The sequence below is a fragment of the Paucisalibacillus globulus genome, assembly GCF_900184735.1.
Lineage (GTDB): Bacteria > Bacillota > Bacilli > Bacillales > Amphibacillaceae > Ornithinibacillus > Ornithinibacillus globulus_B.
Genome location: NZ_LT855386.1, coordinates 1 through 57,671 on the forward strand (window position 1 = coordinate 1; position 57,671 = coordinate 57,671).

60 protein-coding genes and 1 pseudogene (1 of these 61 running past the window's edge) are annotated in these 57,671 nt (G+C 34.8%); 11 read left to right on the top strand and 50 right to left on the bottom strand.

The annotated features are described in order from the left end of the window. The 3 genes from BN999_RS02145 to BN999_RS02155 form a co-directional block, all read left to right on the top strand. On the top strand, nucleotides 1-371 hold a 371-nt coding region (locus BN999_RS02145), incomplete at its 5' end, for a transposase (RefSeq protein ID WP_255247382.1). Nucleotides 372-504: 133 nt separating this feature from the next. Beyond that, nucleotides 505-1,215 (top strand): Type 1 glutamine amidotransferase-like domain-containing protein, encoded by a 711-nt coding sequence (locus tag BN999_RS02150; RefSeq protein ID WP_096269758.1) that lies wholly within the window; start codon nucleotides 505-507, stop codon nucleotides 1,213-1,215. Nucleotides 1,216-1,381: 166 nt separating this feature from the next. Next, nucleotides 1,382-1,945, top strand: a complete 564-nt coding sequence (locus BN999_RS02155) for a DUF4256 domain-containing protein (protein WP_373453621.1) — start codon at nucleotides 1,382-1,384, stop codon at nucleotides 1,943-1,945. Between the two features lie 85 nt (nucleotides 1,946-2,030). Here BN999_RS02155 and modB read toward each other — a convergent pair whose 3' ends face one another. The 3 genes from modB to BN999_RS02170 all read right to left on the bottom strand — a co-directional run bounded on the left by modB (nucleotide 2,031) and on the right by BN999_RS02170 (nucleotide 4,449). Continuing rightward, a complete protein-coding gene (gene modB, locus BN999_RS02160; protein WP_096269760.1) occupies nucleotides 2,031-2,717 on the bottom strand; it encodes a molybdate ABC transporter permease subunit in 687 nt (228 codons plus the stop codon). Beyond that, entirely contained in the window at nucleotides 2,698-3,489 is a 792-nt protein-coding gene (gene modA / locus BN999_RS02165; protein WP_096269761.1) for a molybdate ABC transporter substrate-binding protein, read from the bottom strand. Before modA ends, modB begins: the two co-directional genes overlap by 20 nt. An 81-nt stretch (nucleotides 3,490-3,570) precedes the next feature. Continuing rightward, complete coding sequence (locus tag BN999_RS02170) at nucleotides 3,571-4,449, bottom strand: LysR family transcriptional regulator (RefSeq protein WP_096269762.1); 879 nt, start codon at nucleotides 4,447-4,449, stop codon at nucleotides 3,571-3,573. 113 nt (nucleotides 4,450-4,562) lie between these two features. Between BN999_RS02170 and BN999_RS02175 the strand changes: the two genes are divergently transcribed. Continuing rightward, nucleotides 4,563-5,633, top strand: a complete 1,071-nt coding sequence (locus BN999_RS02175; RefSeq protein ID WP_096269763.1) for a citrate/2-methylcitrate synthase — start codon at nucleotides 4,563-4,565, stop codon at nucleotides 5,631-5,633. A 197-nt stretch (nucleotides 5,634-5,830) separates the two neighbouring features. Here BN999_RS02175 and BN999_RS02180 read toward each other — a convergent pair whose 3' ends face one another. The 4 genes from BN999_RS02180 to BN999_RS02195 all read right to left on the bottom strand — a co-directional run bounded on the left by BN999_RS02180 (nucleotide 5,831) and on the right by BN999_RS02195 (nucleotide 10,431). After that, entirely contained in the window at nucleotides 5,831-6,421 is a 591-nt protein-coding gene (locus tag BN999_RS02180; RefSeq protein WP_176481849.1) for an LAGLIDADG family homing endonuclease, read from the bottom strand. A 104-nt stretch (nucleotides 6,422-6,525) separates the two neighbouring features. After that, the gene (locus BN999_RS02185) at nucleotides 6,526-7,737 is read right to left on the bottom strand and encodes an MFS transporter (protein WP_096269765.1); all 1,212 of its coding nucleotides are present in this window, start codon (nucleotides 7,735-7,737) and stop codon (nucleotides 6,526-6,528) included. A gap of 25 nt (nucleotides 7,738-7,762) precedes the next feature. Then, nucleotides 7,763-8,785: an ROK family protein gene (locus BN999_RS02190; protein ID WP_096269766.1), complete on the bottom strand. Its 1,023-nt coding sequence runs from the start codon at nucleotides 8,783-8,785 to the stop codon at nucleotides 7,763-7,765. A 263-nt stretch (nucleotides 8,786-9,048) separates the two neighbouring features. Continuing rightward, nucleotides 9,049-10,431, bottom strand: a complete 1,383-nt coding sequence (locus BN999_RS02195) for a vWA domain-containing protein (protein ID WP_217988459.1) — start codon at nucleotides 10,429-10,431, stop codon at nucleotides 9,049-9,051. A gap of 410 nt (nucleotides 10,432-10,841) precedes the next feature. On the opposite strand from BN999_RS02195, the gene BN999_RS02200 reads away from it, so the two are divergent. Beyond that, nucleotides 10,842-11,324 (top strand): ribonuclease H-like YkuK family protein, encoded by a 483-nt coding sequence (locus BN999_RS02200; protein WP_176481883.1) that lies wholly within the window; start codon nucleotides 10,842-10,844, stop codon nucleotides 11,322-11,324. Between the two features lie 34 nt (nucleotides 11,325-11,358). Here the strand turns inward: BN999_RS02200 and BN999_RS02205 are convergent. The 3 genes and pseudogenes from BN999_RS02205 to BN999_RS02215 all read right to left on the bottom strand — a co-directional run bounded on the left by BN999_RS02205 (nucleotide 11,359) and on the right by BN999_RS02215 (nucleotide 13,722). Further along, nucleotides 11,359-12,014, bottom strand: a pseudogene (locus BN999_RS02205) (DNA alkylation repair protein). Between the two features lie 290 nt (nucleotides 12,015-12,304). After that, entirely contained in the window at nucleotides 12,305-12,928 is a 624-nt protein-coding gene (locus BN999_RS02210) for a CAP domain-containing protein (RefSeq protein ID WP_096269769.1), read from the bottom strand. Nucleotides 12,929-13,059: 131 nt separating this feature from the next. Next, nucleotides 13,060-13,722, bottom strand: a complete 663-nt coding sequence (locus tag BN999_RS02215) for a CPBP family intramembrane glutamic endopeptidase (RefSeq protein WP_096269770.1) — start codon at nucleotides 13,720-13,722, stop codon at nucleotides 13,060-13,062. A 221-nt stretch (nucleotides 13,723-13,943) separates the two neighbouring features. Here BN999_RS02215 and BN999_RS20475 point away from each other — a divergent pair, with 221 nt between their 5' ends. Further along, complete coding sequence (locus BN999_RS20475) at nucleotides 13,944-14,111, top strand: hypothetical protein (protein ID WP_176481850.1); 168 nt, start codon at nucleotides 13,944-13,946, stop codon at nucleotides 14,109-14,111. Nucleotides 14,112-14,167: 56 nt separating this feature from the next. On the opposite strand, the gene BN999_RS02220 is transcribed toward BN999_RS20475, so the two are convergent. The 14 genes from BN999_RS02220 to BN999_RS02285 form a co-directional block, all read right to left on the bottom strand. Further along, nucleotides 14,168-15,031: a 5'-3' exonuclease gene (locus BN999_RS02220; protein WP_096269771.1), complete on the bottom strand. Its 864-nt coding sequence runs from the start codon at nucleotides 15,029-15,031 to the stop codon at nucleotides 14,168-14,170. Between the two features lie 15 nt (nucleotides 15,032-15,046). Beyond that, a complete protein-coding gene (locus BN999_RS02225; RefSeq protein ID WP_176481851.1) occupies nucleotides 15,047-18,664 on the bottom strand; it encodes a dynamin family protein in 3,618 nt (1,205 codons plus the stop codon). Between the two features lie 181 nt (nucleotides 18,665-18,845). After that, nucleotides 18,846-19,319 carry a CBS domain-containing protein gene (locus BN999_RS02230; protein WP_096269773.1) on the bottom strand — a complete coding sequence of 158 codons (474 nt, stop codon included), beginning with the start codon at nucleotides 19,317-19,319 and terminating at the stop codon, nucleotides 18,846-18,848. A 33-nt stretch (nucleotides 19,320-19,352) separates the two neighbouring features. Beyond that, on the bottom strand, nucleotides 19,353-19,811 hold the full coding sequence (locus BN999_RS02235; RefSeq protein ID WP_096269774.1) for a flavin reductase family protein: 459 nt from the start codon (nucleotides 19,809-19,811) through the stop codon (nucleotides 19,353-19,355). Between the two features lie 264 nt (nucleotides 19,812-20,075). Continuing rightward, nucleotides 20,076-21,605: an acyl-CoA carboxylase subunit beta gene (locus BN999_RS02240; RefSeq protein ID WP_096269775.1), complete on the bottom strand. Its 1,530-nt coding sequence runs from the start codon at nucleotides 21,603-21,605 to the stop codon at nucleotides 20,076-20,078. 22 nt (nucleotides 21,606-21,627) lie between these two features. Continuing rightward, nucleotides 21,628-22,407: an enoyl-CoA hydratase gene (locus tag BN999_RS02245; protein WP_096269776.1), complete on the bottom strand. Its 780-nt coding sequence runs from the start codon at nucleotides 22,405-22,407 to the stop codon at nucleotides 21,628-21,630. A 30-nt stretch (nucleotides 22,408-22,437) separates the two neighbouring features. Beyond that, nucleotides 22,438-22,656, bottom strand: coding sequence for an acetyl-CoA carboxylase biotin carboxyl carrier protein subunit (locus BN999_RS02250; protein WP_176481884.1), 219 nt, complete (start codon nucleotides 22,654-22,656; stop codon nucleotides 22,438-22,440). Between the two features lie 18 nt (nucleotides 22,657-22,674). After that, nucleotides 22,675-24,024 carry an acetyl-CoA carboxylase biotin carboxylase subunit gene (locus BN999_RS02255; RefSeq protein ID WP_096269778.1) on the bottom strand — a complete coding sequence of 450 codons (1,350 nt, stop codon included), beginning with the start codon at nucleotides 24,022-24,024 and terminating at the stop codon, nucleotides 22,675-22,677. 39 nt (nucleotides 24,025-24,063) lie between these two features. After that, nucleotides 24,064-25,206, bottom strand: a complete 1,143-nt coding sequence (locus BN999_RS02260; protein ID WP_096269779.1) for an acyl-CoA dehydrogenase family protein — start codon at nucleotides 25,204-25,206, stop codon at nucleotides 24,064-24,066. Between the two features lie 108 nt (nucleotides 25,207-25,314). Continuing rightward, nucleotides 25,315-25,887: a TetR/AcrR family transcriptional regulator gene (locus BN999_RS02265; protein WP_096269780.1), complete on the bottom strand. Its 573-nt coding sequence runs from the start codon at nucleotides 25,885-25,887 to the stop codon at nucleotides 25,315-25,317. A 75-nt stretch (nucleotides 25,888-25,962) separates the two neighbouring features. Further along, nucleotides 25,963-26,745 carry a class I SAM-dependent methyltransferase gene (locus BN999_RS02270; RefSeq protein WP_096269781.1) on the bottom strand — a complete coding sequence of 261 codons (783 nt, stop codon included), beginning with the start codon at nucleotides 26,743-26,745 and terminating at the stop codon, nucleotides 25,963-25,965. A 623-nt stretch (nucleotides 26,746-27,368) separates the two neighbouring features. Beyond that, on the bottom strand, nucleotides 27,369-29,819 hold the full coding sequence (gene parC / locus BN999_RS02275) for a DNA topoisomerase IV subunit A (protein ID WP_096269782.1): 2,451 nt from the start codon (nucleotides 29,817-29,819) through the stop codon (nucleotides 27,369-27,371). Between the two features lie 36 nt (nucleotides 29,820-29,855). Further along, on the bottom strand, nucleotides 29,856-31,808 hold the full coding sequence (parE, locus tag BN999_RS02280) for a DNA topoisomerase IV subunit B (protein ID WP_096269783.1): 1,953 nt from the start codon (nucleotides 31,806-31,808) through the stop codon (nucleotides 29,856-29,858). A gap of 259 nt (nucleotides 31,809-32,067) precedes the next feature. Continuing rightward, a complete protein-coding gene (locus BN999_RS02285; RefSeq protein WP_096269784.1) occupies nucleotides 32,068-32,490 on the bottom strand; it encodes a CoA-binding protein in 423 nt (140 codons plus the stop codon). 255 nt (nucleotides 32,491-32,745) lie between these two features. Here BN999_RS02285 and plsY point away from each other — a divergent pair, with 255 nt between their 5' ends. The 3 genes from plsY to yidD all read left to right on the top strand — a co-directional run bounded on the left by plsY (nucleotide 32,746) and on the right by yidD (nucleotide 34,584). Beyond that, complete coding sequence (plsY, locus tag BN999_RS02290) at nucleotides 32,746-33,327, top strand: glycerol-3-phosphate 1-O-acyltransferase PlsY (protein WP_096269785.1); 582 nt, start codon at nucleotides 32,746-32,748, stop codon at nucleotides 33,325-33,327. An 84-nt stretch (nucleotides 33,328-33,411) separates the two neighbouring features. After that, complete coding sequence (gene folE2, locus BN999_RS02295; protein WP_096269786.1) at nucleotides 33,412-34,326, top strand: GTP cyclohydrolase FolE2; 915 nt, start codon at nucleotides 33,412-33,414, stop codon at nucleotides 34,324-34,326. A 21-nt stretch (nucleotides 34,327-34,347) separates the two neighbouring features. Next, nucleotides 34,348-34,584, top strand: a complete 237-nt coding sequence (yidD, locus tag BN999_RS02300; protein ID WP_096269787.1) for a membrane protein insertion efficiency factor YidD — start codon at nucleotides 34,348-34,350, stop codon at nucleotides 34,582-34,584. A 17-nt stretch (nucleotides 34,585-34,601) separates the two neighbouring features. On the opposite strand, the gene BN999_RS02305 is transcribed toward yidD, so the two are convergent. The 7 genes from BN999_RS02305 to BN999_RS02335 form a co-directional block, all read right to left on the bottom strand. Then, complete coding sequence (locus BN999_RS02305; protein ID WP_096269788.1) at nucleotides 34,602-34,901, bottom strand: hypothetical protein; 300 nt, start codon at nucleotides 34,899-34,901, stop codon at nucleotides 34,602-34,604. After that, nucleotides 34,901-35,326, bottom strand: a complete 426-nt coding sequence (locus tag BN999_RS02310) for an acyl-CoA thioesterase (RefSeq protein WP_096269789.1) — start codon at nucleotides 35,324-35,326, stop codon at nucleotides 34,901-34,903. Before BN999_RS02310 ends, BN999_RS02305 begins: the two co-directional genes overlap by 1 nt. Nucleotides 35,327-35,451: 125 nt before the next feature. Then, nucleotides 35,452-35,679, bottom strand: coding sequence for a small acid-soluble spore protein Tlp (gene tlp, locus BN999_RS02315; protein ID WP_096269790.1), 228 nt, complete (start codon nucleotides 35,677-35,679; stop codon nucleotides 35,452-35,454). Between the two features lie 162 nt (nucleotides 35,680-35,841). Further along, nucleotides 35,842-36,021: an FbpB family small basic protein gene (locus BN999_RS02320; RefSeq protein ID WP_176481852.1), complete on the bottom strand. Its 180-nt coding sequence runs from the start codon at nucleotides 36,019-36,021 to the stop codon at nucleotides 35,842-35,844. A 42-nt stretch (nucleotides 36,022-36,063) separates the two neighbouring features. Then, on the bottom strand, nucleotides 36,064-36,660 hold the full coding sequence (locus tag BN999_RS02325; RefSeq protein ID WP_096269791.1) for a TlpA family protein disulfide reductase: 597 nt from the start codon (nucleotides 36,658-36,660) through the stop codon (nucleotides 36,064-36,066). A gap of 170 nt (nucleotides 36,661-36,830) precedes the next feature. After that, nucleotides 36,831-39,542 carry an aconitate hydratase AcnA gene (gene acnA / locus BN999_RS02330; protein WP_096269792.1) on the bottom strand — a complete coding sequence of 904 codons (2,712 nt, stop codon included), beginning with the start codon at nucleotides 39,540-39,542 and terminating at the stop codon, nucleotides 36,831-36,833. 246 nt (nucleotides 39,543-39,788) lie between these two features. Next, nucleotides 39,789-40,916 (bottom strand): ATP-binding protein, encoded by a 1,128-nt coding sequence (locus tag BN999_RS02335; protein ID WP_096269793.1) that lies wholly within the window; start codon nucleotides 40,914-40,916, stop codon nucleotides 39,789-39,791. Nucleotides 40,917-41,171: 255 nt separating this feature from the next. Between BN999_RS02335 and BN999_RS02340 the strand changes: the two genes are divergently transcribed. After that, nucleotides 41,172-41,636 (top strand): DUF2621 family protein, encoded by a 465-nt coding sequence (locus tag BN999_RS02340; protein WP_096269794.1) that lies wholly within the window; start codon nucleotides 41,172-41,174, stop codon nucleotides 41,634-41,636. Between the two features lie 14 nt (nucleotides 41,637-41,650). Here BN999_RS02340 and BN999_RS02345 read toward each other — a convergent pair whose 3' ends face one another. The 10 genes from BN999_RS02345 to BN999_RS20480 form a co-directional block, all read right to left on the bottom strand. Further along, nucleotides 41,651-42,130: a CcdC family protein gene (locus BN999_RS02345; protein ID WP_096269795.1), complete on the bottom strand. Its 480-nt coding sequence runs from the start codon at nucleotides 42,128-42,130 to the stop codon at nucleotides 41,651-41,653. A 25-nt stretch (nucleotides 42,131-42,155) separates the two neighbouring features. Next, on the bottom strand, nucleotides 42,156-42,527 hold the full coding sequence (locus BN999_RS02350) for a response regulator (RefSeq protein ID WP_096269796.1): 372 nt from the start codon (nucleotides 42,525-42,527) through the stop codon (nucleotides 42,156-42,158). A gap of 36 nt (nucleotides 42,528-42,563) precedes the next feature. Continuing rightward, nucleotides 42,564-42,995, bottom strand: a complete 432-nt coding sequence (locus BN999_RS02355; RefSeq protein ID WP_096269797.1) for a Na(+)/H(+) antiporter subunit B — start codon at nucleotides 42,993-42,995, stop codon at nucleotides 42,564-42,566. Nucleotides 42,996-43,049: 54 nt separating this feature from the next. Next, nucleotides 43,050-43,754 (bottom strand): cytochrome c biogenesis CcdA family protein, encoded by a 705-nt coding sequence (locus tag BN999_RS02360; RefSeq protein WP_096269798.1) that lies wholly within the window; start codon nucleotides 43,752-43,754, stop codon nucleotides 43,050-43,052. A gap of 163 nt (nucleotides 43,755-43,917) precedes the next feature. Then, nucleotides 43,918-44,139, bottom strand: a complete 222-nt coding sequence (locus BN999_RS02365) for a YneF family protein (RefSeq protein WP_026907542.1) — start codon at nucleotides 44,137-44,139, stop codon at nucleotides 43,918-43,920. 51 nt (nucleotides 44,140-44,190) lie between these two features. Beyond that, nucleotides 44,191-44,643, bottom strand: a complete 453-nt coding sequence (gene sirA / locus BN999_RS02370; protein ID WP_096269799.1) for a sporulation inhibitor of replication protein SirA — start codon at nucleotides 44,641-44,643, stop codon at nucleotides 44,191-44,193. A gap of 225 nt (nucleotides 44,644-44,868) precedes the next feature. Next, a complete protein-coding gene (tkt, locus tag BN999_RS02375; protein WP_096269800.1) occupies nucleotides 44,869-46,869 on the bottom strand; it encodes a transketolase in 2,001 nt (666 codons plus the stop codon). Between the two features lie 100 nt (nucleotides 46,870-46,969). Beyond that, nucleotides 46,970-47,206 (bottom strand): DUF896 domain-containing protein, encoded by a 237-nt coding sequence (locus BN999_RS02380; RefSeq protein ID WP_096269801.1) that lies wholly within the window; start codon nucleotides 47,204-47,206, stop codon nucleotides 46,970-46,972. Between the two features lie 86 nt (nucleotides 47,207-47,292). Further along, complete coding sequence (locus BN999_RS02385) at nucleotides 47,293-47,952, bottom strand: YneB family resolvase-like protein (RefSeq protein WP_096269802.1); 660 nt, start codon at nucleotides 47,950-47,952, stop codon at nucleotides 47,293-47,295. A gap of 13 nt (nucleotides 47,953-47,965) precedes the next feature. After that, complete coding sequence (locus BN999_RS20480) at nucleotides 47,966-48,109, bottom strand: hypothetical protein (RefSeq protein WP_176481846.1); 144 nt, start codon at nucleotides 48,107-48,109, stop codon at nucleotides 47,966-47,968. A gap of 114 nt (nucleotides 48,110-48,223) precedes the next feature. On the opposite strand from BN999_RS20480, the gene lexA reads away from it, so the two are divergent. Continuing rightward, entirely contained in the window at nucleotides 48,224-48,847 is a 624-nt protein-coding gene (gene lexA / locus BN999_RS02390) for a transcriptional repressor LexA (RefSeq protein ID WP_096269803.1), read from the top strand. 76 nt (nucleotides 48,848-48,923) lie between these two features. Here the strand turns inward: lexA and glnA are convergent, their stop codons facing one another. The 9 genes from glnA to mutL form a co-directional block, all read right to left on the bottom strand. Then, nucleotides 48,924-50,255, bottom strand: coding sequence for a type I glutamate--ammonia ligase (gene glnA / locus BN999_RS02395; RefSeq protein WP_096269804.1), 1,332 nt, complete (start codon nucleotides 50,253-50,255; stop codon nucleotides 48,924-48,926). Between the two features lie 36 nt (nucleotides 50,256-50,291). Further along, nucleotides 50,292-50,687 carry a MerR family transcriptional regulator gene (locus BN999_RS02400; protein ID WP_096269805.1) on the bottom strand — a complete coding sequence of 132 codons (396 nt, stop codon included), beginning with the start codon at nucleotides 50,685-50,687 and terminating at the stop codon, nucleotides 50,292-50,294. A gap of 107 nt (nucleotides 50,688-50,794) precedes the next feature. Further along, a complete protein-coding gene (locus tag BN999_RS02405) occupies nucleotides 50,795-52,024 on the bottom strand; it encodes a methionine gamma-lyase family protein (protein ID WP_096269806.1) in 1,230 nt (409 codons plus the stop codon). Nucleotides 52,025-52,028: 4 nt separating this feature from the next. Then, the gene (hflX, locus tag BN999_RS02410; RefSeq protein ID WP_096269807.1) at nucleotides 52,029-53,270 is read right to left on the bottom strand and encodes a GTPase HflX; all 1,242 of its coding nucleotides are present in this window, start codon (nucleotides 53,268-53,270) and stop codon (nucleotides 52,029-52,031) included. A 58-nt stretch (nucleotides 53,271-53,328) separates the two neighbouring features. Further along, entirely contained in the window at nucleotides 53,329-54,261 is a 933-nt protein-coding gene (gene spoVK / locus BN999_RS02415; protein WP_096269808.1) for a stage V sporulation protein K, read from the bottom strand. Between the two features lie 124 nt (nucleotides 54,262-54,385). Further along, nucleotides 54,386-54,610 (bottom strand): RNA chaperone Hfq, encoded by a 225-nt coding sequence (gene hfq / locus BN999_RS02420; protein ID WP_026907553.1) that lies wholly within the window; start codon nucleotides 54,608-54,610, stop codon nucleotides 54,386-54,388. Nucleotides 54,611-54,652: 42 nt separating this feature from the next. Then, nucleotides 54,653-55,585 carry a tRNA (adenosine(37)-N6)-dimethylallyltransferase MiaA gene (gene miaA, locus BN999_RS02425; protein WP_096269809.1) on the bottom strand — a complete coding sequence of 311 codons (933 nt, stop codon included), beginning with the start codon at nucleotides 55,583-55,585 and terminating at the stop codon, nucleotides 54,653-54,655. 26 nt (nucleotides 55,586-55,611) lie between these two features. After that, a complete protein-coding gene (locus BN999_RS02430; RefSeq protein ID WP_096269810.1) occupies nucleotides 55,612-56,064 on the bottom strand; it encodes a Dps family protein in 453 nt (150 codons plus the stop codon). Nucleotides 56,065-56,159: 95 nt separating this feature from the next. Continuing rightward, nucleotides 56,160-57,671 carry the 3' portion of a DNA mismatch repair endonuclease MutL gene (gene mutL, locus BN999_RS02435; RefSeq protein WP_096269811.1) on the bottom strand. It continues 351 nt past the right edge of the window, so the window shows 1,512 of its 1,863 coding nt (coding positions 352-1,863); its start codon lies off the right edge, out of view; it ends in the stop codon at nucleotides 56,160-56,162.

A 57,671-nucleotide genomic window follows, 5' to 3' on the forward strand; every position in this document is an offset into this window, starting at 1 on the left:
GCTCCATGTGTACAAAGGCGAAAGAGGGAAACAATCGAAAAGTATATCTCAATGAAAAGTGGGAATCTCAAAAAGAATACGTCAGGGAGAAGCTTTCAGACGAGAAAACTGGTGAAATTTACGGTAAACGTAAAATCGATGTGGAGCCAGTCTTCGGATTTCTGAAGGCTAATTTGGGTTTCACTCGAATGTCTGTTAGAGGAAAAGAGAAAGTGATAAATGAATTAGGATTTGCGCTTATGGCGGTAAACTTGAGGAAGTATACCGCCAAAATGGGTAAATCTAGTTTAGGAAATGGAAATGATTTCAAAAAACTGGTTCCAAGCAATTTTCAATCGCTTAGAACCAGTTTTTTATTACTTTCTGGCTAGTTTTGTCCCAGCCTCTTTTTCTTTTTCTAAAGGTATTATGGCATAAGGAATATTATGGTAATATATAGCTGTTAAGCGCTATTTTATTAGAATCCAAGGTAAATATTATTCTTGAATTGGGGTGGTATAGAAGATGAATAGGCAAATAATTGCACTTGGAGGAGGAGGTTTCTCTATGGAACCCCATAATCCATTACTAGATAAATATATACTAACTCAGTCTAATAAAACAAATCCCAAAATTTGTTTTATCCCTACTGCAAGTGGAGATTCAGAGAACTATATTACTAGATTTTATAACTTCTTTGAAAACCAACCATGTCAACCTTCCCATTTATCATTATTTAAACCACCTAGTAGAAATTTAACGAACTATTTATTAGATAAAGATATTCTATATGTTGGTGGTGGAAATACTAAAAACTTACTAATCTTGTGGAAAGAATGGGGTTTAGATATCATCTTAAGGAAAGCTTGGGAAAAAGGTGTATTATTAGCTGGTATTAGTGCAGGATCCATTTGTTGGTTTGAAGAAGGAGTGACTGATTCCTACGGAGAAGGACTAGAACCAATTAAGTGTTTAGGGTTTTTAAGGGGGAGTAATTGTCCCCATTACGATGGAGAAGAAGAAAGAAGACCTAGCTACCATAAACTAATAAAATCAGGTGAAATGAAACCTGGAGTCGCTACTGATGACGGTGTTGCAATTCATTATGTCGATCAGAAGATACATAGAGTTGTTAGCTCCAGACCAAAATCAAAAGCATATCACATTTACTATGATCAGGAAGTTAAAGAAATTGAAATGGAAACATTCTACCTTGGTTCCAATCATTCTACTTAAATAGATAGGGATAGTGTTTGTAAGTTTCATATTTGGAGTATGAATAATTTACTTCTCCACATTATCTAATGTAAACTAACATCATACTACTATTAAATTAATTGATAAATATCTAATACCAAAAACATTTTATGTAAAAGTTATTAGGAGGAAAGATAATATGACAATGACTGATAAAAAAGAATTATCTCAAGAACAGCGTGATTACTTACTAGGTGTATTGAAATCCCGTTTCGAAGCCAATATGGATCGTCATCAAGATTTAAAATGGGATGCAGTCCAAGCAAGGATAGAAAATAACCCAGAAAAACTATGGTCTCTTCATGAAATGGAAAGAACAGAAGGCGAACCAGATGTAGTTGGATATGATAAAGAGAAAGACGAGTATATCTTTTGTGATTGTTCCAAAGAAAGTCCAAAGGGCCGCAGAAGCGTATGCTATGACCAAGCCGCACTGGAGGCTAGGAAAAAACATAAGCCAGAAACTAGTGCGATGGAAATGGCAACTTCCATGGGGATAGAACTATTGACAGAAGAGCAGTATAGAGAGTTACAAAAACTTGGGAAGTTCGATATGAAAACATCCAGTTGGGTTCAAACACCATCTGCTATTAGAAAACTTGGTGGTGCCCTTTTTTGTGATTATCGCTATGATCATGTATTCGTATATCACAATGGCGCAGATTCGTATTATGGTGCCAGAGGGTTCCGTGGGTCTTTAAGAGTATAGATCATGCCATAAAAAATTGGCCTTAAGTATGAAGCTTTAATATGAAGAAAAGAAAGGGCTAAATTATCAGTATTATAATGATAATTTAGCCTTTAGTTTCTTTTGTTCGGATAAATAATAGCATAAAAAATGATATGATCACGATTGAAATAACCCACATCCAAGCTAGAGTCATTTCCCCTGAGTCAATAGCAATATAGATAGCAGTTGGGATTGTTTGTGTTTCTCCAGGAATATTTCCGGCAAACATAAGCGTTGCCCCAAATTCTCCCAATGCACGAGCAAAACTTAAAATACTACCCGCAATTAAAACACGTGAGGCAAGCGGTATCGATACATACAGAAACACTTTCCATTCATTTGCACCATCTAATCTAGCTGCTTCTTCGATATCCGACTCTACGCCCTGAAAGGCTGACTTTGCAGATTGATACATGAGAGGAAAAGAAACTACAACAGCAGCAATAACAGCAGCCCACCAGGTAAACATGATGGATTGATTAAATAACCATTCAATCACATCGTCAGCAATACTATTTCTTCCAAAAAGTACTATTAGAATGAATCCAACTACAGTCGGAGGGAGTACCATTGGTAGCATGATGATTGTTTCTACTACTGCTTTCCCTCTAAAACTATTACGGGCAAAATATTTACCAATAATTGTCCCTATGATTATCACAACAATACCTGAGACTGTGGCAATTTTAATTGATAATCCAATAGGACTGAAGAATTCTTCTGAAAATAACTTAGTAAGTATGGAATCCATAATCCTTAAATACCTCTATAGATTCGTCACTTGTTAGAAAATCATAAAAATCTTTCGCAGCCTCATAGTTTTTACTATCGTTAAGTATACCAACAGGATAATGGATAAGTGTATGTGTGTCTGAATCTATCGTCGAAATAATGTCCACTTTATCTGAAACCATTGCATCAGTTTTATACACAATGCCAGCAGCCACGCTTGCAGTCTCCACATAGGATAGAACTTGCCGAACATCTTTTGCTAGGACCATTTTTGACTCTAAGTCTGACCATAACTCTTGGTTTCTAAGGGATTCTTTCGCATATTTTCCTGCAGGAACAGTTTCGGGAATACCGATGGAAATATGATCTATATTTTTATGTATTAAATCTTCTAGACTACTAACATCCATTGGATTATTAGATGGTACAATGATCACTAATTCATTCATGAGTAACACATCCCAATCTTCCTTAGCTATGAAACCTTCTTCTACTAATTCATTAAATTTATCTTCTGCCGCAGAAAAAAACAGATCCACCGGAGCACCTTGCACGATTTGTTGTTTTAGTGATCCAGAACCACCAAAATTAAATCGTATTTTTACATTGGGGTGTTCCAGTTCATATTTACTTTGTATTATTTCTAATGACTCTTTTAGACTTGCAGCTGCTGAGATAGTCAATTCAACTGTCTTTGTTGTATTGGAGTTTGAACCTTCCTTAGGTGAACAACTTGCAAGCATTACAAGTATTAGTAATAAACATATATATTTTTTAAAATAACTTCCCATGTATACACCTCGATTGCTATCCAAAATAGTACGACATAGTCTAGTTTACTATATTTCTTATGAAATTACAGAACATGCTTCTCAGCTGAAATGAAATGATGAAATAAAGTTCATTAGTTCCGAATCAAATTGCTGATCGTTTCTATAGACAAAGTACATACTAGCACTCGGAATATCTATATTATCCACAGGAACTTCTAGTAATCTACCTTCTAATAACTCTTTATTGATAATGGATTTAGGTAAAAAGCTAACGCCCATTCCTTCTAGAACAAATCGCTTGGTTATATACGATTGATTAACTTTCATCATTCTAAGGGAAGGGACCATTGTAATTAACTTTTCCTTTAAATCTGGCCAGTAGTAAGGATGGTTATCTGTAAATAAGATATTATTTTCCAGTGTTTCAAATGGATCAAGTACTGGTCCTGATTCAAAGTCATATCCATCGTGTTTAATAATTAATGAAACGGGCTCTTCGTGAAATTGAATGGATTTGATGAGACTTGTTCCAGGTAGACAGGATAATCCGAAATCAACTATACCGCTTTCAATTTGCTCAGAGATTTCTTTAGACTCCATCACTTGAATGGTGAATTCAACTGTAGGATTGGCAAGCATATATTTATGCAAAACAGTTGGCAAAATGGTATCTGCAAGTAGGGGAGAAATAGCTATTCGTAACAACTTATTGAAACCTTGCTTATATTGATTTATTCGATGGATACTATTTTCAAATTGGGAGACAATTTCTAGTGATTCACGGTAAAACAATCTACCAAACTCCGTTAAAACAATGTTTCTACCATCCTTTATAAATAGCTGCCCACCTAATTCTTTTTCTAATTGTTTCATCTGAAATGTGATAGCAGGTTGTGTAATAAACAGTTTTTCTGCAACTTCACGATAATTTTCATGTTCTGCGGCTAATATAAAAGTTTTAATTGTTCGTATATCCATTTAATAACCTCCAATCAATTAATATCATTTATTATTATAGTAAAAATTACTAAATATTAATAATCTTTTAACTGCTATATAATGAAGCCAAAGGAAAGGGAGTGGGGAAGACGATGTATTATCCAGGTTTAAAAGGGGTAATCGCTGTACAGACATCTTTGAGCAATATTGATGGAGAAAAAGGAATGTTAACGTATCGAGGGATTGAAATTGAGAGGTTAGTAGAGAAATATTCTTTTGAAGAAGTTGCTTATTTTTTATTGTACCGAGAATTTCCAAATGAGGAAATGAAAGTCCGGTTTAAGGAAAAATTAATTAATTATCGTCCTATACCAAATTATATTGTTGGGATACTAGAGCTAATGCCAAAGGAAATGCCGTTAATGGACGTATTAAGGACAATTATTTCTTCCTTCAATTTACCAGAAAAAGATGGTATTTATGAAGCTGCAGAACGATTAATATCAGTTTTTCCAACGATAATAGCATACCGGTATAGACAACTAAAAAATCTACCTGTAATTCCACCAAATAGCTCATTAGATCATGTAAATAATTTTGTTTATATGCTTACTGGTAACATAAATTCTACTCATGCTCAAATACTCGAATCCTACCTTATTCTTACTATGGAGCATGGTTTGAACGCATCTACATTTGCAGCAAGAGTTACTATTTCAACTGAGAGTGACCTAATATCGGCAATAACAAGTGCATTAGGAACCATGAAAGGGCCATTACATGGGGGTGCTCCATCAGGAGTGATAGCACTTTTAGAGGAAATTAAGACAGAAGATGCAATATGTGAAGTAATTCACAAGAAGTTAGAAAATAAAGAACGAATAATGGGATTTGGTCACCGTGTATATAAGACAACTGATCCTAGAGCATTAGCCTTAAAAAATACCATCATGAAGATGGATGAATTGCCAGATTGGATCGATTTAGCAGTAAAAACTGAGATTGAAACGATTGAGATTCTAAAACAAGTAAAACCAGACCATAAACTATATACAAATGTGGAATATTATGCAGCAGCGATAATGAAAACGCTGAGTCTAGATGAATCATTGTTTACAGCAATTTTTAGCTCGAGTAGAATTGTTGGCTGGTGTGCACATGCAATTGAGCAACAAAATAATAATACGTTATTTAGACCAAATGCTATGTATATTGGTAATTAATAATAAATTACGCTATAAAATTTCTAATTGTTTTATAGCGTAAAATTCCAATTTTGTCTCACTATCTAGAGTAAACTTGTATTTTGAGATATTTATCGTTATTTTATCATTAACTTCCCATAATAAGTATTATGTTAACAAGAAAAAGAATTAAATGGAACAGCAATTTATACGAATAATTGCTGTTCCACCCCTATCTATTCAATGATTGACTTATTAATAAAGTTAAAATTATATTTGAATATCTCATCCTGCTTTATCCATCTCTTAGGTGTTTCTTTCTTAATTTCCAAACAATCACATGTGAATTTATACGATCTGCTAGTAGCATATAGAGCTAGAAATTTTAATTTGCGATTACTTACATCTTCTCTTGTAGCCTTATGTACCCTGTCTCTAATCTCACTAGCTTTCTTATTTTCTCTTTCAAACTCATTAAACTTTCTGCTAAGATACAGTTCCTTATCCTGATAAATCCATTCTGCAAATAACTTGATAGATTTTCTTCCTCTTATATGAATCCTGTAATGTCTATCCTTTTCATATAGTTGTGGCTGTAATTCAACTCTTTCTAATTCTTTCATTAGTTGAATCATAAACACTCTGGAACCACCAACAAATGTAACTGTGTACTTATCATAGTTCACATAGCCATCTCCATCAAAAAAACCTCTAATAAAATGACTCTTATATTGATCGGGTACATTAGGGAATTTGATAGTGCTTGATTTATTAGGTTCAATACCATGAGTTTGAATTAGATCATTTTTTAGAATCTTGCTATTCAAATTTAAATTATAAACACCAGTCTTTTTATTTTTATATAGAGGCTGATTCGATCCAATTATTCATAACGGGTAAACAATAATTCTTTTCCTTAGATTACATTACCTCAGAAAAATGACTTCTTATATTTTTTTAGTACATAATTTATTCTTTCCGAACTCCAGATCATTGCTCCAACAAAAACTACAATACAAAATGGTAAGATTCCTATTGTTAACTGAGATGCAGTAAACCCTAGTAAAGGTGGGATAAATGTTGTACCTGTATAAGCAACAGCCATTTGGTATCCCATAATAGTTTGAGAATGTTTTTTACCAAATCGAATTGGGGTTTCATGCAACATACACGGAAATATTGGCGCTAAACCCAGTCCAACTATGATAAAACCGATAAGTGAGAAAGTAGACGGCAAAGGTAAAATCAGGATGATGGCCCCTATTAATGCTATAGTTTGCCCGATGCGAATGAGCGTTCTGTTACTCATTCTGAAGGTAATAAATCCCGTAATAAATCTACCAATTGTTATGCCTGCAAAATAGAAGGAAACCCACGCGGCAGCAGTTGGAGGATTTAAGCCTTTGATATTTACCAAATAACTACTTCCCCATAGATTCATTGTAGCTTCTGCACCACAATAAAATAAAAAGGACACTAACGCTAGTTTAACCCCTTTAACCTGTAAAGGTTTTATATCTTTCTCACCTTCAACGTGATTGATCATTATAGATTCCTTTGTCACTTCATCTAAAATAGTATTGCAATTCTTAGCCACCCTCTTCCATAAAGGTAATGATAAAATAAGGACCAACACTAAAAATATCTGGATGCAAGCAATAACCATATATCCATTACGCCAAGAATTATCACCTGTAGAAATGAACTGAGCCATAATAACGGGTCCGAGCGTAGCACCTACTCCCCAAAAACAATGTAACCAGCTCATATGATGTGCCTCATAGTTTGTGGCTACATAGTCGTTTAACCCGGCATCAACAGCCCCTGCACCTAATCCAAGTGGAATAGCACAAATTATTAACCAACCTATAGAATGAGCAAAATTAAATCCTAGTAAAGCAATAGCAGTCATTGATACGCTAACAATTGTAACTTTTCCTGTACCAAACCGTTTAAGTACCTTTCCACTAACCAAGCTTGAGATTATCGTGCCACCCGCTATAGTCATGAATAGAATTCCACCTGTCTCAAGTTGTGCTCCAATGTCTGATTGCATTGCAGGCCATGCAGCCCCTAACAATGAATCAGGTAAACCTAGGCTAATAAAAGCCAAATAAATAATAACTAAAAGTAAAGTTGTCATATGTTACCTCATGTAATATAGAATTTTAGTTCACTTTATTCATTATCAGATCAAGCCCAAGACGTTGTAATCCAACTAAATAATCTTGTTTCCAATCACTCCTAGTTAACTCTGGAAGGTGTTCTGAAGGAATATACTTTGAACTGACCTCTGCAATCTTATCTAATACTCCTTCTTCTATTTCATTACGCACAAAAATTATCTCATGGGGGTTTATGATCGCTACAAATGATGCTATTAATCTACTTATTGCATCAATCTGATCTGTCTCGTTTATTGATATCGTTTTATACTCAATCCCTCTTTCGAAAGCTCGCTGGAAATTCAGGTCATTATACTGTGGAACGAATGCAACTTCTCCCGCGAAAAATGTACTTCCCCTCACCACATCTCCATTAATTAATAATCCTGCACCTGGTCCGTTTTGGCCAAAGTAGAGATAAACGAGGGATTTATTATGTTGATTCCCCTGACGATTATCGATTCCAATAACAGCAGCATTCATATCATTCTCAACTGTTACTGGTAAGGAGAAATATTCTTCTAAGTATCCTTTTAAATCAAAATGTTGAAACTGATCATATCCAGGTATAAAGAATATTTGGCCATTATCAACCGAACCAGGAACCCCAATGGCGATGGAGCTGATTTTTGGATGATTAGTGACTATTGATTCGATACACTTGGTTAATAAACTTAATCCATCTTCAATCAAAACACTTGGTACATTCCCTTGTTCTTTTATTTCTCCCGAACAATTACAAATCGTAAAATTCGTCTCGGTTTTTTCTAAAAAAATGGCTAGACCTAGCATATGATCCGAATTGTATGTATACCTTTTAGCTCGTCTCCCTCCACTAGATTTATCTAAACCAACCGAGGTGACTTCCCCCTCTGTCTCCATTTGACCAATGAACTTACTTATAGTTGGAAAACTAATTTTCAATTTATCACTAAGTTCGACTTTTGTTGCACTTCCAAGTTCAATCAATGTCTTTCGAATACCACTTAGAATTGCGCTCTTCATCATTTCTGGAGTTGAAGCCATTTATTTCACCCTTTGTTCCAACATCTTATTAAACACATTTAATAAGTAATTTATAAAAAAACTAATTAAAATGATTTAATAAGTTACCCATACTATATCATATAAGTTTTTGTAAAACAATTGTGATTTTAAACTGCACGATCTAAAAACGTTATTCGTATTATAAGCCTAATTTCACCATGTTTTATAATGAGAAATTAGGCTTATAGACGTTTTTAATATATGATTTTATATTACTTTGCCACACTCAGATAATTAATGTTTTAGTCATAAACAAGCTCTTCCATTTCTTCTATCCATTGAAAAACACGGTCTTTGATATCATTAGCTATGTCATCAATTTCCTTAATTTTTTGAGATTCTAAATCCCTAGAAATATCCATCTTACTACTATATCTAGAAGAAACTAATTCCTCTATCTCTCTATATGTTTCAAGAGTTACCATTTCTTCTTCGATAATCATATTCATGGCAGCATCTAATCGATCTTTCTCCTTATCAATTAGTTGCCTTATTCTTTTATGCTCTTCCCTATATTTATCATACTCAGCTAAGATTTCCCATGGACCAGGTGCTTTCATATGGGCCCATGCTAACTCTCCCATAGAAGGCAACCATTCATATTCAATCGTCTCTTGTATTTCTTCTGCATTATTAGCTGAATAATATTTTCCGTTCCCAGCCTCGGAAACTGCTGTCAGCTGGTCTTCCGCTTTTTTATCTACATTAAAACCAATAATATTGACTGAACGGTCCTCATGATTCATAACAAAATCTTTAGCGGCTTGAATTGGATCACCATCACAAGTTTCTACACCATCACTTACGATATAAACAGTGACTGCACCTTCTAATTCAGCTATCATTTCTGTTGCCTTATTGATTGCACCTGCTAGCGGAGTCCATCCTTTACTATCGAAAGTAGATAGTGAATCTTCGAAGGCTTCCGAGTTGTACGCTCCCATTGGGTAAATTTCCTCAATACCTTCACAGGATATTTTTTTATCAGAATTGTCTTCAGATCCTTTATGTCCATATACAACTAAAGATACTTCACTTTCTTGACCAATTACATCTGCAAAACGCAAGACTGCATCTTTTGCAATGTTCATTTTCACCTCACCGTCAACACTTAATAGCATACTTGAACTAGCATCTAGCAATATAATTGCTTGACCAATTTCTTCGCTATTACCAGATTCACTAACTCTTTTAGGATTTGGAAGATAAGGATCCTCAAAATCAGGCTGAAAATCCTCAGCAATTTCTATCACTTCTTTATAATTAGGACTACCTAATAATTTAATAAGAGCACTTTCAATAACCTCAGGCTCCTTAGTTTCATTAAGGATATTAACCAATTGTTCGTGTAACTCTTCATTTAAACTCTCCATTACATCCTTTGAGTCAGTTGATAATTCATTATCTAATGTTAGGTCATTTACCAAGATTCCAGTGGGCTGATCTTTGATATCTTCCAAGATCTCTGTCGCAGCCAATGCACCTATTTCAACTTTCATGGTTGTATCCGATTCTCTGTCCTCTGGATTTTCATCTGCTACCTGTTTTTCATCATCATTTGGTTCTTCTACCTTAGTCTGATTATCTTCACTGCATGATGCAACAATGAATAATAAACCGGTCATAAGTATCAAAAAATAATATCGCAATACCCGCACTCCTTTATTTTCCAATTCTATAGTCTAGATTGGAGGGAATATAGGCAATAGTCAATATATCAAAATAACTATTTAGAATTATTTTCTGGTACTTATTAACCATTTAGGTAAAGTGAAAGTAGTGAAAATGTCGATTATTTAACTGATATATCCAATAGAGATACAAAATGATATATTCCCGAATAATATATTAAGAAGTGGTATTTGGAAAGTTTTTTTAATAAAACAGTCAATTCTTAGAAAGTTTAACAAAAACTAAAGAATAGTCATAGGATTCTTTAGTTAAAATAATAAATAAGGAGTTAATATAGGAGGTTTCTGTTGTGGCCAAACTAAAAGTTTTGGATTTTAGCTTTCAAAATTTAACTCATAAAAGTATGTCATTTGATGAGGTATTCGGACATATTGTAAGATTCATGGATAAAGAACCTAATGGGCAGTACCGTTTGATATTTGGTACCGATTCTCAAGTACATCCAACTTACACTAGATTTATAACTGGAATAGTTATTCAGCGTGAATCCAAAGGTGCCTGGGCATGCATACGCAAAGTAATCGTTCCAAGGAAGATGATGAATCTCCATGAGAGAATATCCTATGAAACAACTTTAACAGAAGAAGTGGTTTCCATGTTTACAGAAGAAAAAAAGACCCAGTTAATCGATATTGTTCTACCCAATATCTATAAGGGATCCTCCTTTACCATTGAGGGGCATATTGACATTGGTTCTTCTCATAAAAACAAAACAAGGGTATTTGTAAATGAGATGGTTGGAAGGATGGAATCATTAGGCATTGAGCCCAAGATCAAACCAGACTCATTTGTTGCGAGTTCTTATGCTAACCGCTTTACTAAATAATCATATAAGAGCGATGTCCATCCTTTTATTTAAATTATAGATATTTACTTCCCTCTCGTATACTAAGGTTTGCTAACTTATTTTGTTCTATAAAATTACGAACAGATTCTGGATTAGTTTTTGAGTATTCTCGCAGTGCCCATCCTATTGCCTTTTGAATAAAGAATTCTTTACTGTCTGAATTTCTTTTTATGTATGTATATAGTAAGTCTTCATTCGTTTTTTCTTTATATTTTAGTTGAAATAATATTGCTGTCCTCTTAACCACATATTTTCATTTTGAGACCAATTATCAATGGTACTATTGATAATACTTGGTGAATCCACTGCGATTTTACCAATAGGTTTTTGAGCTAACATATCTACTGTATCCCACCAGGATTTCGTTGTTATTAATTGATGCATTAGTGACAAATGTTCTTTCGATATATTTTTAAGTTGTTTATCGATATAATCCAAAGCTAGATACTGATATTCTCGTTCCTCTTTTTCCCATAATTCTATTAAGAAATCTGAATTAAAAGGTTGTTTATGTAATCCGGTTTCTTTAAAGAATAGTGAAGTTATTCTTCTACGCTCGGGTGATTTAATACCTAAAAACGGGAAATGGTCCTTCATATATCGTTCCATTTGTTGAGCATTCTCTATGTTTCGGTACTTCTCAAATTCTCCTGTTATCCATTGCAGCATTGTCTTCCCCACCTAATAAAGAAGAGGCTGGGACAAAAGAGTTTAAGTTAATGAAAATCCGAACTAATATGATAAGCGCATAGACCCGCTCCGGAAATATACTGCGCTTTCCGCGGGCGGCTGGTGAGCCTCCTCAGAGCTAAAGCTCTTCCGGGGTCTCACCGATGCCTTTCCTCCCGCAGGAGTCTCCGTATATTTCCGGAGCTGATGCGGAAAAACGTTCAGGTTTTCAACTTGACTTCTTAGTTATGTCCCAGCCTCTTCTTCCTTATTTCTTGTACGTTAATGTTTTAGGACCCTGTAAACATTTGAACCCATGCTCCATTGTAATATCCTACACCAATGGAATCAAACTTAGCATTTAATATATTGGCCCTGTGTCCTGATGAATTCATCCATGCATTCATAACTTCTTGTGGAGTTTTTTGCCCTTTGGCAATGTTCTCTCCAGCTGTACGATATTTAATCCCAAACGTTTTCATCATATCGAAAGGTGATCCATAGTTTGGACTAGTATGAGAGAAATAGTTGGAATTAATCATATCCATTGCTTTTTTCTCTGCAACACTTTTTATATCTGCTCTGTGTAGCAATGGTGATAATCCCTGTTTTGCTCGCTCTTTGTTTACTAACTGGGCAACTTGCTCTTCGAAAGTAGTCGGGCTAGCGGCAGTTGCACGAAGTCGAATTACCGATCCAACCTGCATGTTTGTCGGAACCACATTTGGGTTTAATCGCATCAACTCATGATAATCTAAACCATAACGCTTAGCTATAAACCAAAATGAATCTCCTTTTGAAACTTTATAGAAATCAAAAGGAGGTTCATTAAACATTTTGATATTTTGTGCACTTGCTCCCATTGGAAATACAAGTATTAACGCAAAGAGCAAGGGAATCAATCGCTTAACCATAATAGTCACCTCATATTTTGTAAAATTGTTATCCCCCTGCTTCTATTGTTTCTTATGTAACAATAGTAATACATTAATTTACAGAGTGTAAAAATTTGGTAAGGTAACATTCCTTCTAAATATGAGTTCTGTTAATAAAATAATGTTAAACCAATTAATATGATCATAATATCTGCACATATATGTATCATCCAAGAGGACCAAATTGTTTGATTACGTTCATTTACTTTATGAAATATCAATCCAATAATCCATAATCCGAGGAAACATAGCCCCATAATCAATGGACTAAACCATAAAGCAATCATCGGGACATGATAAGCAGCAAATAGTATTGGGCTATAAATATAACCTAATTTCTTTGGTAAATTAAAAAAGATAAATCCCCTGAAGAAGTATTCTTCTAAAAAAGAATTTCCAAATGTCACATAAAGGCCTACAAATATATATGTAGTAGCACTAATCCCCAGCCGCTCTGTTAAATCATTTTTTATCGTGTCTAAACTAATCAATGGCAAGAATATCAAATATGCGATGAGAACGATGGTGGCGGATGTAAATCCGAGGATAACAATCCGTTTCCACTCATTAAAAGAAATTCTTTCTATACTAATAGCATCTCTAAATCGATAATCCTTAAATATTCGAATATAAACTCGAATTGTTAGGTAAAAAAGGCCTATTTTTAAAATAGTTTTAATTAGATAGTTAATTTCAATACCATGTTCAATAAAAGCAAGTAAACCACAAGTAATTATTGTACTTAAAATGATAAAGATTGATTTTTTACCCATAAAGTTCTCCTAATTAAGATCTATAGTAAACTGTATATTCTTTTCTAAATTTATTTTCGATTATCCCATATCTTTAACCTTATGTACAATAGAAAAATATAAAAAGGGTAAATTTGTAAATTAAATGAATTAATTTAAATAAACGGGGTAACATACATTTTGTAAGGTGAAATAGAACTAGTATGTTCATTTTCACTAAAAAAAATAGGAGGTAATTAGTTATGGCGAACAACAAAAATCGCAACAACAACAATAACAATAATAACAACAATAACAACAATGATAATGTTGAATTTGCGAATGAGTTTCTAAATGATGATAATTTAGATAACAACAACAATAATAATAATAATCGCAATAACAACAATCGTAACAACAAACGTAAATAGTAATTTCTAAAAGTAAAGACCTGTATTGTCAGACAATACAGGTCTTTACTTTGATATTACGATAGAAGTTTAATTAAGTTATTCACTTGTAATTCCTCGAATTTTTGTGTTACTTTCTCGCGGTTATATTTCCAACCAGCTTTATCTAATGATACTTCAATCGGTACATCACAACGAATTTCAGCAAGTCTTCTCGACAGATGAAGCATATCCAGATTAGTTTTTATCTTTGTTTGTACACCCTTAGGTAGCTGATCAATATTCTCTAACAAACCATCAATCGTTTCATGTTCTTGTAGTAGTTTTAATGCAGTTTTTTCCCCTATTCCTTTAACTCCTGGATAATTATCTGAAGTATCCCCCATTAATCCTTTTAGATCAATAATTTGTTTAGGTTGAAGTCCCTTCTTTTCGTAAAAGTTCTCCTCGGTGAAAACTTCATAATTCCCTTGACCTTTTCTCATAATCGCTACACTAATACCCGGTTCAACTAATTGAAGGATATCTTGATCACCAGTTAAGATTAATACCTCATTCTCATTAGAGAATTGTCTGGCAAGTGTACCAATACAATCATCCGCTTCAAAATTTTCAATACCAATATTTGGCATATCAAAAGCATCAACAACTTCTTTAACCAAATCAAATTGAGGAATTAGTTCTTCCGGAGGTGCTGAACGATTGCCTTTATAATCCTCATACATCGTTGTGCGGAATGTTTTACTTCCCATATCCCAGCAACAGATTACATGTGTGGGTTGGAATGTGTCTACTGCATTTAATAAATATCGTAAAAATTGGTACACACCATTTGTAGGAACCCCATTTTCATTCTTCATGAAGTTACCTCGGATTGACGTAGCGAAAAATCCTCTAAATAAAAGAGCCATACCGTCTACTAATAAGATTGATTGTTGCAATCTATTCCACGTCCTCTATTGTATATTTTTCATTATTTGTTTCAATTCATTTTCCTTGTTATCCAAAATATTCATGTCAATCGGATCTTCTAACACAGCTAGGCTGTTCAATACATATTGTTTAATTTCGTGTTGAATATCCTGTATGTTTTGATTAACTAAGGACTCCCATTGCTGACTATAAGCATCAGACATAATTAATTTAGTTTGTTCAGTAAATCGTTGTATTTCGGGCTCTATAATCTGATACATTACATCTTTCATTTTTTCCTTGTCATTTTTTTCAAAAAATGATTTAGTACCTTTAAAATATGAGAAAGCTTGTTTAAACAAACTAATATCTAGATCCTGAAGTGGTTGTATATATTCAGGCGTTGATAATTCTACACTTTGAAATGTTGGAAGAGAAAAATCATGATCAACTTCACTGATTTTCTCTTTATATACTTGCATCCACTCTACGTTTTGTTCATGTATATAAGCTTCGATTCGAAGTGAAACTGCTCGTGCTTCTTGTAATAGTTCATAGCCACAATAATCTAATAAGTCCCTGGTGTTTCTCTCAACTTGGGCTATGGCTTTACGACCGGATTCCGTAATAGTTGTAGGGTTGAATTTGTCCTTAAACATATCGTGAAAACGAATGCCAATTCTTTCAACCACATAGTGCAACTGCTTTGAAATCTTTTGGTGGACCCGTTCATTATATGTTCTATCGTCACCAGAATCAACCGTATTTAGTAATTTGTCTTTTCTTTCCATTAATTCCTGTTTATACTTGGATTTTTCCTGTTCATTCAAGCTAGATTTTTGCTTAAATTGCTCGAGTAATTGCATTGTCCTATTTAACTCATGAACTGCTGATTTGACTGCTAGTTTAGACAGGTCTTTCTCTAAAAACGTATAGAAATCTTCTTCAAACTTGTGTATTTGATCGTTAACTTGTTTCTTTTCTTGTTTTTCAGCTAAGGATCTTTTACTTGAAATAGGATACAATCTTGGGTTACGAATCCCTAACTTACTTAGTTGTTCATTCACATAATTAACTACAAGATTTAATTCTGTATTATCTTGGGCAAGATCTGAAGCATTAATTATAAAAAACATTTTATCAAGTTGGAAAGCTTCTTTTACTCGACCTAATTGCATCACAAAATCCTTGTCAGCCTTTGTAATGGCATGATTATAATAGGTTACATATAGAATAGCATCCGCATTTTTAATGTAATCAAATGCTACGTTTGTATGTCTAGCATTAACTGAATCAGCCCCTGGAGTATCTACCAAAGTAATACCTTTTTGTGTGATAGAACAGTCATAATACAAGTCAATAGATTCTACAAAACAAGCCTTGGATTCATCCGTAACATATGCATCGAAATCCTCTAATTGGATTGTTTTACTTTTGCCAATAAGCTCTTTATGATCATCATAACCATTTAATACCGCTTGTAAGTAGCTTTGGAACATATTACTTAATTCATCACTGTATTGAATATTATGTTGATTAATCCAATCTACCAAACTCCCGATATCATCATTTATTGGCGGTGAAAAGTGTTTAAGGATATTACCTAAATCCTGTAGTAAAGTTTTTTGATCTTTTAAATGAATTACTACCGTTCCGTGCTCATTTTCTTCTGTTACTGGAGTAATCCGATTAATAACAGCAGTTGTAGGATTTGGTGAGGAGGGTAAAATCCCTTCACCAATTAAAGCATTGGCAAATGATGATTTGCCTGCACTGAATGCACCAAATAATGCAATAGTTAATTGGCGATTTGATAGTCTATCTTTTCGAGTAGTTAATTCGGAAACCAAAGACTCAAAAGCAGGCATATCTTCCAATACTTTTACCGTATCATGTATGGCGTGAACAACTCGTTGCACAGTTGGTATATCTTCTTTTTCTACTTCTCTTTCATTGGTATGTTTATCGGTTACTGTTTTCTTTACAACATCAACTTTGGACACAGTTTTAGCTTTTTTAATTAAAACTTTTTCTATTTTTTTCTGGAGTATCTTTTCAGTTTCAACAGTAAACACCGGTCTGTGAAGTTGATCTTTAATCCTGTGTATTTGCTTCTGATATTTTTCCTCTAAAGCTTGGTATTCCTCATTTACTTTTACAAGTTCATTATAAGTTTTAAGTTCCTCTTTATATTCCGATTGCTTTTGTTCAGATTTATGTTCAATGACATCTATAATAGCGTTGAGAGTATCCCGAGCAACTTTTCGGTATTTGTTTTTTATTGCATTTGCAAGGTCATTCGTATAGTTCAACACAGAATCACCATTAACTTGAGCGCCTTTTTTTATGTTTGCAAGTAAATCTACTTCGTTAATTGAAACCGATAACTGTTGTACGGTAGCATAAAGTTCCTGTTCCGTAATGGAATAAGAGCGTAATCGTTCGGCAAACTTTTCTCTTAGCTTCCATTCAATGCTAGCATGCATGCTTTCTCTCACACTGGATAAAAAGTCTTCAAGCCTTTTTACCTTCTCTTCTTCGGTCTTTCTCTTTGCAGCAATAAATCCGATTTTAAAATCTTTTTGTTGTGATTCTAGAAAACTTAATGCCTTATCCCGTACATTTGCTGGCATTAAATAAGCATTTTTTAATGTGTGATCTAAATCACCCATATAATCGTTCTGAAAATCACTTGACATGTTTTCTAAGGATTCAAGTGAATGTTGTATCGTAGCTACTTTCTCCAGTAGATTTTCATCCGTTTGATTTTCAAGTGAGAGGTTTCCAATATCTTCTTCATGCTTCTCATATAAAAAACGTTTATGATCAGCAATTACGTTTTGCACTGATAAATCTAATCGCTGAATTCTCTCGTCGGTAAATAAACTTTGAATCTTACTTTTAATTAGCTGGAATTGGTTATGTGTAGCATCTAGTTTTATTAACGATGAATAATAAATTGCTTCAGGTGAAATCCCCCATTGGTCAAACGTTTGTTTGACACTATTTTCAAATGATTGAAAGGTTAATTCGCATTCATTATGTTTATCAATCTGATTAATAATAATATAAAATGGTATTTTCATAGATTGAATGTTCTTTAGGAACTTCATATTTAATTCAGATTGGACATGGTTATAATCCATCACATAAAATAATACATCAACTAAATGTAGGGATGACTCTGTTATAATTCGATCTGTGTCATCTGCAGCATCAATACCAGGAGTATCGATAATGGTACAATTTTCTGGAATAATTTGCTTGCTTGAGCTAATTTCGATTTGAGTGATTGTATCTTTATCTTTTGCATACTCCTTAATCATGTCTAAATCATAAGGTTCGTCGTATTCAATTGGAGCATCATGTCGGAAGAATATTCTAGCAACGCCCTCGCCAGAAGTTAATTTGACAATATTAGCACTGGTTGGAATAGGACTTTTTGGTAAGATATCACTACCTAATAAAGCGTTGATGATAGATGATTTCCCTGCTGAAAAATGCCCAGTAAAACTTATAATGAATTCATCTGATCGTTTTTTCTTATATAAATCAATTATCTTTTCTGCGTTTATGTCATCCCCATGTTCTTTCATAACATGATAAATTCCAGTTAGATTATCATAATCTAGCACAGAGATATTCTGTTTAGTTGCCTTCACGTGAAATAAACCCCTTTGTTTCAACATAATATCTTTATTATAGCGCATAGTTAAGGCTTATTACTACCCTGTTTACACTATGTCAGTTGATTTCAAGCAGAATGCTGCACTCGGGTAGAATTACACCAACTATTAGAATTAATAATGTCAGATGCAGAAAAAAGAAAAAACTTCCCAAAACTTAAGGAGTTTTTTCTTTATTTATAATTTCCATGGTAATATGACGCAGTAAATCTCCTCTACTGATTACCCCTACTACTTTATCCTCCCTATCTAGAACGGGAATTTTCTTAAAATGGTGTCTAGAAAAGATAGCTAAGGCAGTATCTAAATCACTATCGGGTTTAACTGTCTTTATATCCTTTGTTTTCATTAGGTTTGACACGTTCTTTTCCAAGGAATATCCTAATTTATCCGTTAATTTTTCTTGTTCATTCACCATTACTATGGCAAACATATCGAACACAGTTCTACTATTCGGCTTTAAATAACGGATAACATCTCCATCACTTATCATACCAACTAACTTATTTTCCTTACTTACTACAGGTACACCACCAATTTTATGTGTTACTAAAATTTCGAGTAATTCTCTAATTGTTGTTCCTTCCGTTACAGTAATTACATCTTGAATCATAAAATCTCGAACCTTCATAAATTTCACCAACTTACTTGTAGGTTTCTTTTCTTATTTTAAATAACGATATTTACCATTAAAAAAGATTATTGGTTCCACTTCTCTTGTAGTGTACTGTGTCACTTCTCCAATATATACGATATGATCCCCCGCTTTTAAAGAATTAACAATGCGACAAGATAGTGCTGCTAATGCTTCTTGTAAAACGGGTACACCATCTAAGCTAATAAATGGGATCTGTTCCTTAGACTCCACTTGTTTCGCAAATATTTTAGAGAAATCTTTTTGATTACTCGATAAGATACTTATTCCAAACTCATTTACTTCACCTAATTTACTATACATCTTTGCCTTTTCATCAATAGAAATGGCGATTAATTTAGGGGATAGCGATACAGACATAAATGCATTAACAGTCATAGCCATTATTTCATTGTTATATTCTAATGAAACAACAGTAATTCCCGTAGCAAATCTTCCCATTGCATTACGAAATTGTCTTTCTTCCATTTACTCCCCCCTCTTTCACTTTTTTTTCCTATTTATAGCATAACTCGAATACTAGAAGTTATGAAATTTTATTTAGTTTACATAATATAATTATGGTTAACATAATTATATTCTTTTACTTAATTATATGAAATAAGAGCAATTTGGTTAGATATCCACTTTTTAGTCCATGCTTTGCTAAACCGAATCGTAGTAAATTTTTCATTTATGAATACAAAAAAGAAATCTCAGACAGGAATTCAGTTCCCGTCTGAGATCTTATTATTACACAGGATATACACCATGTTTACGTTCAGTAAATAAAACATTTTTTGCTTCATAGATTCGGTATCGTTCTACTAATTCTTTCCTTAAATTATTTGGTTCCACTATTGCATCAATAACCATTTCACTTGCTAGTCGATATATATCGATATCATCACGATATTCATCTTGTTTTTGTTTAATAAATGAAGCTCGTTCTTCTTCTGGTAATTCAGCTATTTTATTAGCGTAAACAGCATTAACAGCCGCTTCTGGCCCCATAACCGCAATTTGTGCTGTTGGTAAAGCGATGACAGCATCAGGTTCAAATGCAGGGCCAGCCATAGCATAAAGTCCTGCACCATATGCTTTACGAACGATGACAGATATTTTTGGAACAGTAGCTTCACTCATCGCGGCAAGCATCTTGGCACCATGGCGAATAATACCTGCTCTTTCTACTTTCGTACCAATCATAAATCCAGGAACGTCCATTAGGAATAGTAATGGAATATTAAATGCATCACATAATTGAATAAACTTAGCTGCTTTATCAGCTGAATCCGGGAAAAGAACTCCACCTTTCATTCTTGGCTGATTTGCTATAATACCAACAGATTTTCCATTTATTCTAGAAAGACCTGTTATCAGTTCTGGCGCAAATTTCTTTTTGATTTCACAGAAACTATCTTCATCAATTATTCTATTGATGAAATCATGCATGTTGAATGGTGCATTTTGATTTTCTGGTATAATGTCTTCGATTGACTTTTCAAATTCCTTCACTTCTTTTGATTCGTATGCTCTTGGTTTTTCTCTAAAGTTCTTTGGGAAATACGATAGATAATTTCGTGCGTAACTTATCGCGTCAGGCTCGGTTTTCACTAAAACGTCACCAACTCCAGATACAGAGCAATGCATTTTAGCTCCTCCCATTTCTTCAAGTGTAACTTTCTCACCAATAACTTTCTCTGCCATTCTTGGAGACCCAAGATACATCGATGCATTACCGTCAACCATGACAACGATATCACAAAATGCCGGAATATATGCTCCACCAGCAGCAGAAGGTCCAAATAGTAAGCAGATTTGTGGTACACGCCCAGAGAGTTTGATTTGATTATGGAAAATCCGCCCCGCTCCTCTTCTTCCAGGAAACATCTCAATTTGGTCCGTAATTCTCGCACCTGCGGAATCAACTAAATAAAGAATCGGTAATTCTAACGTAAGCGCAGTTTCTTGAATACGAAGGATCTTTTCAACCGTTCTTTTCCCCCATGAACCTGCCTTTACCGTAGAATCATTCGCCATGACACAGACATCTTGGCCATTAATTTTACCAATACCGGTAACTACACCATCTGATGGTAATGAATCATCCATACAATTAGCAAAAAATGCATCTTCTATGTCTATACCTTCATCAAATAAAAGTTCTAAACGTTTGCGAACAAATAATTTCCCTTTTTCTTCATTCTTCTGATGGTATTTTATTTGTCCGCCTTTTTCTATATGCTGTACTCTCTTTTGTAGTTCTTCTATATATGACATGTTGTACTACCTCCTTACAGGGTTAATTTCCGTGGTAAACTGGAGTTCGTTTCTCTTTAAATGCTTCAAGTCCTTCCAAACGATCGTTTGTTTTAATAGTTTCTTTATAGCATAAATGTTCAATTTCTAAAGCTGTAGATAAATCTGTTTGCATTCCTTGATTTATTGCCATTTTTGCTTGACGTAAAGCAATAGGACCATTCTTAGCAATTGACTTCGCAACGTCAATTGCATAATGTAGTAGCTCCTCCTTAGGTACTATTTCTTCTACTAATCCTATGGATAGTGCATCCGACGCTGAAATGGCTTTTGCTGAAAAAATTAATTGTTTAGCACGACCAACCCCTATTAATCGAGGTAAGCGTTGTGTACCACCAGCACCGGGAATGATGGCTAAAGATGTTTCAGTTAATCCCAACTTGGCCGAGTCAGCTGCAATTCGAATGTCGCATCCTAGAGCTAGCTCCAATCCACCGCCAAATGCTACACCGTTTATCGCCGCGATAACAGGTACTTTTATGGACTCCACAGCAAGTACTGATTTTCCAATATACCTGACTGCATCCACTACTTGTTCATCATCCATGCCCTTACGTTCTTTTAAATCAGCACCTGCACAAAATGCTTTATCACCAGAACCAGTGATAATAACACAATTTATTTGTTTATTACTGCTCAATTCTTCCACTGTAGAATTCAAATCATCTAGTAATGCTTTTGACATGGCATTAGCAGCCTCAGGTCTATTTAACGTAATTAAGGCTACATATTCACCGATAAATTTTAAATCTACTAAGTTCATAGAAACCTCCTAAAATTATAGCTTCTTATATTACGATTCAATAATAGCGATAACGTCTCCTTCGTTTACAAAGTCACCTTCAGCAACTTTAATTTCTTTAACAACCCCAGCTTCTTCCGCTGCAATTGGGATTTCCATTTTCATAGATTCTAAAATGACGATATCTTGGTCTTCCTCAACTGTGTCTCCTTCAGCTACGACAATTTTCCAAACGTTACCTGCCATCATTGCTTTTACTTCTTCCATTATTTCTCCTCCTCAAGTCTTCTACTTTTTAACTGGCTTAAAATGCTCTTCAATAAATTTAGTTGTAGTATTACCAGAAGCAAATTCTGGATGAGTGGCAATTTCGAGAAGTAGTGGAACATTTGTTTTTATTCCTTCTACTTTGGTACTTGTTAATGTTTCTATTAATAATTCAATTGCCGCTTCTCGTGAACTTCCTTTTACTATCAACTTACTAATCATCGGATCATAAAAAGGTGTCACTTGAAAGTTACTAGTTACGGCAGATTCCAAACGAATATTCTGCCCACTTGGAACTTCGAAAGTGGTAATATGTCCAGGTGATGGGAAGAACGTTTTCGGATCTTCCGCATAAATTCGTGCTTCAATAGCATGACCATTAATGGTTAAGTCTTCTTGATTAAATGTTAATTCTTTTCCATTAGCAATATTAAATTGTTCTTCAACAATGTCAATTCCAGTAATCTCTTCGGTCACAGGGTGTTCCACTTGAATTCTTGTGTTCATTTCTAGAAAATAAAAATTTTCATTCTTATCAACTAGAAATTCAATAGTACCGGCATTAGTGTATCCGAGAGCAAGTGCTGCACTAACTGCTGCATTACCCATCTTTGTTCTTGTTGTTTCTGAAATAAACGGTGAAGGGGCTTCTTCTATGACCTTTTGATTTCTTCGTTGGATTGAGCACTCTCGTTCAAACAAGTGAACAACATTACCATGAGTGTCTGCCAATAATTGAATTTCAATATGTCTAGCATCATCAATTTTTTTCTCCAAAAAAATAGCGCCATCGCCAAAGAATGTCTCAGCACGCTTTGCGTTGTTTTGAAATGCTTTTAATAATTCATCATCATTAGTTACAACCTGCATACCTATTCCACCACCGCCAGCGGAAGCTTTAAGCATGATAGGATAACCAATCTGGTTCGCAAATTCTACCGCTTCCTCAGCAGTTGGTATTGCTTCTTCAGTACCAGGAACAATCGGCACATTAGCCAGTTTCATAGCTTTTCTTGCTTCGATTTTACTTCCCATTTTATCCATTACTTTACTAGTAGGTCCGATAAACGTAAGTCCTACTGCTTCACATTTTTCTGCAAAGCTAGCATTCTCACTTAGAAATCCATATCCAGGGTGGATAGCATCAACTCCAGCTTCATTTGCAATAGAAAGGATTTTATCCACATTTAGATAGCTTTCATTAACACGTGCTGGCCCTAATAAATAACTTTCGTCAGCCATGTTTACAAATGGCGCACTGGCATCTGCTTCTGAATATACAGCCACTGTATGAATCCCCATTTTTTTACAAGTTCTAATAACCCTTGCAGCTATTTCCCCACGATTTGCAATTAATACCTTTGAAATCATTACTTCTCTCCTTTTCTTATAGGAAATCTGACGTCTATTCTAGCAACCTAATTGTCTAGCAATTACAAGTCTTTGAATTTCGGATGTACCTTCACCGATCTCTAATAATTTGGCATCACGCAAATATCTTTCTACCTCGTATTCACGCATATACCCATATCCACCGTGGATTTGGATAGCCTGGTTTGCAGCTCGGAACGCTGTTTCCGTAGCAAATAACTTGGCATAAGCAGATTCTTTCGTAAACGGCTTATCATTATCTTTTAACCATGCAGACTTATAAACCATATTTCTAGCTAATTCTACTTCCATCGCGATATCAGCCAGCTTGAACTGGATGGCCTGAAAATCAGAAATTGATTTTCCAAATTGTTTTCTTTCTTTTGCATATTGTAGCGATTTTTCTAATGAAGCTTGTGCAATACCTAACCCCAGAGCTGCAATAGAAATTCTCCCACCATCTAATGTATACAAGAATTGGCTAAAGCCTTTTTTCTCGTCACCTAATAGATTTGTCTTTGGAACCCGAACATTATCTAGTACAATTTCTGCAGTATCTGAACCTCTTACGCCCATCTTGTCATAATTGCTTGTGATAGTAACTCCCTTAGCATCAGTTGGCACAATAATCGCGGAAATAATATTCTTACCTTTTTCATTTTTACCTGTTACCGCAGTTACAATTAGTGTCTTGGCAAAACTAGCATTGGTAATAAAGCATTTTTCACCGTTAATAATAAAATCATCACCATCAACTACTGCTGTTGTTTTTGTACCTCCTGCATCAGATCCTGCATTGGGCTCGGTTAAACCAAAAGAACCTAACGCTTTCCCTGAAGCTAATGGGGTTAGGAATTCTTTCTTTTGCTCTTCTGTTCCAAAATAGTAGATAGGACTAGCACCCAAGGAAACCGCTGCTGCATAACTTAAGCCCGTACTTCCACATACACGTCCGATTTCTTCTACAGCAATAGCATAGGATAGTGTATCGCCACCAGCCCCACCATATTCTTCAGGGAATGGAATCCCCAAAAGGCCAAGCTCGCCCATCTGCTCAAATATATCTAATGGAAATTTCGCCTCTGTATCAATCTCAATTGCTCTAGGTCGAATTACTTCCTCTGCAAAATCCCTTACCATTTTTCGGATCATTGTTTGTTCCTTCGTTAAATTAAAATCCATAATTTACCCTCCTAGATAAGACCGACTGGTTGGTCTGTTTTTAGCTTAAAAAATATAGCTTGTGATAAAGCTATTACTCTAAGTTTTTACAAATATAGCGCTTTCATATTAGTTATTTAAAATTGAACGCATAATCAAATCTACGTAAATATCACCAATTTCCTCAATTGATTTCTCTCCTGACTTTTTATACCATTTATACGTCCAATTCACCATTCCGAGTATTGCCATACCTGTAATTTCTTCTGACAAATCCTCTCTAAAATCCCCACTTGTTTTTCCTTCGTGGATCGTATCAATAATAATATTTTTGAACTGGTCTCGCTTTTTCTTTATCAATTCTTCGTAATCTGCCTTTAAGTAAACATTTTCTTGGTAAAATACTGAAATATGAGGTTTATACAAATCAAAGACCTGCACAAAACTTTTAATGATTTCTTGTAGTTTCTTTGTTGGAGAGTCATAGGTGTTTTTTGCTATGTAGGCTTTTTCAAGCACATACGTAATAAACGTATCATGAATCACAAATAATAATTCGTCCTTAGATGTGAAATGATGGTAGAATCCTCCTTTAGAGGTTCCAGTACTTTCAACAATTTGATTAACGGTTACACCATGGAAACCATGTTTTTCAAACAAAAGTAAGGCTGAATGGATGATTTTGTCTCTTAAATTCGTCACAAGTCCTCCTTTCCTTATTACCTATTTTAGCTTATCATAATTTTCGTAAAATAGTAAAGGTAAATTTAATTCAGTTTATACTTCTATTACACCGTAATGAGTCGAGGAGGATTGTCTTTTATACTGTGTAAAACCAAACCGTGTAAATCTATCACTCTTCCAGTGGTCCTTTAGCACAACTCGAGCTCTAGCCACTCGTTTTGCTTCTTGTATTAATTCATCAGAAATAGTAGTTCTTAATGCATGCTCCTTAATTATATTTATGCCATTAGAGGTGTCAATAGACTCTTGAAACATGGGGTCTAAATAAACGACATCAAAAGAATCTGTGTCACAATTCTTTAGAAAATGTAAATTATCTTGATGAATAACATCAATTCTTCTCATCGCAGCATCTACAATTTCATTTCCACTCGAAAAAGAAACTAAACCTGCATGGGTTAAGAAATAAAGAAGGGGATTCCCTTCAATACCAGTTACCTTACCATTTGGGCCAACAATTAGGCTTGCAATAACACTATCAGATGCCAGTCCTAGTGTACAATCAAGAAAAGACATTCCTTCTTTAAGCTTAGCTATCGAAATTAGTGGTTCCTGCCCACCCTTTCCTCCATTGATGATTCGTTTTGCTCTAATCAATGCTAAATTTGGATGGTAGAACATTTCCTCTTCGCTATTAAGAGGAGATATAACGATTCTATCATTTTCTACAATAACAACATCATCTCGATATTTTTTCTTCAGCGTTTGAATGGATACTCCAAGTCTTTCTTTATAAGGTAGGCTATAATCATTAGCAAATTTCTTTGCTTTTCTCACAATTTTACTAGTCGACTTACCAGGTGTTGTAATAATCATAAAATCTTCCCATCTAACTTTCTGTAATATCACAAATTACTAAATTATACCTATATCCGTGTTCATATGCATTTTAGAAAACTTTATTCGTAAAGTTTTGTACATTATATCTTCTGTATTTGTTAGAAACTGTGCGATAACTAGTTTAATTACAACAGAATTAGTTATTGGATAAGCTGTACGACACCGCTCCGGCAGAATACTCCGCTTTCCGCGGGCCCGGCCTCAGCCTCCTCGAGGAAAGTTCACCTCTGCGGGGTCTTCGGACACGTGCTTTTCCCGCAGGAGTCTCCGTATTCTACCTGCGCTAGTTTGGATTTCTAATCAGAGTTAGAAATTAAATTACGTTTTTGATCTTATGTAATATTTTTTCCATTCTATACTAGCGAAGGAAATACACGGAGACTCCTGCGGGAGGATAGGCATCGGTGAGACCCCTAAAGAAGTAAGCGCGAGGAGGCTCACCAGCCGCTCAGCGAGTGCGGAGTGTATTTCCGTAGCGGGAATGATGCACTATCTAAAATCATTAGTTACCGCACATTTTCTATCAAGTGCATGAGTATACAATCTTTTAATAACAATTTTTACAAAAAGCAGACTGTTTGGTAACAGTCTGCCTTATTTTAATCTAGTGTTGGGTCAAATGGTTTCTCATAGTTTACTTCTTTCCAAACTTCCACTACTTCTCCTTGTGTGTCTGAATCAATAACAAATGAACCATTGCTATAACGATCACTATTAGATAAGTCTAGCGGTAAGAAATGATGTCTTTCACCTTTTGTTGTTGAGAAACAAATTGTATCATTCTTATAAGTAGCAAAGAAACCAACAATACGATGTGGTTTATTTTTAAGCTCTCGCAACATGAGTAAACCACGTTTTGCTCTACTTGATTTTTCAAACTCTCTCAGTTTCATGCGTTTACATGCTCCGCGTTGTGTTACAACAACTAAAGAAGGCTCTGAAAGGTCATCAAATACCTGACCTCCAACAACATATTCTCCTTCTTTTAATTGTATTGCTTTAACTCCAGTAGCTCTTTGTCCAACAACAGGTACTTCTGATTCATGGTACCATAGTCCATAACCTTTGTTTGATGCAATAAATAAGTCAGAGTAACCTTTTGTTTGGCATACACTAATTACTTCATCATCGTTTTTAAGATTTAGTGCTATAAGTGCTTTAGAATGACGTTGTGCCTCATAAATCTTCAATTCACTTCGTTTTACCATTCCATTTTTAGTAAAGAATACTAGGAATTCTCCTTCTTTAAATTCCCGAACAGGTAATATTTGAAGGATATACTCATCCTTATCGATTTGGACAATATTTGATACATGCTGTCCGATGTCTTTCCACCGAATATCTGGTAGTTCATGTACTGGTAAGTACAGATATTTACCTTTATTAGTAAAGAGTAGGATCTTATCTGTAGTGTTTGCTTCAATTAAACCGACAAGGTGGTCTTCTTCTTTGATAGCAAAGTCCTCACCATTAGAGGCAGCGTAAGAACGGAGACTTGTCCGTTTAACATAGCCATCTCTAGTAACAGAGATTAATACATCTTCACTTGCTACAGTTACTTCAATATCAATTTTCAATTCTTCAATTTTTTCTTCAATCATTGTTCTGCGACGTTCAGAGAATTGTTTTTTCATCTGTTTTAAATCGTTTTTTATCGTTTCTAATAGTTTCTCTTCGCTGGCTAAAATAGATTCTAGCTCTTTAATTTTATCCCGTAATTCTTCAGCTTCAGCCTCAAGGAGAGTAACATCGGTATTAGTCAAACGATATAGCTGTAACATAACAATGGCTTCTGCTTGTCTTTCTGTAAATCCATATTTTTCGATGATTTGTTTTTTCGCATCCTGCTTGTCCTTTGATGCTCGGATGGTAGCAACTAATTCATCTAAAATGGAAATTGCTTTGATTAACCCTTCCACAATATGTGAACGATCTTTTGCTTGTTTTAAATCAAATTTTGTGGATCTGGTTACCACTTCTTTTTGATGTCCAATATAAGCATCAAGCATTGCTGTTAAAGATAAAAGTTTAGGTGTTCTATCTAGTATCGCAACCATATTGAAATGATAAGTTACCTGTAAATCAGTATTTTTATATAGATAATTTAAAACCCCTTCACTGTTTACATCTTTTTTGAGTTCAATGACGATCCGTAATCCAGTTCTATCTGTTTCATCACGGACTTCCGCAATACCTTCTACTTTGCGATCAAAACGAAGTTCATCAATTTTTTTAACAAGTAACGCTTTATTAACTTCGAATGGAATTTCATCAATGACAATCTGCTCACGATTTCCACGTAAAGGTTCAACTGTAGCCTTCCCTCGAACCACAATTTTACCTTTACCCGTTTCATAAGCCTTCTTGATTTCCTCAACACCTTGAATGATTCCACCAGTTGGAAAATCTGGGCCTTTAATAACTTTCATTAATTCTTCTATTGTGATTTCTGGATTATCGATACGTTTTATCACACCATCAATTACTTCACCAAGATTATGCGGTGGAATATCAGTAGCGTAACCAGCAGAAATACCTGTTGTTCCATTAACTAAAAGGTTTGGGAACTTTGCAGGCAATACAACTGGCTCGAAATCTGTATCATCAAAGTTGGGCATGAAATCAACTGTCTCTTTATTGAGATCTCGTAGTAACTCCGATGATATTTTGGACAATCTTGCTTCTGTATAACGCATCGCAGCAGGTGGGTCGCCATCCATACTTCCGTTATTCCCGTGCATTTCAATAAGTACATTACGCATCTTCCAATCCTGACTCAAGCGTACCATTGCTTCGTATACGGATGAATCACCATGTGGGTGGTAATTACCGATAACATTACCAACAGTTTTAGCAGATTTACGGAAGTGTTTATCATGTGTGTTCTTTTCACGGAACATGGAATAAAGAATCCTACGTTGAACTGGCTTTAAACCATCTCGTGCATCTGGAATAGCACGGTCTTGAATTATATATTTACTATATCTACCAAATCGATCACCGATTACTTCTTCTAATGGAAGATCGAGAAATTTTTCTGACTGTGTCAAGTCATTTCCCCCTTCTCTTTCTATTCAACTCTCTATTTAAGATTGTATTTTCTCGTTCTCTAGTATGTTTGTTTCATCATCAAGTCCAAAAGCAACGTTAGACTCTATCCATTTTCTTCTAGGTTCTACCTTATCGCCCATTAATGTGGTCACACGTCTTTCTGCACGAGCAATATCATCAATTGTTACTCGTATTAAGGTTCTAGACTCTGGATTCATCGTCGTATCCCATAATTGGTCTGCATTCATTTCTCCAAGACCTTTATAGCGCTGGATAATATACCCATTTTTGAACTTATTAACTGCAGCACGCATCTCTTCATCATCCCATGCGTAAACTATCTGCTCTTTTTTACCTTGTCCCTTAGAAATCTTATATAAAGGTGGTAATGCAATATAGATTTTTCCAGCCTCAATTAAAGGTCTCATGTAACGATAGAAGAATGTTAATAATAATACCTGTATATGAGCACCATCTGTGTCAGCATCTGTCATGATAATAATTTTGTCGTAGCTAGCGTCTTCTAATGTAAATTCAGGACCAATTCCTGCCCCAATAGTGTGAATGATAGTTGAAATCTCTTCATTTTTAAATACATCTTGAAGCTTAGCCTTTTCCGTATTAATAACTTTACCCCTTAATGGTAAAACAGCCTGGAATTTACGATCCCTTCCCTGTTTAGCAGATCCTCCTGCAGAATCCCCCTCCACTAGATATAGCTCATTTTTGTCAGGGTTTTTTGATTGTGCAGGTGTTAATTTACCACTAAGGATGGTATCCTTTCTACGTTTCTTTTTACCAGTTCTTGCATCATCACGTGCTTTCCGTGCCGCTTCACGTGCTTCTTTTGCTTTTATTGCCTTTTTAACTAACAAGCCAGATACATCAGGGTTTTCCTCAAGGAAGAAATTAAGCTTTTCAGACACTACCGCATCAACTGCGGAACGAGCTTCAGATGTTCCTAACTTCCCCTTCGTTTGACCTTCAAATTGCAATTTTTCTTCTGGGATTCTTACCGAAACAATTGCCGTTAATCCCTCACGAATATCTGTACCTTCGAGGTTTTTATCTTTTTCTTTGAGAGCGTTTGTTCTTCTTGCATAATCATTAAAGATTCTTGTAATGGCTGATTTAGCACCGGATTCATGTGTACCACCATCCTTCGTACGAACATGGTTTACAAAGGAAAGCATATTCTCTGAGAAGCCATCATTAAATTGAAATGCAAATTCAACTTCAAGTTCTTGTTGTTCTCCATCAAATGACACTACCTCATGAAGGGTGTCTTTATCCTCATTAAGATAATGTACAAATGATTTTAATCCATCAGGATATTCATATACTTCAGTTTCTTCCGTTCGTTCATCTATTAGTTCGATACGAAGTCCCTTTAATAAAAATGCAGCTTCTCGCAATCGTTCAGAGATTGTTTCATAGCTAAAGACATTCGTTGAGAAAATAGATGCATCTGGTTTAAAGTGGATCGTACTACCTGCTTTTCTTGTAGTCCCAATCTTTTTGATTGTTCCAACAGGATTACCACCATTTTCGAATCGTAAGAAATATGATTCACCATCACGATGGGATGTTACTTCTAACCACTCTGATAGTGCATTTACTACGGATGCACCTACACCATGTAGTCCTCCACTTGTTTTATAACCACCTTGTCCGAATTTACCACCGGCATGGAGCACTGTAAAAATAACCTCCATGGTTGACTTTCCTGAGCTATGTTTCCCAGTAGGGATACCTCTTCCGCTATCCTCAACAGAGATACTGTTATCATTATGTATTTTTACTTTAATAACATTTCCGTAGCCAGCTAAAGCCTCATCTACTGCGTTATCGACAATTTCAAATACAAGATGATGTAAACCTCGATGATCAGTACTTCCTATATACATTCCTGGTCTTTTTCTAACTGCTTCAAGTCCTTCAAGAACTTGAATCGAATCATCAGAATAATGTAATGGTGTCTTGTCCAATTCCGTTATCTCCCTTCACCAATTATTCAATTTTTGTCATATTTTATATAGTAGAACAGGTGTTTGTTTTTGTAAAGTCACTTATAATTACCAAAACAGCATCCTAATTAGTATACTACAAGATATTTTGAAATGTATAGAAGTTCTATAATACCTCTACTAATTATGTGTAGGTAATTGTAAAATAACTAACTTAAATTTGTAAAAGGATGACAGATGCCATCCTTTTTTACTAAATATTGAAATTAATTTCTAAGAATTAACTTTTTTTACTTTTAAGAAGTACAGCGTGAGCCACTTTAATACACAAATCCATGATGACTGTAAAACCCTTATCGTTGAGATACCGATATGCTTCTTCGTTGACAATCCCTTGTTGAGCCCAAAAGACCTTGCAATCAGTCATAGCTGCTTCCTTAGCGATTTCTGGTAGATATTCTGGTCTTCTAAATACATTAATAATATCAATTGGTTCTTCAATATCTTGTAAAGATTGGTATGATTTCTCCCCCAACACCTCATTTACCGTTGGATTTACTGGAATAATACGATAGCCACTATCTTGCATTATTTTAGAAATTTGGTAAGATGTTCTTTCCGGATTATCTGATAGACCGACTACAGCAATGGTTTTTGCGGTTTCTAACACTTCTTTTATTTGATCGTTTGATGGATTCTTCATGTTTAGTTTTCACCTCATTAATTGATATACTTAATACTAGTTTAACATGATATCTGAATTTAAATCAGTATTATACCTTTATCCATTCCAAGCGCTAAATATAAAAAATATTTTATTGTTCCTAAGAACTTGTATATAATCTTCTTATTAAGGTAATATCCTAATAAAATTGGTACCTTATCTTAATAGTTCGTGATAAAATGGATAGAGAATACATATTGTTAAGTAAATAATGAATGAAAGTAGGAAATTTATATGGAATATGTTCTATTGGCCATAATTGCTTATCTGTTGGGATCAATACCTTCAGCTCTAATTGTTGGGAAGGTTGGCTATAACATTGATATTCGCCAGCATGGGAGTGGTAATTTAGGTGGCACTAATACATTTCGTGTGTTAGGTGTTAAGGCTGGTATTATCGTAACATTGGCAGATATTTTGAAAGGAACATTAGCAACATTAATGCCAGTATTCTTTGATATTGATGTATATCAACTTGCAATTGGTATCTTTGCTGTGTTAGGTCATACTTACCCAATATTTGCACGCTTTAAAGGTGGTAAGGCAGTTGCAACCTCTGGTGGTATTATCCTCGGAGTTAACCCAATTTTATTTGTTGTAATGGTTGTTACATTCTTACTATCATTAAAAATATCTAAATACGTATCACTTTCTTCCATGATCACAGGAGTAATTTCATTTATTGTTTCCATCTTTTTTGGTGATATTGGACTAATGATTGTGGTCGGGGCATTAACGTTATTTGTTATATATCGACATATTGCTAACATAAAACGAATTATTAACAAAACTGAACCAAAAATCAAATGGATGTAGAAGCGGTATAATTGAAATAAAATGTGTTGTTGGCTTATACTTTGATATGAGACAAGTCTTGCAGTGAAGAAAGGGATAACAAACATGAATTCAAATCATATATCGCTAAAAAGTCTACCTACAAAGGAAGAAAGACATAAATTATTTGGTTCTGTTGAACCTGGTCCGAAACATAAGCCAGTTGAGAAAGAAAAAATGACTGACCTTCAAAATTTACAGAAGGATTTTCTCTTTGAGCTAGATGCTGTTGGGATCACAAATGTAAAGCATCCAATCTTAATTCATAGTATGAATGAGCCAAAGAAACAAACAAGTATTGCATCTTTCACCTTTACATCTAGTATTAAGCAATCAAGTAAAGGAACTAATATGAGTCGTTTTATGGAGCAATTAGCTGATTATAGTAAAAATGGCTTCCTCATTGAGATTTCTGTATTAAAAGAGTTTACAAAAGATTTAGCTGACCGTTTAGGGCAAAGTGATGCAACAATTGAATTAACATTCCCTTGGTTTTATGAGCGTAAGGGACCGAGTAGTGGTTTAACTGGACTTAACCATGCCGATTTAACTATAAAAATATCATATAACGAAAACTTCGGTTACCAAATCCGTGTTGGCATGTCCGTACTTGTTACAACACTCTGTCCTTGCTCAAAAGAAATAAGTGAATATAGCGCACATAATCAACGGGGCAATGTATCAATAGAGGTTGCTCTATCAGATAGTTTTAATGAAGAAGAAGATTGGAAATATGCATTACTAGAAGCTGCTGAAAGTAATGCAAGTTCTAGACTACACCCAATTCTAAAACGTCCTGACGAAAAAATGGTTACAGAAGAAGCATATGAAAACCCACGATTTGTCGAAGATATGGCGCGGTTAGTGGCAGCAGATCTATATGAATTACCTTATGTTAAAAGCTTTTCTGTTACATGCCAGAATGAAGAATCTATTCATATGCATGATGCAATTGCAACAATACGTTATGATAAAAACTAAAATTAATGAGAAGGTTATTTCATGAAATACATTTTTATCGGACTAATCAAATTTTACCGGAATGCTATTAGTCCATTTACACCTTCAACATGTCGATTCCATCCCACTTGTTCCGAATATGGATTAGAGGCAATTAGAAAGTTCGGAGCTATTAAAGGTGGATATTTAACAATTAAACGGATAAGTAAATGTCATCCATTTCATCCGGGTGGTGTCGATTATGTACCTGAAAAGAAAGAAAAAAGGCGCTCAAGATAGCTTTCTTGAGCGCTAACTTATAGGCCAAATCTTATTATTTGATCCCATTTCCCTTCTTTTGTTAACACTTCTTTTTGTTTTTCTCCAAATAAATCATAATGTGGATATTTTTTATCAAGGTGTATCCAATTTGGTTCAAGTTCATATTGTTTTCCCCATTCAATAAGAATATTAATATTATTGCAGCCTACCTTTGTAACGGTTGTGCATCCAGGAAAACGATCATCTAACCAGTAATGTGTTAAGAATGCAAGTTCTCCACTCTCCACTTTAGTTTTCCAGCTATGAATTTCTTCCCTTTTCAAACCAAATGCCATTATACTTCACCTTCGATTTGTTGCATATATATTTCATGCCATTCAGGAAATGTTCTTCGTAATGACAACGGTCTAAAACTATCTTTATTTACGATAACATGCTTGGTACTTCCAGATACTCTAACTTCCTCATTATCGTCCATTACCTTGTATCCATAAACTGTTCTAAGTCCATCATAGTGTTCAATCCAAGTTTCAACGTAGACCTTCTCACCGTATTTAACTGGTTTCTTAAATGAAATCTGGGCATCCACAACTGGTGAAACAACATTGTTCTTTTCCATATCTACATAGCTTAAACCGAGATATTCAATGAACTTAGTTCGTCCTATTTCAAACCAAACCAAATAATTTGCATGGTATACAACGCCCATTTGATCCGTTTCTTGATATCTAACTTCGATTGGAACTTTTACGTTTTTCAATTATAACTCCTCCTTACTTTCCAATCTAAGTTTATCTCAGTTTTTTACATTCAAAGATTAATAAAGCACTTTATTTTCAAAAGAAAAACCCCAAATCTATTAACGATTTGAGGTTCATATACTTCTTACTTCTGACTACGTACTTCATCAGATATTTCTGAACGAAACCCTTCAATAGCTTCCTCACGACGTTTATTCTTGTCTACAATGTTCTGCTTTTCTTCACCCGAAGCAAAATGCATTGTTTCATGAGCAGCTTCTATATTTTCTATAGTGTCATGAATCATATTTTGCAACTTTTCTACATTATCACTACGATCATCGGGTTTCGGTGAATGTTCTTTTTCAGACATTTGACATCCTCCTTTTTATAGTTGTCAAACTTCATAGTTATTCTTTGATGTTTTAACGTTACTATACCGATAAATCATTAAAGGATAATGGAAAAAACTCTTTATGTTGTAAATATCTGGATACAACATAAAGAGTTTATTGTAACGAGCATTTGTTAACTATCATGCTTCTTTACGCTTCGATAGTAATTCTTTCGCTCTTCTTTCTAAATTATCTTCGATTCGGTCCAATATTGCCCTATCTTCTAATATTTGTTGACGATTAGCCTGAACCAGCTCTTCAAACGAAAGTCTTTTCTTTAAAGAAATGGTAATCACCCCTTTTAATAGAAGTATTACCATTTCTTACTTTTTTTATAATAATTTTTGCAAAATTATAATCGTTTAATTTAAAGCATTGATGGTGTCCACCATAAAATCATAAGTCATCGGTCCAAAATACCTTGATTGAATTTTACCTGCCGTATCAACAAAATACGATGTTGGAATTGTTGCTACCCTATACATTTCATCAGTTACACTCATGTCTTTATCAAGTGCTACTGGGAATGTATAACCATTTTCATCGATGTAATCTCGCACAACCTGTTCATTTCTCTCAGAATCTGTTGCATTTATCGCAATGATTTTAATTTCATCACCATGTTCTTTATATAATTTTTCAAGTTCAGGCATTTCCTTTTTACATGGTCCACACCAGGAAGCCCAGAAATTAATTAACACTTTATTACCCTTTAACTCAGAAAGCTTTATCATTTCACCATTTAATAGTGGTAATTCAAAATCTGGAGCTTGATCTCCTTCTTTGATTCCAACTGCTCCAGGAGAAACAATTTGAACACCGTCGACAGAAGTATCACCCGTTACGTCTACCATATTGGGCCCTGATGCTTCTTCTTTTTTATTGGTTTCAACTATATTTATTACTAATACAATACCTAGAACCGCTAGGATTGCAATTCCTATGATCTTTTTAAACATTGTATGTGCTCCCAACTTATGTATATTTATCACTTCTATTTATAGTATACAATCTAAGAAACAATAATAAAGAAATATACACAAAAGTCAAAGAGATTTCACATATTACTATCCCTTCTCCTTTACCAAATAAAAAACGAGCTCCTCATAAAAGGAGCTCGTTATAAAAATTAGTTGGCTAATCTGTTACGTAATACCATCTGTAAAATACCACCATGACGGTAATAGTCAATTTCCACTTCACTATCAAAGCGAACTACAACTTTAAACTCAGTTGTTTTACCATTTTCGTCTGTAGCTGTAACTTTTACTAGATCGTGTGGTTTAACATCTTCACCAATTTCTAAATTGAATTCTTCTTTACCAGTCAAGCCTAATGTCTCAGCACTTTGACCTTTTTCAAATTCTAATGGTAATACACCCATCATAACAAGGTTAGAACGGTGAATACGCTCAAAGCTTTCAGCAATAACCATCTTAATTCCAAGAAGGTTAGTACCTTTAGCTGCCCAGTCACGAGAAGATCCCATACCATAGTCTTTACCCGCAAGAATTGCTAAGCCAGTCCCATCTTGTTGATATTTCATTGCTGCATCATAGATCGGCATAACTTCACCAGTTGGCCAGTAAGTTGTGTAACCACCTTCTGTGCCAGGGGCAATTTGGTTACGAATACGTATATTCGCGAATGTACCACGCATCATCACTTCATGGTTACCACGACGAGAACCATAAGAGTTGAAGTTTCTAGGTGAAACACCTTTATCTTGTAAATAAAGTCCTGCTGGCATATCTTTCGCAATTGCACCTGCTGGAGAGATATGGTCAGTAGTCACGGAATCACCAAACTTACCAATTACGCGTAAGTTATTAAGTGCTTCTACTTTACCAGGTTCTTTAGATAAACCTTCGAAGTATGGTGGGTTTTGAATATAAGTCGATTCTTCATCCCACTCAAAGATAGGCTCATCTGTAGTTTTGATTTCATTCCATTTTTCGTTAGAGCTAAATACATTTTCATACTCTTTACGGAAAATTTCTGGGTTTACTACCCGATTTACTTCTTCCTTAATTTCTTCCATTGAAGGCCAAATATCATTTAAGTAAATAGGCTCTCCATCTGCATCAGTACCAATTGCATCTTTAGCTAAATCAACATCCACCGTTCCAGCAAGAGCATAAGCGACAACTAGTGGAGGTGAAGCAAGATAGTTTGCCTTTACAAATGGATGTATACGACCTTCAAAGTTACGGTTACCAGAAAGAACCGATGAAACCGTTAAATCATTCTTAGCAATCGCTTCTTCAATCTCAGGAAGAAGTGGACCTGAGTTACCTATACATGTCGTACAACCATATCCAACTAAGCTAAACCCTAGTTTGTCAAGATATGGCATTAGACCAGCATCTTCAAGGTAACGTGTAACAACTTTAGAACCAGGAGCTAATGAAGTTTTTACATAAGCCGGTACTTCTAATCCCTTTTCTACCGCTTTCTTAGCTAGTAGTCCTGCACCTAACATTACATATGGGTTGGAAGTATTCGTACAAGATGTAATAGCTGCAATTGCAAGAGAACCTGTTTTCATAACGGTTTCTTTACCATTAGAAAGTTTCACTGTTACTTCTTTATCAAACTCTGATTTATCTAGTCCAAAACCTTGGTTTCCTTGAGGAGCAGTAATAGCTTTCTTGAATTCCTTTTGCATGTTAGATAGAGGAATCAAGTCCTGCGGACGCTTAGGTCCAGAAAGGTTTGGTTCTAGTTCTGATAGATTAATTTCAATAACGTTTGTATATTCAGGATCTTTCATATCAGCTGAATACCAAAGATCATTTTCTTTACAATATTTTTCAACTAACTGAATATGATCTTCACTACGGCCAGTTAGGCGAAGGTAGTTAAGTGCCTCTTCGTCTACAGGGAAGAAACCACATGTTGCACCGTACTCTGGAGCCATGTTGGAAATGGTAGCACGGTCAGCTAGTGGCATGTCTTTAAGTCCTGGTCCGTAATACTCAACAAATTTCCCTACTACATTTTGTTCACGTAAGACTTGTGTCACTTTTAGAGCTAAGTCAGTTGCAGTAGTTCCTTGAGGGAAGCTACCAGTGAATTTCACACCAATTACTTCTGGTTGTGGGAAGTATGAAGGTTGACCAAGCATTCCAGCTTCTGCTTCAATTCCACCTACTCCCCAACCTAATACACCTAGACCATTAATCATTGTGGTATGAGAATCAGTACCAACTAATGTATCAGGAAATGCATCATATTCACCATTCTCATTCTCAAGTTCATGTACAACACTTGCAAGATACTCAAGGTTTACTTGGTGTACAATTCCAGTTGCTGGAGGAACAGCACGATAGTTCTTAAATGCTTTTTGAGCCCAGTGTAAGAATTCATAACGCTCACCATTACGCTTGAATTCTAAATCCATATTAGCTTGTAGAGCACTTGCTGTACCATATTGGTCAACTTGTACAGAGTGGTCAATAACTAAATCAACTGGAACTTCTGGATTAATTTCTTCTGCATTACCACCTAGATCAACCATTGCTTTACGCAATGAAGCAAGGTCTACTACAGCTGGTACTCCAGTAAAGTCTTGTAAGATAACACGGGATGGTTTGAAAGGTACATCGACCCCAACACCTTCCTTTGTTCCCCATTTTGTTAAGGCTTCAACATGTTCATCATTAATTACACGGCCATCATATTGACGAACTAAAGATTCTAGTAATACTCGAATAGAAAATGGTAGTCTGTCAATTTTACCTAGGCCAGCTTCTTCTAAAGCTTTTAATTCATAGTAGTTATAGGTTTTACCATTAAGGTCGAATTTCTTCTTTGCATCGAAGACAATATTCTCTCCCACTCGCAAAAACCCCTTTCTGCTTTTTTTCAAGAATTGGAATGTTGCTATGTCTATGGTTTATTCATAATCTAAAGAGCATATCCAAATTCTATTAGTTTTCTACATATTCATATTAAATGAAAATCGAGTATAAAACAATTGTTTCATACTCGAACGACTATACGAAAAACTTATTCAAGGTGATAAGTTTTTCTTATATGGTTGTAATTATTATTTTCCCTGTTAATTATAATGAAGTATTTAGGATTAGTTCAGTTTTGGAAAAATAATACGAAATGTACTTCCTTTCCCTGTGTTTTGTAGTATGGAAAGTTTTGCGTTATGTCTTTCTAATAATTGTTTTGTAATCATTAATCCTAAGCCTGTTCCTTGTTGCTTAGTCGTAAAAAATGGTTCACCTAATTTATGTATTACTTCTTCATCAATACCTGGACCTTCATCGATAATGTCTATGCTTACTTCTGATTCTAAATCCACTATCTTGATAATTATTCTCCCGGCTTCTTCCATTGCTTCGATACCATTTTTAATAATATTGATTAATACTTGTTTAACTTGTGATCTATCACAAAAGATATATTGGTCTTCACCAATTGTTTCTAAAAATATGTTTTTTAATTTGGCTTGGGGTTTTAAAAGCTCTGATACATCATGAATCATTTCTAATATTGATTCCTGTTTTTTATTATCCGTCAGCGGCTTTGAGATAAACAATAACTCTGATGTAATGGTTTCCATCTTCTCAATCTCATCAATCATAATTTTATAATAGACATCTTTTCTGTTTACTCCAGCTTGTAGCAATTGCAGAAATCCTTTTATTGAGGTGAGTGGATTTCTAATTTCATGTGCAATACCAGCTGCTAACTGACCAGCAATAGACATTTTTTCTGAACGAATCATCATCTCTTCTGTTTCTTTCTTTTCAGTGATGTCACGAATACTAGTCACATAATATGCATTTAAATTTGATGAATCCTTTAATCTTGCAACTTTACATTCACACCATATGTATTTCTGTTCAAAATTTAGGATATGTAAATTAAATGTTTGATTTGTGAAAGTTTCACGAATAAACTCTTTTCTTAAATATTGGACGTCTTCTGGTAGAACCAGGTCAAGGTATGATTTCCCTACTAGCTCGTCCGCATCATAGCCTAGTACCCGCTCAACTGCTGGCGAGAAATATTGTCCAACCCCATCTTCATCCCATACCGAGAAAAAGTCACTACTATTTTGTCCGATCCAATTAACTATCATATCAGGTAAATTTAATAAACTAGAGTTATTAGATACTGGAAAAACTTTTTCATAAGGGCTGACTGGTATTGACGAAACAGGATCTATATTGTTTTTATTTGTTTCTTTCCCCATTGAATCCGCCCCTTTATTACAAATTCATACTCTTTCATAGCTTAATAATACTATATGTTGAATGATATACAAATATGAAAGTTGTTTAAAATCAAATCTATAATTATAATAATAGTAGCATAGATAATAGTTAAAAGTAATGGTTTATCAGAATTATTTTAACTCTTTAGTAGTAAAATTACAGCATTGTTACATATAATTCAACAAATATGTTGGTTTTCTTGTAAAATAATCAGGCAGAAAAAGGTGGATATTATGTCATATGTTATAGTGTTTTGGGGATTTTTTATGATAGTATTAATGGCAATTGGTGGTTATTTCATGTTTCGTAAATTCCTAAAACAAATTCCTAAAGCGGATGGTAAATCGATGATGGATTGGGAAGTCTATTATCTTGAAGAATCGAGACATATGTGGAATGAACATGAAAAAGCATTACTAGAGGAGCTAGTCTCTCCTGTGCCAGAGTTATTTCGCGATGTGGCAAGACAAAAAATTGCTAGTAAAATAGGTCAAGTAGCTATTGAAAAAGGAAAATCAAAAATTAGCCAAGAAATTCTAATAGAGGGTTATATTCTAGCAACTCCAAAACGAGATCATAAATTTCTAAGGAAAAAGTTGAAAGAAAAACAAATTGATGTCAGTCCATATGAGTCATTATTTAAACAATCTAATGATGATTATCGAACAGATTGGCAAGCTCAATATAAAAAAAATTAAATTTAAAGGTGCCTTCATGTAGATGAAGGCACCTTTAATTGTTTCTCTAACTGCTTATATTTATATAACATTGCTATTCTCCAACTCACCAGCATTCCAAAGGCTAATAAAAAGAACATCCCACTAGTTTCACCTAATGTTATTGTACTTCCAATTATTAGTTTTAGAATCAGTCTTATAATTAAAAGTCCAACTAAGATAAATGCAAATGCTTTAGAGGGAATTAGATAAATTTGCTCACTTCGAATTTCAAATTTCGATGTTTTTATTAAAAAGACTGAAAAAAACACGCCAATTGTTAATGCTTCTAGTACTTGCATCCAATGTACTCGAAATTCTGGAAAAACAAACATCAAGGCACCCGTACTCATGAATAACGGTGGTAAAATTATTCGCTTAACAGATGCTGGTCTTTTGGAAGCTTTAAGTCGCACAACAATCATCAAGGAAGCCATAAATAAGGCTACAATTGTACTTGCTATAATCCAAAACATAATAACACTCTTTTCAGTCTAATAATCAACTAGTAATAAATGACAATGTCCGCTCTACTGTTTCCAGTACACGTTGTTCGTCAAACGGTTTCACAATAAAGTCCTTAGCCCCAAGCTCAATAGCTTCAACCACTACTTTCTGATGTCCCATGGCAGAACATACAACTATTAGAGCATTCACATCAAATTCTTTTATCTTTTTAATTGCTTCAATACCATTCATCACTGGCATAGTTATATCCATAATAACCAAATCAGGCTTGTTCTTTTTATAAAGTGAAACTGCAATTTCACCATTTTCAGCCTCTCCAACAATCTCATGATTACTCTTAGTTAAGATTGTTTGGAGGGTAGTACGCATAAATTTCGCGTCATCAACGATAAGAATTTTAGCCATTTCACCAATCCCCCACTATTAATAGAATACAAAAATCTATGCTTTGCGGTCATTCGCAATATTTACAATGATAGTAACTGTAACTCCAACTACCGTAAGATAAACCCCTAAATCAAATAGAGTTGCAGTTGCAAGTTCCACCTTTCCAAAGATTGGAAAAGTAAAATAATCATATGTGTGAGAAAGAAACGGGACGTTAAACAAGAATGAACCCATACTTGTCAGTAATGCTACTAATAATCCTATTGGTATTAGCACTCGAAAATTGACTGGTAAGATTTTATTAACAAAATCTATACCGTAAGCCATATACAGTAATACGATTGCAGCAGCAGTAACCAGTCCCCCAATAAATCCTCCACCGGGAGAATTATGTCCTGCAAAAAATAGATATAAGGAAAACCCTAATAAGAGAAAAGCAATTAATGATGTTGCCGTTTGTAAAATCAAATTATTAGGTTTATTCAATGATAACACGTCCTTATGTAGAATCTTTACGTATTATCATAATACAGATTACTACTAAAATCCAACGAAACCTACCCAACCTGCAAGGAAGGCTGTTAGTTTTGTCATCCAGTCAAAAAACAGAGCGATACCAATAAAAATCATAAAATAACCACCAATTTTCACTAACTTATGGCTATTTCTTTTTATCCAGTTTAATTTTCCAACAAAGAATGAAAGAACTAAAAACGGAATGGAGAATCCTAGCACATAAGCAACCATCATTACCATGCCAGAGCCTGGATCAGTTGCAGCTAATGAAAGAACTACTGCTAAGATAGGCCCTGTACATGGAGTCCACCCCATTGAAAACGCCATCCCTATTAATACTGATCCAAAATATCCTGATGGTCGATTTTTGAACGTAATCTTCTTATCTTTCATCAAGAACTTAAAATTAAAGATTCCTACAATGACTAGCCCAAAGAAGATAATAAGTAATGCCCCTACCTGTCTAATAATATCTTGGTAAGTCAATAAAAAATCAGAAACAGCACTTGCTGTAAATCCTAACGCAATAAAAATACTAGAAAACCCAATTAAAAAAGAAACGGTATGTAATATACTCTTCCGATTTAACATTTTATTATCATCTTTTATTTCACTAACACTCATACCGGTGATATAAGATAAGAATGCTGGAAACAAGGGCAAGACACATGGTGAAATAAATGAAAGAAATCCTGCTCCAAACGCAAGAAACACGTTAACCTCAGACATAATTAGCCTCCTGAATTATAATTCTACTTTCATTATAGCAGAATATTCTTCAAAACTTTTGTTGGGAATATGACAATATAATGTCATGAAAAAACCCCCTACTATTCATTAGTATGGGGTATCTCTGTGCAATGTAAAATATAATAGTAATTATTCCAGAATACTACTTGTCCATTTGGTTATTCATTGCACGCATCATTTGATTGATTTTCTTCTGTGAAGGCTTTTGACCCATTTGCATCATTAAAGTGCGAAGCATTTGCTCATTAATTGGTGGATTCTTTTTCAAATAACTCATCATGTACTTTCTTGCGATAAAAAATCCAAGAGCAACACCAGCGATTAAAGCTGCTATAGCAATAAGTACTACCCAAATTACGTCCATCTATCGTTTTCCTCCTTCGTGCTGTCTCTTTTACAGTATAGTAAAACAGTTCTAAGAATACAATACTTGTTCATTATTATAACCAATACTTGTCCTTGCAGGCGAAATCCAACCATAGTTTTCATAATGATCATCAATTATGAAAAGAAATGGATGGAATTGTCTTAAGGCAGGGAATAATAATGTTTCAGCATCCTGTAATGTTTCACAACGAAATTTTATCTGTTTTTCCTCGATATGTAAAGAGATTAAGCTATGCTTACTTTTAATATCAACTATATCAATATATTGTTCATTTTGTAATCTATTTTTGGGTTGCCTTAATAATTGCAAAGTTAATGTATCTTTAGGGAAGCTCTCTGTAATGAAATTAAATTGTGATACTAGATCAACTCGATTCTTCTGCATATGAAATTCTCTTAAAAAGCGATATAAAATATCACTTTTATAGTAATAATGTCTAGCAAACTCTTCTTTAATCCAGTAAATCTTATATTCTTTCATTTTTTTAGCGTCCCTCCCCTTTTCTATTTACTATTATAATGATTCTACTAAAAAATAATGTCACTCTGTGAAACAAAAAAACACTAGTTTTGTCGAAATAGAGATAACTTGAGTTTAATAACGATTCTTTTCGTAAAACTACATAGAATCTACAAGAGAATACCACTTAACCATAAAAAAGCGGAGCGTTCATTTTATAATGAACACTCCACTCTCAGATAGCTCTTATTTAACTAATTCTTTTACGTTATTCACTACATTTTCTACGGTAAAACCATATTCCTCAATAAGTTTATCGCCATTTGCAGAGGCACCAAATGTATTAATACCCATGATTTTCCCTTCTAAACCAACGTATCGTTCCCAACCCAATGAAGAGCCCATTTCAATTGCAACACGGTTCTTGATAGCCTTTGGAAGAACTTGTTCTTTATAATTTTCATCCTGCTCTTCGAATCGGTCCCATGAGGCAAGACTAACAACACTTACATCAACATCTTGCTTACGAAGTACTTCTTGAGCAGCAATAGCTAATTGAACTTCCGAACCTGAGGCAATAAGAATTGCATCTGGGCTCGCTTTCTTTGAGCTGCTGATTATGTAGCCACCGCGTTTCACACCTTCATAGGCATGTTGTTCTGTACCTTGTAATGTCGGTAAATTTTGTCTTGTTAATACAAGCATTGTAGGTTTATCTTTAGATTCGATTGCAAGTCTCCATGCAGCCTGTGTCTCATTACCATCGGCTGGACGAATGACAGAAAGATTTGGCATTCCTCTAAATGAAGATAGGTGTTCTATTGGTTCATGTGTTGGTCCATCTTCACCAACAGCAATGGAATCATGCGTGAAAACATAGGTTACCGGGGTTTTCATAATTGCAGATAGGCGGATAGCTGGGCGTAAGTAGTCACTGAACACAAAGAATGTCCCGCCATATACTTTTAACCCGCCATGTAACGCCATTCCATTTAGAGCAGCACCCATCGCATGTTCACGGACCCCAAACCAGATATTTCTACCGCTATAATTATTTCTAGTTAAATCTTCTTCATTATTTATTGTCGTTTTATTAGATCCTGCTAAGTCAGCACTTCCACCAACGAAATATGGTATTTCTTTAGATATCACATTTAATACTTCTCCAGACGAAGCTCTAGTTGCAAGTGATTTACCAACTTCATATTTCGGAAGTGAATCTTCCCATCCCTCGGGTAATTCACCATTTATAGCAGCTTCTAATTCTTTTGCTTCTTCTGGATATTTATCCTTATATGACTGAAATGTAGATTCCCATTCACTTTCTTCTTTATTACCTCGTACAACAATCTTTTCATTAAAATCACTATAAACCTCTTCAGGCACATAGAATTCTTCATGTCCCCATTTATAAAATTCTTTTGTTAATACTACTTCATCCTTTCCAAGTGGTGATCCGTGCGAAGCAGATGAAGCTGATTTATTTGGGGATCCATATCCGATTACAGTCTTAATTTCAATAAGTGTTGGATGTTCCAAGTCATCCTTAGCTGACTGAATAGCAGAGCGTAATTGGGTTAAGTTATTTCCATCTTCCACTCGAATGACTTGCCATCCATATGCTTTAAATCGTTCTTCTGTATTATCAGAGAATGAACGATTTAACTCCCCATCAAGAGAAATATCATTGGAATCATATAACACAACTAGTTTCCCTAACCTTAAATGTCCAGCAAGAGATGCAGCTTCATGTGAAATACCTTCCATTAAGTCACCATCACCGACTAAAGCATATGTATAATGATCAATAATAGTTGCATCACCTTTATTATATTTCCCTGCCATATGTGCTTCCGCCATCGCCATACCAACAGCCATGGCAATTCCTTGACCGAGTGGTCCTGTAGTTGCTTCAACACCGTCTGTATGATGAACTTCTGGATGTCCCGGTGTTCTAGATCCCCACTGGCGGAATTGTTTCAGGTCATCCATAGTTACTTCATAGCCTGATAAATGAAGTAAACTATAAAGAAGCATGGAACCATGACCTGCAGATAATACGAATCGATCACGATTGAACCATTTTGAATTCTTTGGATTGTGTTTCATAAAATCAGTCCATAGTGTATAGGCCATTGGTGCAGCACCCATTGGTAAACCAGGGTGACCAGAGTTCGCATTCTCAATAGCATCAATTGATAATGTCCTTATGGTGTCTATCGATAACTGTTCGACGTAATTAGCCATTCTTTGTAACTCCTTTCATCTTATTCAAGTTGAAGCCCATGTTATTCTATTTAATTGTAGTTCACAATTAATAGTATGCCTATTACTTGAATAACTATGTTTAATGCTGTCTGTTTCGTTCTTGCATGTCTCGGAGTTTCTTAGGAGTAACATCGTTTCCAGCCGGATCAATAACTGTCATTGATTTTAATTGATTTTTAAAGGAACCACGGATATTCTTTAAATACTCTTCTCGTAATTGTTTTTGTTCAGTTTTCTCTTCTTCGGTTAATCCTGCTTCCGTTTTTGACTTTTTGGCCAATATATTAATTCGTTCCAACTTTTCTTTTGATAACATGTCTATATCCTCCTAGATTTATCTATTTAAACCAAATAAATGTCCATATTAAAAGCAAGAACATATAATGTCCTTGCTTTTTAATATTACCTGTTCAATTTATTTGAATCAATTAATAGGTATTCTTGATATCTTCGATGGACAGTCGCTTTAGATATTTGGTAACCTAGTCCATTTAGAGTTATAGCTATTTCATCGAAAGTTAGGTTGTTATTTCGTAATCTAACGATTTCGTCTATCGGAACACTCTTCCGCTCTCGCCCAGGTGACAAGTGTTTATTGGAAAGATTTTTAATAGGGTTATATCCTTTTTCTATCGCTTTTTTCATTCCTCGTTTAATCTTTATATTATGAATCTTACGTTGATATTCCTCTACAATTCCTACAATTTGTAAAACCATGGAATCAGACTCCGATAGTTCTAACTTCCCATCATGGATGGCAGTATAAATAGAGATATTCTGTTTTGCCAGTTGGTGGAATAAAGCAATCTTTGTATTGCCTCTTCCAAGCCTTGTTTCATCTTGTATTAGAACCGCATTAGCTTGTCCACTTTCTATTAGGGCAAGCATTTCAAATAGACCTTCTCGTTCTACCTCATATCCACTTGCTTGTTCCTCTATACATCTCACTATATGGAAGTTATATTTCTCTGCAAGTTTATACAATTCTTCCTTTTGTCTTAGTAGTGAGGTTTCTTGTGCTTGTTTATCTGTACTAACTCTACAGTAAATGATTACGTTCATTAAAATACTCCTATTATGCACTAATTAATGAAAGGTATAAGAAACCTAAGGTTAAAGCAAAAGCAACTATATAAAAAAGATCTGTTTTATTTACTTTACTAAACATTTCTTCATCATCCTTTCCATTTTTAAATATAAGAACCTTTGTTCGATACATTCAGTATAACAGAACGTACGCTCTTGTCAACACTTTTTCGAACGAATGTTTGCTTTTTAGTTTTATCAATGGTAAACTATCATTAATAAATAATATGTGTGAGGTGTTTAATAGATGACAAAATTATCAACTAGACAACAAGCAATTCTTGATTACATAAAAGAACAAGTTAAGTTAAAAGGCTATCCACCTTCTGTTAGAGAGATTGCTGAAGCTGTCGGTCTAGCTTCTAGTTCTACTGTACATGGCCACCTCTCCAGACTAGAGAGTAAAGGATTTATCCGTCGTGATCCTACTAAACCCAGAGCAATAGAAATACTAGATTTAGAAGAGGAAAATAATATTCCGAAAGATGAAGCTCGTTATGCACCTGTAATCGGTAAAGTTACAGCTGGTATACCAATCACAGCTGTTGAAAATATCGAGGAATTCGTACCCATCCCAAGTTCTACTGCTGGACCAGATGAGAATCTATTTGTACTTGTCATTGATGGGGAAAGTATGATTGAAGCGGGTATATTAGACGGAGACATGGTAATTGTAAAACAACAAAGTAGTGCCCAAAACGGTGACATTGTTGTTGCTATGACTGAGGATAATGAAGCTACAGTAAAGAGATTCTTCAAAGAAAAGAATTACATTCGCCTGCAGCCAGAGAACGCTACTATGGAACCATTAATCTATAATAATGTCTCTATTCTTGGTAAGGTAGTCGGTCTATATCGTCATATTAAATAGTTTTAAATATAAAAAAAGCTGATTAACACAGGAAAAACTTGTGTCAATCAGCTTTTTTATTATTATCGAAAGGAACTTAATACATAGTAAGATATTGCTCACGTTCCCAAGGGTGTACTGTTGTACGGAACATATCCCATTCAATCTCTTTAGCTTCCATAAAATGCTCAAATAAGTGCTCACCTAGTGAGTTTACAATAACCTCATTTTCTTGAAGTAAGCCTAAAGCATCCATTAATGTAGCAGGTAGATTTTGAATATGGTTTTCCATTCGTTCTTCATGGGTCATAATATATATATTCCGATCAACAGCTGGTGGTGGGGTTAGTTTATTTTTTACTCCATCAAGTCCAGCAGCTAATAGCACCGACAATGCCATATAAGGATTTGCCGCAGGATCTACACTACGTACTTCTACACGAGTACTAACACCCCTAGAATTAGGAATACGTAATAATGGACTTCTGTTCATGGAAGACCAAGCAACATAACTTGGTGCCTCATAACCTGGAACTAGACGCTTATATGAATTTACAGTAGGATTTGTAACTGCAGTAAAACCTAGTGCATGTTTCATAATACCTGCGATAAATTGATAAGCGGTATCACTTAATTGAAGATCTCCACTAGGATTAAAGAATGCATTTTCTCCATTTTTGAACAATGACATATTTACATGCATTCCAGAACCATTCACACCAAATAGAGGTTTTGGCATAAATGTTGCATGCAAATTATGCTTCCTAGCTATTGTTTTAACCACTAATTTAAAGGTTTGAATATCATCAGCATGTTTAATAGCATCTGAGTATTTAAAGTCAATTTCGTGTTGACCAGGTGCAACTTCATGATGGGATGCTTCAATTTCAAAGCCCATTTCCTCTAATTCAAGAACGATATCACGACGACAGTTTTCTCCTAAATCAGTTGGAGCTAAATCAAAATATCCACCATGGTCATTTAACTCAAGTGAAGGCTCACCATTAGCGTCTAATTTAAATAAGAAAAATTCCGGCTCTGTTCCAATATTAAACGCATCAAATCCTAGTTCTTCCATTTTCAACAGATTGCGCTTTAAGTTGTAACGTGGGCAGCCTTCAAATGGAGTCCCATCCGGGTTATAAATATCACATATAAAACGAGCTACTTTTCCTTTTTCAGATGTCCAAGGGAAAACAACAAACGTGTCTAAATCAGGATATAAATACATGTCGGATTCTTCAATTCGAACAAATCCTTCAATAGATGATCCATCGAACATCATTTTGTTGTCTAGTGCTTTTTCCAATTGGCTTAGTGGAATTTCAACATTTTTGATAGTACCTAACATGTCAGTAAACTGAAGTCTGATAAACCTAACATTTTCTTCTTTAATTTTCTTTTCAATTTCCTCACGAGAATAACCCATAAGATATTTCCCTCCTAAAATTTAGTTGAATATTAACTAACGATTCACAAAGAATCGTGATAGCTCCCCTTGTCGCAAACTCGCTTTGCCAAATCGGCCAGCTTCAGAAATTTCACTTCTTAAAATTTCTCTTAATTCCCTTTTAGAAATCTCAACCTGTTTTTTCTCTTGAACTGGCAATTCTTTCAGTTCGTCTTCTGATAGCAACAATTTAATTCCAGCGAGGTTTAGACCTTTATCTAAGTAGTTTTTAATCTCTAGAAGACAATCAACATCATTGAATGAAAATAATCGTTGATTACCCTCTGTGCGTTCTGGATGGATTAATCCGTTTTCCTCATAATATCGTATTTGTCTTGCGGTAAGTTCAGTTAGTTTCATAACTATTCCGATTCCAAACAAAGGCATCGAACGGCGATCCTTATCATTCATGATCTGACCTCCCTTTTAATAATTTTGATTTTATCACCATGTGAGGTTTTCTGTCAACACTTTGTTAGGTTTTCTGACATAAAAAAATAAAGGGCCTTTACGACCCTTTATTTTAATGTTTTCATTACTTTAACCGCCTCAATTATTGCAAGTTTTACATGAGCATAGGTTAACCCACCTTGGACAAATGCTGTATATGGTGCCCGAATTGGCCCGTCGGCTGATAATTCAATACTAGATCCCTGTATGAAGGTACCTGCAGCCATAATTACATCGTCCTCATATCCTGGCATTGGACTAGGATATGGTGTGACAAATGAATTAACTGGTGAATTCATTTGAATAGCCTGACAAAAGGCAATCATTTGTTCAGCTGTTTGAAAGGTTACAGATTGGATAAGGTCTGTTCTTTTAGCTTGATAGTGTGGTTTTGTTACAAACCCTAACAATTCAAGGAACCTTGATGTAAACACAGCTCCCTTTAGTGCTTCACCAACGATAAGAGGCGCTAAGAAAAAACCTTGATACATTTCCTGTAAGAGATTAAAGGTCGCACCTAACTCTTTCCCTAATCCCGGAGCTGTTAAACGATAAGAACATAAAGTGACTAAATCATTCTTTCCAACTATATATCCTCCAGCTCGTACTATTCCACCACCTGGGTTTTTAATTAAAGAACCAGCTATAATATCTACACCAACATGTAATGGCTCTCTATCTTCAACAAATTCGCCATAACAATTATCGACAAAAATAATAATATCTTCTCGTATTGATTTTACAAATGATACGATCTCACCTATCTCGTCCACTGTAAATGAAGGTCTGTCTGCGTATCCTTTAGATCGTTGGATAGCAACAACTTTTGTATGATTGTTGATATTATTTTTTATCAGTTCATAATTAATTTTTCCGTCTTCTGTCAATGGTACTTCATTATATGTAATGTTAAAATCTTTTAAGGAACCAGTATTATTTTCGTTCTTACCAATTACTTCTTCAAGAGTGTCATATGGTTTTCCTGTAACATAAAGTAATTCATCCTGAGGCCGTAGTAAGCCGAATAAAACAGTAGTTATAGCATGAGTGCCGGAGACAAGCTGCGGGCGAACAATTGCGGACTCCCCTCCAAATACTTCAGCATACACTGCCTCCAATGTATCCCGTCCCATATCATCATACCCATAGCCACTTGTAGAATTAAAGTGGCTATCACTTACTCTGTTATTTTTAAAGGCATCTAGGACTCTTTTTTGATTTTTCTCAACGATGTGATTGATATGTTGATGAATTGTTGTGATGTCTTTTTCTGTTTGTTCTACGACTTGCTGTATCATTTTTCTATTCTTTCTCCTTTATTATTCCCTTTAGCGGATGTTCTGGGCGAATAAAGCCATTTAGAATATATAATTCTTTCGCCTCATTAAATTCTTTTTTCTCAAGAATTGTCTCATGTTCAAATCGATTTATCAAATTTCCTTCCGATGCTTCTAAGGAGACTTCATAAGATTCCCAACCAGCCTTTAGTACCTCTTCTACTTTTTGAATAAGTTGACTTAAATCCCCCTCATCAAATGCGCTTATCATAATATACGGGCGGTTTTGCGGAAAGAACTCATCCGAAACCACGTCTTTTTTATTATAAACTGTTAGCATAGGAATAGAGCTACTTTCAAGTTCGTCTAATAATTTTAAAACTGTATCTTGATGTTGCTGATAGTCAGGATGTGAGCTATCCACGACATGCAGTATAAAATCCGCTTCACTTACTTCTTCTAGAGTAGAACGGAAGGCTGCAATTAAAGTGGTTGGGAGCTGTTGAATAAATCCAACAGTGTCAGTTATTAACACTTGGAAACCTGATGGCAATTGTATCTTTCTAGTTAGCGGATCTAATGTTGCAAACAATTTATTTTCTTCCAGTGAATCACTGTTAGTTAATCGGTTAAACATAGTCGACTTACCAGCATTGGTATACCCGACAATTGCAATTTGAAACACTTCATTTTGTTTTCTTCGTTTCCGATATTGATCACGTTGTCTTACCACTTGTTTTAAGCGTCTTTTAATATCATCGATTCGTCTTCTAATATGTCGTTGATCCGCTTCTAATTTCGTTTCACCTGGTCCCCTTGTTCCAATCCCAGCACCTAGTCTTGATAATTGTACTCCTTGACCGCGCAATCTAGGCAATAAGTATTGAAGCTGAGCCAATTCTACTTGAAGTTTACCTTCTTTCGTTCTGGCTCTGCTAGCAAATATATCAAGTATTAATTGACTACGATCAATAACACGACAATCAAAAAAATCACTTAAGTTTCTTGACTGACCTGCAGATAACTCATCATTCGATATCACTAAGTCTATTTCTAGTTCGTCTATTCTTTCTTTTATTTCGGCCATCTTACCTTCACCAATATAATAAGCAGAATGAATTCTCTCCCTGTTTTGTGTGATCACTTCTATCACTTTACCACCTGCAGTATCCGCTAAAGAGATTAGCTCTTCCAGGGAGGATTCAAATAAATCATCAGGTTGGTTAGGTCTTTTTACAGCTATTACTATAATTCTTTCTTCTGGCATGAGTTCTACTTCTCTCCTTCATGAATTGCTAAAAATCTGAGTATGAATAATGATGTCGCTACAAAATCGAATCAATATCATCTAATTTCAAATCATTTCCTGTCAGCACTATAAGTTCGTCTGGTGATATATTATCTTTATAAAGTAATCTTACTGCCTGCATACGTATAGCATGTTCAATTACATTTCGGATAAATCGGGCATTGGAAAAGTTTCTATTTATATTGTTCTTTTGTTTATAGAGGTAATTTCTTAATTTCCATTCTGCGTCCTTTGATAATTGATACTCTCTATCAGATGCCATTCGTCGAGAGATTTCAAGCAATTGATCAACCTCATAATCTGGAAATTCAAGAATGAAAGGAAATCTTGATTTTAGCCCCGGATTCAATGTTAAAAAACGGTCCATCTCATATGGATAACCAGCAAGAATTAATACAAAGTCATCTCCATTATCTTCCATATGTTTGACTAGGGTGTCAATCGCTTCTTTACCAAAATCTCTTTCCCCGCCCCTGGCTAAGGAATAAGCTTCATCAATGAATAGAATCCCACCCATTGACTTTTGAATTAAAGCACGAGTTTTTTGTGCAGTTTGACCAATATATTCACCAACCAGGTCAGCTCTTTCAGCCTCAATAAAATGTCCTTTAGAAAGTAGATTCATATCAAAATATATTTTAGCTAACTTTCTAGCCACTGTAGTTTTCCCTGTACCTGGATTTCCCTTAAATAACATGTGCAATACTTGCTTTGTATTTGTGAGGCCCATTTGAGTTCGCTTTTCATTGATAACAATAGAAGCATAGATTTCTTTTATTTTCTGTTTTAGATTATCCATTCCAACAAAATTAGATAATTCTTGATCAATATGAGCAAATGGGTCTTTTCCAATGTATTCTTGTTGAACATTATCTAGTTTAGCAGCGTGATTATCTTGTAAAACAATATTAATTTTTCCATTTTTATGATGAATCCTTTGAGTACCCAACTTTATCACTCCTTAGTCATCTTATTATACGTAAAGGGTAATAAAGTTGTGACAAATGCCTATATCTTACTTGAAGCATGTAATGCAAACCAAAAACGAACGCTATCAAAGCGTTCGTTATAGTCTACTCTTTATCCAGATTTACATTTTTAGAAGGTGCAAAAGTGGAAATAGCATGTTTAAAAATTAATTGCTGTTTACCTTCTGATTCCAATAAAACTGTAAAATTATCAAAAGCTTTGACAATGCCTCTTAACTGAAAACCATTTGTGAGAAACACGGTAACGGAAATATGCTCTTTTCGTAATTGATTTAAATATTGATCCTGAATGTTCACAGATTGTGCCACCTGATTTTCCTCCTCTTTTCTATCTATACTATATATTTCTACTTAACTTTCAATAAATCCTGCTAAATCCGTTAAAATGTCGTTAAATTTTTCGGTCATGGTTGATGGAGTCAGTTCGTACCAATTTACATCCATTTTGTTTTTAAACCAAGTGTATTGCCGTTTAGCATATCTCCTCGAATTTCGTTTCAACAATTCAATTGATGTCTCTAAAGGGACTTCTCCAGTAAAATAAGGGATTAATTCTTTATAGCCTATTGCTTTCATTGATTGATAGTTTTCATAACCTTTCTCAATTAAACCTTTAACCTCTTCCAATAATCCTTCTCTAACCATACCATCAACTCGTTGATTAATTCGTTTATAAAGTAACTCTCGATCCATTTCGAGTCCTATTAATAAACTTTCATACGGGCTACTACTTGCCTGTTGCTTTTGATACTCTGTCATGGTTAAACCGGTTTTTTCAAAGATTTCTAACGCCCTAAGGACTCTTCGGAAATTATTGGGATGAATTTTTTCTGCTTGGTTAGGATCAATTGTCTTCAATCGATCAAATAATGGCTCGATGCCCTTTTGATTCATCTCATCTTCTAACCTTTTAGTTAAAGCATCATCTCTCTTTTCTTTAGAAAAATTGTAATTCTGTAGAACTGCTTGTATGTATAAACCACTTCCTCCAACAATAATCGGAATGTGGTTTCTTGCTGAAATTTCTTCTATATATTTCTGAACATAGTATTGAAAGTCTGCAACAGAGAAGTCTTCATTGGGGGACTTGATGTCAATCATATGATGCGGTATTCCTGCCATTTCTTCTTCCTTTATCTTGGCTGTACCAATATCCATCCCTTTGTACACCTGCATGGAATCACCACTGATAATTTCCCCACCAAACTTTTTCGCAACCTCTATACTAAGTCTAGTTTTCCCAACAGCAGTTGGACCGACTATCGCAATAACTTTTTGTTTCATTCAACTTCCCCTAATAATTAATCTTTTTATTCCTTATAAGCACGATATGCAGATAGCATCCAAACATATTTTTCATAACTTCCTAAAAGTGATATTAATAAATCTTTTGTTGGTTCATCACTTCGTTCGTCTGCAAGTGTAAATCCGACTTCACGTATTTCAGTAATAAGCTGCTTATAATCTGCATGTAGTTGGTCGATTATTTCGTCTTCTTCATCATCCGCATTAGCTTCTACTAAAGTAGCTTCTTTTAAATACTTAGACATAGTAGCAAGAGGTTTACCATCTATCATTAGAATCCTCTCTGCAACTTCATCAAGGTCATTTGCAAACTTCTTATACATCTCTTCAAATAATGTATGAAGCCCAAAAAAATGTCTTCCCTGGATAAACCAATGATAACGATGTAATTTTACATACATTACAAATTGGTTCGATAATAATTGATTTAGGAAATTAATTAATTTTTGATTTTCCACTTGTACTCCACCTTTTTTAAATCATAGAGTGCTTATTTTCCCTATAAAATTACACTTATGATTAGGATTATCGAAGTACAGTGGAAATATACCTATTACATCACTCGTTTAAACATTTTTTCTAACTCATAAGTTGTAAAGTGGACGATAATTGGGCGTCCATGTGGACAAGTAAATGGATCAGTTGTTTTTCTTAGGTCTTCTAGTAAACGAAACATATCATCATGATTTAAAAAATGGTTAGCTTTAATGGAACGTTTACAAGACATTAGAATCGCTGCATCTTCACGAATAGATTCTACATCAATTCTTTCATCATGCATGATTTGTTCGATCATTTCCCTAATGACTTCTTCCTCAAATCCTTTAGGAAACCAATTTGGATAAGACCTGACTATATAAGACTGATTCCCAAAGCTTTCAAAAAACAGACCCACTCCCTCTAATTCAGTTTTATAATGTTCTATAAAAATGGATTCTTGCTTTGAGAATTCAAAGGTAATTGGGATTAGTAATTCTTGAACTTCTTTAGTTGTTTGCCCTAACTTCTTCTTAAAAAACTCATACTTTATCCGTTCTTGCGCTGCATGTTGATCAATCATAAAAAATCCATTTTCATTTTGCGCTAAGATATACGTGCCATGTAGCTGACCAATTGGATACATAACCGGAACACGATCTTCTAATGCAAGATACTCTTTTTTATCATGTTCCCGTTGTAGTTCAAACGTTTGTTTTAAAGTCTCTGTAGATAGTTCCTCTTGTTGGATTTCATTGTCACTAGCTACGGATTGTTTCTCTGCGATATTATGGTCTTCTTTATCCTCTTGTTGGAAGAATGACTTATTCATTTCATTAGCAACCACATTCATTTGTGACTCTTTTACAATAGGTTTAGTTGAATCGAAATTGAAAGTGGGCTGAAAACTTTGCTTATGAGTCTCTTTCGGTTTTTGTTCTAATTCAGGAATTAATCTTGTTTGTCTAAAGGTTGTCCGTATTTGTTCCTCAACTAATGAATACAATTCTTTATCCTTACTAAACCTTGCTTCTAATTTCGTTGGATGTACATTAACATCCACGAGTATGGGATCCATATTAACTTGTAAAACAACAATTGGAGATCGACCAATAGGTAATAAAGTATGGTATCCACGGATGATAGCTTGTGTAATTGGGATACTCTTTATATACCTCCCGTTTAAAATAATGGAAATGTAAGACCTTGATGCTCTAGTTATTTCAGGTTTTGCAATATACCCTTTAATATTAAAGTCAAGAGTCTCCACATTAATCGGTACCATTTTTCTTGCTACACCCATACCGTATATTTGAGCGATTACTTGAAGTAGGTCGCCAGTACCAGGAGTTTTAAATAAAGATTTTCCATTATGAGATGCTTCAAAACGAATTTCGGGATGAGACAAAGCTAGTCTATTTAACAGATCTGTTATATGTCCAAGTTCCGTATGAATAGTCTTCATATATTTCAAACGAGCAGGGGTGTTATAGAATAAATCAGATACGGTTATTTCTGTACCCTTTCTAGCATTACTTTTACCCCTCTCCTTTACTTCGCCACCCTCTAGGGACAGATAAGTTCCAGC

Bases quoted from the DNA above. Each gene is read 5' to 3' on its own strand.
- BN999_RS02150 (WP_096269758.1), top strand. From the start codon at position 505: ATGAATAGGCAAATAATTGCACTTGGAGGAGGAGGTTTCTCTATGGAA.
- BN999_RS02155 (WP_373453621.1), top strand. From the start codon at position 1,382: ATGACTGATAAAAAAGAATTATCTCAAGAACAGCGTGATTACTTACTA.
- modB (WP_096269760.1), bottom strand. From the start codon at position 2,717: ATGGATTCCATACTTACTAAGTTATTTTCAGAAGAATTCTTCAGTCCT.
- modA (WP_096269761.1), bottom strand. From the start codon at position 3,489: ATGGGAAGTTATTTTAAAAAATATATATGTTTATTACTAATACTTGTA.
- BN999_RS02170 (WP_096269762.1), bottom strand. From the start codon at position 4,449: ATGGATATACGAACAATTAAAACTTTTATATTAGCCGCAGAACATGAA.
- BN999_RS02175 (WP_096269763.1), top strand. From the start codon at position 4,563: ATGTATTATCCAGGTTTAAAAGGGGTAATCGCTGTACAGACATCTTTG.
- BN999_RS02185 (WP_096269765.1), bottom strand. From the start codon at position 7,737: ATGACAACTTTACTTTTAGTTATTATTTATTTGGCTTTTATTAGCCTA.
- BN999_RS02190 (WP_096269766.1), bottom strand. From the start codon at position 8,785: ATGGCTTCAACTCCAGAAATGATGAAGAGCGCAATTCTAAGTGGTATT.
- BN999_RS02195 (WP_217988459.1), bottom strand. From the start codon at position 10,431: ATGACCGGTTTATTATTCATTGTTGCATCATGCAGTGAAGATAATCAG.
- BN999_RS02200 (WP_176481883.1), top strand. From the start codon at position 10,842: ATGTCATTTGATGAGGTATTCGGACATATTGTAAGATTCATGGATAAA.
- BN999_RS02210 (WP_096269769.1), bottom strand. From the start codon at position 12,928: ATGGTTAAGCGATTGATTCCCTTGCTCTTTGCGTTAATACTTGTATTT.
- BN999_RS02215 (WP_096269770.1), bottom strand. From the start codon at position 13,722: ATGGGTAAAAAATCAATCTTTATCATTTTAAGTACAATAATTACTTGT.
- BN999_RS20475 (WP_176481850.1), top strand. From the start codon at position 13,944: ATGGCGAACAACAAAAATCGCAACAACAACAATAACAATAATAACAAC.
- BN999_RS02230 (WP_096269773.1), bottom strand. From the start codon at position 19,319: ATGAAGGTTCGAGATTTTATGATTCAAGATGTAATTACTGTAACGGAA.
- BN999_RS02235 (WP_096269774.1), bottom strand. From the start codon at position 19,811: ATGGAAGAAAGACAATTTCGTAATGCAATGGGAAGATTTGCTACGGGA.
- BN999_RS02240 (WP_096269775.1), bottom strand. From the start codon at position 21,605: ATGTCATATATAGAAGAACTACAAAAGAGAGTACAGCATATAGAAAAA.
- BN999_RS02245 (WP_096269776.1), bottom strand. From the start codon at position 22,407: ATGAACTTAGTAGATTTAAAATTTATCGGTGAATATGTAGCCTTAATT.
- BN999_RS02255 (WP_096269778.1), bottom strand. From the start codon at position 24,024: ATGATTTCAAAGGTATTAATTGCAAATCGTGGGGAAATAGCTGCAAGG.
- BN999_RS02260 (WP_096269779.1), bottom strand. From the start codon at position 25,206: ATGGATTTTAATTTAACGAAGGAACAAACAATGATCCGAAAAATGGTA.
- BN999_RS02270 (WP_096269781.1), bottom strand. From the start codon at position 26,745: ATGATTATTACAACACCTGGTAAGTCGACTAGTAAAATTGTGAGAAAA.
- BN999_RS02285 (WP_096269784.1), bottom strand. From the start codon at position 32,490: ATGAAGAATCCATCAAACGATCAAATAAAAGAAGTGTTAGAAACCGCA.
- plsY (WP_096269785.1), top strand. From the start codon at position 32,746: ATGGAATATGTTCTATTGGCCATAATTGCTTATCTGTTGGGATCAATA.
- folE2 (WP_096269786.1), top strand. From the start codon at position 33,412: ATGAATTCAAATCATATATCGCTAAAAAGTCTACCTACAAAGGAAGAA.
- yidD (WP_096269787.1), top strand. From the start codon at position 34,348: ATGAAATACATTTTTATCGGACTAATCAAATTTTACCGGAATGCTATT.
- BN999_RS02305 (WP_096269788.1), bottom strand. From the start codon at position 34,901: ATGGCATTTGGTTTGAAAAGGGAAGAAATTCATAGCTGGAAAACTAAA.
- tlp (WP_096269790.1), bottom strand. From the start codon at position 35,679: ATGTCTGAAAAAGAACATTCACCGAAACCCGATGATCGTAGTGATAAT.
- BN999_RS02320 (WP_176481852.1), bottom strand. From the start codon at position 36,021: ATGGTAATACTTCTATTAAAAGGGGTGATTACCATTTCTTTAAAGAAA.
- BN999_RS02325 (WP_096269791.1), bottom strand. From the start codon at position 36,660: ATGTTTAAAAAGATCATAGGAATTGCAATCCTAGCGGTTCTAGGTATT.
- BN999_RS02335 (WP_096269793.1), bottom strand. From the start codon at position 40,916: ATGGGGAAAGAAACAAATAAAAACAATATAGATCCTGTTTCGTCAATA.
- BN999_RS02340 (WP_096269794.1), top strand. From the start codon at position 41,172: ATGTCATATGTTATAGTGTTTTGGGGATTTTTTATGATAGTATTAATG.
- BN999_RS02345 (WP_096269795.1), bottom strand. From the start codon at position 42,130: ATGTTTTGGATTATAGCAAGTACAATTGTAGCCTTATTTATGGCTTCC.
- BN999_RS02350 (WP_096269796.1), bottom strand. From the start codon at position 42,527: ATGGCTAAAATTCTTATCGTTGATGACGCGAAATTTATGCGTACTACC.
- BN999_RS02360 (WP_096269798.1), bottom strand. From the start codon at position 43,754: ATGTCTGAGGTTAACGTGTTTCTTGCGTTTGGAGCAGGATTTCTTTCA.
- BN999_RS02365 (WP_026907542.1), bottom strand. From the start codon at position 44,139: ATGGACGTAATTTGGGTAGTACTTATTGCTATAGCAGCTTTAATCGCT.
- sirA (WP_096269799.1), bottom strand. From the start codon at position 44,643: ATGAAAGAATATAAGATTTACTGGATTAAAGAAGAGTTTGCTAGACAT.
- tkt (WP_096269800.1), bottom strand. From the start codon at position 46,869: ATGGCTAATTACGTCGAACAGTTATCGATAGACACCATAAGGACATTA.
- BN999_RS02380 (WP_096269801.1), bottom strand. From the start codon at position 47,206: ATGTTATCAAAAGAAAAGTTGGAACGAATTAATATATTGGCCAAAAAG.
- BN999_RS02385 (WP_096269802.1), bottom strand. From the start codon at position 47,952: ATGAACGTAATCATTTACTGTAGAGTTAGTACAGATAAACAAGCACAA.
- BN999_RS20480 (WP_176481846.1), bottom strand. From the start codon at position 48,109: ATGTATCGAACAAAGGTTCTTATATTTAAAAATGGAAAGGATGATGAA.
- lexA (WP_096269803.1), top strand. From the start codon at position 48,224: ATGACAAAATTATCAACTAGACAACAAGCAATTCTTGATTACATAAAA.
- glnA (WP_096269804.1), bottom strand. From the start codon at position 50,255: ATGGGTTATTCTCGTGAGGAAATTGAAAAGAAAATTAAAGAAGAAAAT.
- BN999_RS02400 (WP_096269805.1), bottom strand. From the start codon at position 50,687: ATGAATGATAAGGATCGCCGTTCGATGCCTTTGTTTGGAATCGGAATA.
- BN999_RS02405 (WP_096269806.1), bottom strand. From the start codon at position 52,024: ATGATACAGCAAGTCGTAGAACAAACAGAAAAAGACATCACAACAATT.
- hflX (WP_096269807.1), bottom strand. From the start codon at position 53,270: ATGCCAGAAGAAAGAATTATAGTAATAGCTGTAAAAAGACCTAACCAA.
- miaA (WP_096269809.1), bottom strand. From the start codon at position 55,585: ATGAAACAAAAAGTTATTGCGATAGTCGGTCCAACTGCTGTTGGGAAA.